The sequence below is a fragment of the Nocardioides dokdonensis FR1436 genome (genome assembly GCF_001653335.1).
Lineage (GTDB): Bacteria > Actinomycetota > Actinomycetes > Propionibacteriales > Nocardioidaceae > Nocardioides > Nocardioides dokdonensis.
Window position 1 is genome coordinate 1,531,889 of the sequence record NZ_CP015079.1, and the last position, 57,671, is coordinate 1,589,559.

The following is a 57,671-nucleotide window of genomic DNA, read 5'->3' on the forward strand; positions in this document are numbered from 1 at the left end:
GACCGCTACCACCGCCTCGAGACGCAGGTCTGCGACGACCTGGTCACCCGGGTCGCGGCGCCGGCGCCGCAGGTCGACCACGCCTCCCTCGAGGCGGCCCGCGCCCGGATCCGCGGCGCGCGCCTCAGCGACCAGCAGGAGCGGGCCGCTGTCGGTGCCGTCGGACGCTGGACCACCGTGCTCACCGGTGGGCCCGGCACCGGCAAGACGACGACGGTGGCCCGGTTGCTGGTGCTCCTCGCCGACCAGGCCGCGGCCCGCGGCGAGCGGTTCTCGGTGGCCCTGACCGCGCCCACCGGCAAGGCCGCGACCCGGCTCCAGGAGGCCGTGCTCGCCGAGCTGGCCGGCCTCGACCCGGCCGACCGCGAGCGGGTCGGGCGACCCGAGACGATGACCCTGCACCGGCTGCTGGGCTGGCGGCCCGACAACGCCACCCGCTTCCGCCACGACCGCGGCAACCGGCTCAAGCACGACCTCGTCGTCGTCGACGAGTCCTCGATGGTCGAGCTGACGATGATGGGGCGCCTGCTCGAGGCGATGCGTCCGGAGTCCCGGCTGGTCCTGGTCGGGGACCCCCGCCAGCTGACCTCGGTGGGTGCGGGTGCGGTGCTCGCCGACGTCGTGCGCGGCTTCGCCGACCACTTCGGCGAGGACTCCGCGGCCTCCCCGGTGGCCTCGCTGAGCGAGAACTTCCGTTCCACCGAGGACATCAAGCAGCTCGCCGAGGCGCTGCGCCTCGGGGACGCCGACGAGGTGCTGGCGACGCTGCGACGCCCCAGCGACGAGGTCGAGCTGGTCGAGCTGCCCCCCGAGCCAGGGCCCGGCGAGGCCACGACGGCGGTGCCCGCGGTCGCCGCGGCGCTGCGCGAGCGCTCTCTCGACCTCGCCCTGCGGGTCCGGCGGCACGCCGAGGCCGGCGAGCACGAGCCGGCCGTGGCCGCCCTGGACACCCACCGGCTGCTGTGCGCGCACCGCGATGGGCCGTTCGGCGTACGGTTCTGGAACCGGCAGGTCGAGCGGTGGCTGGCCGAGGAGCTCGGCGAGCCCGTGCTCGGCGAGTGGTACGTCGGCCGCCCGTTGCTGGTGACCACCAACGACTACACGCTCGAGGTCTACAACGGCGAGACCGGCGCGGTCGTGCGCCAGCCCGACGGCCGCTTGCGCGCCTGGATCTCCGGCTCCGAGCAGCTGCGCGACTTCTCCCCGGCCCGTCTCGAGGCCGTCGAGACCATGCACGCCATGACGGTGCACAAGAGCCAGGGCAGCCAGGCCGCGCACGTGACCGTGCTGCTGCCCGAGGCCGACTCGCGGCTGCTGACCCGCGAGCTCTTCTACACCGCGATCACCCGCGCCCAGCAGCACGTGCGGGTCGTGGCCTCCGAGGCCGCGGTGCGGGCCGCCGTGGGGCGCGAGGCGCAGCGGGCCTCGGGGCTGCGCGAGCGGCTGGCCCGCAGCCTGTCCGCGGCCACGGCGGGGTGATCCCGGCCCGGGCCTGCTCCCGGTTCGCGACACCTGCCCGCAACACGAGGCGACTACTGTCGTGGGCGTGTCCTTCCTGCTGCGTGTCGAGCTGCCCGACGTCCCTGGCTCCCTGGGGCGCCTGGCGACCAGCATCGGTGAGGCGGGCGGCGACATCGAGGCCATCGAGATCATCGAGAAGATCGACGGCTCGGCGATCGACGACGTGCTGCTCGAGCTCGAGCCGGGCACCATGCCCGACGCCATCGTCACCGCCTGCCACGCGCTGCCCGGGGTCCGGGTCGTGTGGATCAGCCGGTACGCCGCCGGCGGCCAGCTCTTCCTCGACCTCGAGGCCGTGGAGGAGCTCACCGCCAACCCCGCCCAGGCGCTGGACCGTCTCATCGACCTGCTGCCGCTGACCTTCCGCGCCGACTGGGCGGCGCGCGTGCACCGGGTGCAGGGCATCGTGCACGCCACCGACGCCGCACCCTCGGAGCTCCCGTTCGTCGAGGTGGTGCGCACCAAGCGCATCGAGATCGACGGCGACGACAACAACGTCTACGTCGCCGCCTACCTGACCGGCAACGAGGTGGTCCTGCTCGGCCGTCGGGGCGGCCCCGAGTTCCTGGACTCCGAGCTGGCCCGCGCAGGACACCTGTGCGCACTGGCCGTCGGGATCGCCCGGCCCTGAGGAGACGGCCCTGAGGAGACGGCCCTGAGGAGACGGCCCTGGACCGGAGGCCGGGGCGGGTCGATAGCCTGCTCGCCATGAGCGCCATCGACGCAGTGTCGGAGATCTTCGACGCCGAGGCCTGGTACGTCGTCCCCGGCTTCGAGGACCTGACCGACCTGACCTACCACCGGGCCCGCGCCCACGGCACCGTCCGGGTGGCCTTCGACCGGCCCGACGTGCTCAACGCGTTCCGCCCGCACACGGTCGACGAGCTGCTGCGGGTGCTCGAGCACGCCCGCACCTCCAGCGACGTCGGCTGCGTGCTGCTGACCGGCAACGGCCCGGGCGAGCGGCACGGCAAGTGGGCCTTCTGCACCGGCGGCGACCAGCGCATCCGCGGCCGCGCCGGCTACCAGTACGCCGAGGGCGAGAGCGCCGAGACCGTCGACAAGGCCCGTCTCGGGCGGCTGCACATCCTCGAGGTGCAGCGGCTGATCCGCTTCATGCCCAAGGTCGTCATCGCCGTGGTGCCCGGCTGGGCCGCCGGCGGCGGGCACTCGCTGCACGTGGTGTGCGACCTGACCCTGGCCAGCGCCGAGGAGGCGCGCTTCAAGCAGACCGACGCCGACGTCGGCTCCTTCGACGGCGGCTTCGGGTCGGCGTACCTGGCCCGTCAGGTGGGCCAGAAGAAGGCCCGCGAGATCTTCTTCCTCGGCGCCGAGTACTCCGCCGCCGAGGCGGTGGCGATGGGTGCGGTCAACCAGGCCGTCCCGCACGCCGAGCTCGAGACGGTCGCCCTGGAGTGGGGTCGCCTCGTCAACGGCAAGAGCCCCACCGCGCAGCGGATGCTCAAGTACTCCTTCAACGCCATCGACGACGGCCTGGTCGGCCAGCAGCTCTTCGCCGGCGAGACCACTCGCCTGGCCTACATGACCGACGAGGCCGCCGAGGGGCGCGACCAGTTCCTCGAGAAGCGCGACCCGGACTGGTCCGAGTACCCCTGGTACTACTGACCCGGCGTGTTCGGGCCAGGTCTGCCGGGCATGCTCAGTCGCGCGAGCTCCGCGTCCGAACGGCCTCGACGAGCTGGCGCTCGGCATCCGGACCCGGCCCGACCCGGGGCAGCCGGAGCATCAGCACCGCACCGGCTCCCCACCAGACGATGAGGATGAGCCACTCGTAGGGCCAGACCAGGGCGGCCGGCATCCCCGGCATGAACAGGATGCCCAGTCCGAAGGTGAGTACGGCGGCGGCCACCCCGACGCCGGAGCCGCCGCTCACCCGGAACGGCCGCTCCATCTCGGGCTCGCGGGAACGCAGGAGGACGAACGTGACGGTCACGAAGAAGAAGGCGATGACGATCACGAACCCGCCGGCATCGACCAGCCAGACCAGCATCTGACGGCCGAACAGGGGCGCCACGATCGAGAGCCCCCCGACGAACAGGATCGCGTTGCTGGGCGTCCGGTAGCTGGGGTGCATCTTGCCGAACCAGCTCGGCACCATCCCGGAGGTCGCCATCGCGTAGAGCAGCCGGCTCGCCCCGATCATGAAGCCGTTCCAGCTGGTCAGGATGCCGGCGATACCGCCGACCACCAGGACGTCGCCCATGGTCTCGCTGCTCCAGAGGGCGGCCATCCCGTCGGCCGCGGAGAGCTCGGACCCAGCGAGCACGTCCATGGGCAGCGACGACCCGACAGTGAGCATCACCAGGACGTAGAAGCTCGCCGCAGCAAGGACCGAGACGACCACGAGCTTGCCGATCTGCTTGAACGGGAGGTTGATCTCCTCCGCCGACTGCGGGATCACGTCGAAGCCCACGAAGAGGAACGGCACCGCGACCAGCACCGCGAGGACACCCCCGGCGCCGTCGTTGAACAGGGGGGTCATGTTGTCGGTGTCGCCGCCGATGAACGACCCGAACACCAGCAACGCACCTACGACGAGGAGGAACGCGACCGCGAACGTCTGGAAGACGGCGGCCGGCCGAACCCCCACGTAGTTCAGCGCGGTGATCACGAGGGCACCGACCACCCCGACCGCCACCCAGGAGGCGTACACCTCGTAGCCGGCCACCGTCCACAGCTTCCCGGCGAGCATGTCGGGTGCGAGGAACAGCACCGTCTGGGGCAGCGCCACCGCCTCGAACGCGACCACGGAGATGTAGCCGAGCACGAGGCTCCACGAGCACACGAAGGCAGAGCGTGAGCCGAGCCCTCGCAGCACGTAGTTGTGCTCACCACCGGCCTGGGGCATCGCCGAGACCAGCTCCGCGTAGGTGAGCCCCACCAGCGCCATGATGATGCCGCCGACCACGAAGGCGAGAGCGGCTCCGAGAGTCCCTGCGTCCTGCAGGAAGCCACCGGTCAGGACGATCCAGCCGAAGCCGATCATCGCCCCGAAGGCGACCGCCAGGACGTCCCAGCGTCCGAGGACCCGGGTGAAGTTGCTGTCAGCGGAATCCGTGTGCCCCACGCCCGCGACTCTAACCTCGTCGAGCCGGCTCACGAAGCGTTCTGGCGTCGCCGATTCACGGGAGTCCGCGTGGCCCTCGCCGTCCTGGCCCGCCCTCCAGGGGCCACGGGCTCGCGGAGGACCCCTCACACGTGGCGCACATCGGGAACACAGCGTCTTCCCACGTCCGAGGTGTCACATGGGGTTCACCAAGCGCACCACTCCTCCCCAGCACGTCAAAGGACTCTCATGTCTGTCTTCGCCTTCATCGCCGCCGATCTCGTGGCCATCGGTCTCATGGTCTTCACGCTGTACTTCCCGCGCCATCGCCGCCGTGACCTGATCGTCGCGTTCCTGTCGATCAACGTGGGCGTCATGGGGGTCACGTACGCGATGGCCACGGCGGAGCTGTCGCTCGGCTTCGGGCTCGGCATCTTCGCTGTGCTGTCGATCATCCGGCTGCGCTCCACGGAGATGGACCACGCCGAGATCGCGTACTACTTCACCGCGATCGCACTCGGTCTGCTGGGAGGGTTCCCCTCGATCTCGCCGTACGTGAGCTTCACGCTGATGGCCGTGCTGCTGGGCGTCATCGCCGTCGGCGACAGCCCGGCGCTGTTCCCCCGGACCCGCCAGCAGACCATGGTCCTGGACCGTGCCGTGACCGACGAGGCGGCGGCGCGCGACATGCTCGGCACCCTCCTCGGTGCCCGCATCGACCGCGTGACGCTGCGCAAGGTGGACCTGATCTCCGAGAGCACGGTGTGTGACGTCAGGTTCACCCTGCCGAGTGCCGGCCGAGCCGTCGAGAACTCCCCGGATGCCCGCATGGGACCGGCTGCCCACGACGTCACCGCCCTCGCCACGTCAACGCGTGTCCGATGACGGCCTGGATGGACACGGTGCGGGCGTTGCCCGCCCTCACGCTCGACGAGGTGGATGACCAGGCCGCCCTGCAGACCAGGGTCGACCGCAAGTACGTCGTGCAGCCCGAGACGTGGGGCATCGTGCTCGCCGCGCTGGACAGCGAGCCGAGCGTGCTCCAGATCGACGGCCGCCGCAGCTTCCGGTACTCCTCCACGTACTACGACACCTCCGAGCTGGACAGCTACCGCGACGCGGCCCGCAGCCGTCCGCGCCGCTACAAGGTGCGCACCAGGCACTACCTGGACACCGGCTCGAGCGCGGTCGAGGTGAAGATGCGCTCACCGTCCGGCGCCACGGCGAAGAGCCGGCAGTGGCTCGAGGAGGACGCGCTACCGGACGCGAGCCGCCTGCCCGCCGGCGCCGCCGTCTTCGTCAGCGGGTTCGAACGGATCGGCGCCCAGGCCCACCGCCTCACCGAGGTGCTGACCACGTCGTACGAGCGCGTGACGCTCGTGGCGGCCGACGCGCGGGTCACCGTGGACCGTCACGTCGTAGCAGCCGAGGTCCGGGGCCGGCACCTGGACTACGGCGACCTGCTGATCGTCGAGACCAAGTCGGCCGGCGGGGCCGGTGCCGTCGACCGCGCGCTGTGGGCGAGAGGCATTCGCCCGGCCCGCTTCAGCAAGTACTGCACGTCGCTCGCAGCGATGCGCCCCGAACTTCCCTCGAACAGGTGGTCACGGTCCATCCGCCGCTACCTGCCCGCCGCCGCCGCGCCCGCCGCGGCAGCCTGGAAAGGCCTGAGATGAACAAGCGCCCCTCCACCCTCCTCGCCGGTCTCGCCCTGGCCGCCACGCTGGTCTTCAGCGGCTGCAGCGCCGGCACCGGCGACACCTCCGAGGTCGCTGCCAACACCTCCTCGGTGAGCTCCCCCGTCGCCGAGCTGAGCTACGCCGATCTGGACATCGACGAGGCGGACCTGTCCTTCGACACCGCCGACGCCGTCGACATCACCCTGGTCGACGGGGAGTCCGAGGCCGGCAGCGGCGCGCGCGTCGACGGGGACACCGTCACCATCGACGAGGCCGGCACCTACCGCCTCACCGGCACGCTGACCTCCGGCTCGGTCGTCATCGACGCACCCGATGCCGTGGTCGACCTCGTGCTCGACGGCGTCGACATCACTGCCGCGGACGTGGCCGCCATCAACGTGGTCGAGGCTGATCAGGTGGTCATCTCGCTCGCGGACGGCAGCACCAACGTGCTCGCGGACACCGCGGGAGCCGCCGTGGACGAGACGGCCGAGGACGCTCCCAACGCCACCCTGTTCTCCTCCGCCGACCTGTTCCTCACCGGTGAGGGCGCCCTGTCAGTCACGGCGCACGCCGCCGATGCGATCACTTCCAAGGACACCCTCGTGATGGCCGGCGGAGACGTCGCGGTCACGGCGGCCGACGACGGCGTGCGCGGGAAGGACCACCTGGTGATCTCGGGCGGCAGCCTGACGGCCGACGTCGAGGGCGACGCGCTGCGCTCCGACAACGAGTCGGTCGCCGATGAGCCGGACGCGGCCGTGGGCGTCATCTGGATCGATGGCGGGACGCTGGACCTGACGTCCGCCTCGGACGCGATGGACGCAGCCCGCCAGGTCACGGTGCTCGACGGTGACCTGACGATCGCGGCAGGCGACGACGGCATCCACTCCGACAACGTGCTGCGCATCGACGGTGGCACGGTGGACATCACCGAGAGCGTCGAGGGCATCGAAGGTGCATACATGTACCTGTCCGGCGGTGATGTCTCCGTGGTCGCCAGCGATGACGGGATCAACGTCTCCGGCGGCGCAGAAGCACTCGCGGAGGAGACCACCGCGACGACCGACGACGCGGCTGCCCAGCCCGATGAGGCCGCAGGCGGAGGTCCCGAGGGTGGCCCACCGGCCGGGGATGCGTCGGTCGACGACCTCGACTCGCTGACCGTGTCCGCCATGGAGGGCACCGGCTTCGGCGGACCCGCCGAGGGCGACAACGGCACCCGGGTCCTGGAGCTCAGCGGCGGCACGTACGTCGTCGGCACGACCAGCGACGGCGTGGACGTCAACGGCTCGATGGACATGACGGGTGGCACCCTGGTCGTCTCGAGCACCGAGAACGTGCGTCAGGGCGCCATCGACGTGGACGACGCTTTCACCATCTCCGGTGGAACGCTCGCAGCGAACGGCATGACCACCATGGCGGTCGCGCCCGGAGAGGACTCCTCCCAGGCGACCCTCGCCCTCACCTTCAGCGGCACCGTGCCGGCGGGCACAGTCATCACCATCGCCGCCGAGGACGGAGCACAGATCGCGTCCTTCACCACCGCGAAGGCCTCGAGCTCCTACATCTACTCCTCCGGCGTTCTCGAGGAGGGAGCCGACTACACGATCTCGGTCGGCGGCGAGATCACCGGGACGGCCACCGGATGGCTGGTGCTGGACGGCACGGCGTCCGAAGGCAGCAACATCGGAACCGTCGCCGCGAGCCAGTCGTGATGACCAGGCACGATCGTCGCGCCCCGCACCCCAGCGGGGCCCTCGACTGTCGTCCGTGACCACCGCGTCGTGGCCGGCGGCACTGGTGCGGCCCCGGGGGACAAGAATTCGGGAAACCCGCGCCGGCAGGCGGCTGCAGGAGCACGCTGGTCCTCCTCCGGGCGCCGTCGTGCGTGCCCCTGGCTCAGCGAGGCCCCATGTCGTCGTCCATGCCTGCTCGTCCCGTCCTGCTCGCTGCGCCGGTCCTGGCCCTGGCCGGGCTCCTTGCCGCGTGCAGCGGGGAGATCTCGGTCGGCGGCCCCGACGGCATCAGCCAGGAGCGCCTCGAGACCGAGGTGGCGGGCAACGTCAGCGGCGCCGACAAGGACCAGGTCGAGGTGGACTGCGGGGGAGAGCTCGAGGCCGAGCCGGACGCCACGCAGGACTGCGTCATCACCTACACCGCGGACGGCAGCCGCACCGGGGTCCGGCTGACCGTCACCGACGTCCAGGGCGACGAGGTCGAGTTCGACCAGCTGCTGTTCATCGCGGCCGAGGACGTCGCCGACGCGGTCGAGCGGTTCTACACCGAGCAGGGCATCGTCGTCGACACCGCGACCTGCGCCGGCGAGCTCCTCGGCGAGCAGGGTGAGACGACCACGTGCGAGGTGACGTCCAGCTCCGACGGCGACGCCACGATCGAGGTCACCACCACCACCGTGGACGGGCTGACGGTCAACTTCGATCTCGACGTGGCGTCCTGACACCGGCGGCGGTGCCGCCGCGTCTACCCTGTGCGACGTGAGTGTCGTCGTGCTGACCGGTGCTGGCATCTCCGCCGAGAGCGGGGTGCCGACCTTCCGCGACGCCGACGGGCTGTGGGAGGGCCACCGCGTCGAGGACGTCGCCACCCCGGAGGCCTACGACATGGCGCCGACGCGGGTGCTGCGCTTCTACGACGAGCGACGCGCCGCGCTGGCCCGGGTCGAGCCCAACGCCGCCCACCACGCGCTGGTCCGGCTCGAGGAGGTGCTCGGCGAGGACCTGCTGGTGGTCACCCAGAACATCGACGACCTGCACGAGCGGGCGGGCTCGCGCCACGTCGTGCACATGCACGGCCAGCTGCTCTCGGCCCTGTGCCGGGTGTGCGAGGGACGGGTGCCGTGGACCCGCGAGCTCGTCGACCACCCGCCCTGCCCCGGTTGCGGGCACACCGAGCTGCGCCCCGACGTCGTCTGGTTCGGCGAGATCCCCTACGAGATGGACCGCATCCTGCACGTGCTGGGCAGCGCCCACACCTTCGTCTCGATCGGTACGTCGGGCGCGGTCTACCCCGCCGCCGGGTTCGTCCAGCACGCGCGCCGGTCCGGGGCCCGCACCATCGAGCTGAACCTCGAGCCCTCCGAAGGGTCGATGTGGTTCCACGAGTCCCACCAGGGCCGCGCCGGCGAGCTGGTGCCGCGCTGGGTGGACGAGCTGCTGGCCGGGCGCCTGGCCTGATCCGGCGTCCCGCCGCCGCGAGTTCGTCCGCGACGGCCCCGGGGTCGTGGTGTGATCGGGGCTCCACACGACGAGAGGGCCCCGAGATGACGAGCTGGACACGACGAGCGGCGACTGCAGCGGTGCTGGTGACGACGAGCGCGTCCCTGGTCGCCTGCGGCGGCGACAGCGACACGGGCGCGGGCGGCGACTCCGGCTCCGCCTCCGCCTTCGCGGAGCAGGACGGCGCCGCGATCCGGGACGCGGCCGGTGACGCGATGGGCGACCTCGAGAGCCTGCGCGTGCAGGGCGACCTCACGGTGGACGGTCAGGAGATCTCCCTGGAGCTGGCCGCCAGCACCAGTGGCGACTGCACCGGCACGATCGGCATCGACGGCGCCGAGGCCGAGGTCCTCAGCGTGGGCGGCGAGTCGTGGTTCCGCCCGAGCGAGGAGTTCTGGCAGGCCCAGGCGGGCAGCCAGGCCGACCAGATCATCGACCTCGTCGACGGTCGCTGGGTGGTGCTCGGCGAGGACGACGGGTTCTCGGAGTTCTGCGACCTCGACGAGCTGCTCGACGAGCTCGTCGACGACAGCGACGAGGACACGACGTACGAGACCGGGGAGACGAGCGACGTCGACGGCACCAGCGCCGTCGCGGTCGTCTCCACCGACGAGGACGGCGAGGTGTCGACGGGCTTCGTGGCCGTCGACGAGCCGCACCACCTGCTGCGCATCGAGAAGACGGAGGGCGAGGACCCCGGCTCGGTCGTCTTCTCCGGCTTCGACGAGGAGGTCGGGGCCAGCGCCCCCGCCGACGACGAGATCGTCGACCTCGACGAGCTCGGCGCCTGAGGGCGGCCGCAGCAGGTCAGTGCGCTCCGGTCGTGTAGGTGCCGACCTGCTCCGTGTCGCGGTCCATCCAGCGGATCCGCGGCACGAGCATCAGCACCAGCACCAGCAGGGCACTGACGGTGAGGGTCACCGCGATGGTCGTCCACAGGCTGCGGACCAGCACGTCCCACACGACGAGGACGACGTCGCGCTCCTGGCCTGGGTCGATGCCGGTGTCCAGCAGTGACCGCGCGGCGAGCACCAGCAGCGCCAGCAGCCCGACGGTGGCCAGGCTGAGGGAGGCCATCAGCACCACGGTGCGCCGACGCAGCGGTGAGACGACCAGCGCGACGACGAGCAGCGCGGCCACGGTGACCGGGAGCCACCAGCCCACCGCCGCGATGCGCTGGTAGACGGTGCGGGCGGTGTCGAGCTCCCCGGAGCTCGCCACCGTGATGGCCATGACGGTGTTGCCCCCCGGGGGCCGGGACCCTAGGAGGCCCTGCTCGCGCAGCCCCTCGGCGGCGGCGTCGAGCACGGGTCGCAGGTCGATGCTCACCTGGGTGACGCTCCGGCCGGGGGACTCCTCCAGCAGGGCGAGCAGCGTCTCGTGGGCGCTGCGGTTGCTCTCGCGCCACAGGTCGGGGAAGACCGATGACTCCATGACGCTGTCGACGCTCCGCTCGGCGGCGTCAGCCACGTAGCGGGTCAGGGCGGGAGTCACCTCGTCCCTGGAGTCGCGCAGGTACGGCGCGAGCGCGCTGCGGCCGATCACAGCCTGGAGCCGCTTGCTGCGGCCCGGCACGTCGACCTGCTCGATGAGCGTCATCTCGATCCGACCGGCGAGCGCGGTGCGCACGACCGGCTCGTCGGCCAGCGGCCCGACGGTCTCCACGTAGGTGTCGGTGTCGGTGACCACGGCGGCGAGCCAGCCCGCGCTCAGCGCGAGCGGCAGCACGAGGGCGGCGACCAGCACCAGCAGGACGGACACGAGCCGACGCAGACCCCGGATGAGCTTCACCGGCGCATGATGGCACCCCGAGTGGCCGGACGTGCCCCCGACGTGCCCCGGCGGCTCAGGCGAGGCGCACGGCCTCGACGTACCCGTCGGTGTCGGTGTCGGTGCACCCACCCTGGAGTGGGGCGGCACGGACGTGCGACGTGCCCCGGCGTCGTGGTGGGATGCGGGCTGCGCGGGCGCCGGCCCGCACGGACGAGGGAGGTCGGATGCAGCCCAGGACGGTTCGTGGAGCGGTGGCGGCGGCGGTCGCGATGATGATGCCGATGACCGGCTGCGGGTCCTCGACGTTCGCCGACCAGGACGGCGAGGAGGTGCTGGCCACCGCCGCCGAGGCGATGGCCGACGTGACCTCCTTCCGGGTCCGGGCGGAGGTCCGGATCGACCACGAGAACGTGATGTCGGACTTCGTGGTCGCCGAGGAGGGGTGCTCCGGCGAGCTCGAGGGTGACGACCTGGCTGCAGAGGTGCTCAGCGACGGCGACCTGGTGTGGGTGCGCGGCAACGAGGCGTTCTGGTCGACGGAGGTCTCCCAGCGCAAGGCTCGGCGACTGGTGCGCCTGGTCGACGACGGCTGGATCGCGGCCCGGGCCGACCTGGTGCCCGAGGTGGCGCAGCTGTGCGACCTCGACCTGGCCGCCGACGGCCTCGTGCTCGAGGAGGGGCAGGAGCCTCCGCCCGTGGACGGGACCACGTCCATCGGCCGCGACGAGGTCGTCGTGCTGGGCTCGAGCAGCGGCGCGGTCTACGTGCGCAGCACCGCGCCCCACCACGTGCTGCTGCTGACCGACCGCGAGCTCGGGGCCGAGGTGCGCTTCTCCGAGATCGACGAGCCGGTGAGCATCTCCTGGCCCGACCCCGAGCAGGTCGTGGGCCCCTTCACCACCGGGGTCTGAGCCCGGGTCAGCAGACCACGGCGCCGGCGTGCGGCGGCAGGGTGAGGACCCCGTCCGTGAGCTCCGCGCCCGACCCGGTGGCGGCCAGCACGCTCGTGGCGTCGACCTCCGGCTGCACGGTCGCCGTGCCGAGGTTGAGCACGACGCGGAGCCGCCCGCGGTGCAGCACCACCAGCCTGGCCGCCTCGTCGACGTCGCAGGTGGTCGCCGCGAACGACGGGTCGGTGAGCTCGGGCCAGGTGCGCCGCAGCCGCGTGAGGTCGCGGTAGAGCGCCAGCACGCGGGCGTGCCGACCGTGCTCGGGCTCGTCCCAGTCGAGCTTCGATCGCTGGAAGCTCGCGGGGTCCTGCGGATCCGGGACCACCGCCGGGTCCCAGCCCATCTGCTCGAACTCGGCGATCCTGCCCTCCGCGGTGGCGGTGCCCAGCTCGGGCTCGGGGTGGCTGGTGAAGAACTGGAACGGCGTCGAGGCCGCCCACTCCTCGCCCTGGAAGAGCATCGGCGTGTATGGACCGAGCAGCGTCAGCATCGCCGCGCAGCCCAGCTGGTCCTCGTCGAGGTGGCCGGGGGCGGGGTCGGAGAGCCGGTCGCCGACGGCGCGGTTGCCGACCTGGTCGTGGTTCTGGCTGCACACGACCAGGCGCCAGGTGGCGGTGTGCTCGGTGTCGATCGGCACCCCGTGGTCGCGGTCGCGGAAGGAGCTGAAGGTGCCGTCGTGGAAGAACCCGCGCTCGACCACCTTCTTCAGCGCCGTGAGCGGTTCGAAGTCGGCGTAGTAGCCGGTCGTCTCGCCGCTCAGCGCCACGTGCACCGCGTGGTGGTAGTCGTCGCTCCACTGCGCGTCGAGGCCGTGACCGCCCGCCTCGCGGGGCGTGAACATCACCGGGTCGTTGAGGTCGGACTCCGCGATCAGGGTCAGCGGCCGTCGCTGGTGGGCCGACAGGGCCGCCACCTCGACCGCCATCTCCTCGAGCAGGTGCACCTCCGAGGAGTCCGACAGTGCGTGCACGGCGTCGAGGCGCAGCCCGTCGACGTGGTAGTCGGTGAGCCACATCGCGACGTTGTCGAGGATGTAGCGGCGCACCTCGTCGGAGCCCTCGGCGTCGAGGTTGACCAGGTCGCCCCAGGTGTTGCGGCCGTCCTTGAGGTACGGCGCGAAGAGCGGCAGGTAGTTGCCCGAGGGACCGAGGTGGTTGTGCACCACGTCCTGGATCACGCCCAGGCCCTTGGCGTGGCAGCCGTCGACGAAGCGCTGGTAGGCCTCGGGGCCGCCGTACGACTCGGCGACCGCGAACCAGGCCACGCCGTCGTAGCCCCAGTTGTGGGTGCCGTTGAACGCGTTGACCGGCAGCACCTCGACCAGGTCGACCCCGAGGTCGACGAGGTGGTCGAGGCGCCCGAGCGCGGCGTCGAGGGTGCCCTCCGGGGTAAAGGTGCCGACGTGCATCTCGTAGATCACCGACCCGGCCAGCTGGCGACCGGTCCAGCCCTGGTCGGTCCAGGAGAAGGTCTCCGGGTCGTAGGTGCGCGACAGCTCGTGCACCCCTCCGGGCTGGCGGCGCGAGCGCGGGTCGGGACGCGGGTCGGGGTCGTCGTCGAGAAGGTAGCCGTAGTCGACCTCGCCGTCGGGCACGGTCGCCTCGGGGGTCCACCAGCCGTCCTCGTCGCGGCGCATCGGGACCTGCGTGCCGTCGACCAGCAGCCGGACCCGTTCGGGTCGCGGCGCCCACACGTCGAAGCGGCCACGGTCGGATCGCGTCGAGACCATCAGTCGTCCTCCTTCACCAGCAGCGCGACGGGGTACGTCGCCAGCAGGGTCGTCAGGTCGCCGTCAGTGACGTCGCCCGTGAGCGTGTCCCGCCACCGGCCCGTGGGCAGGTCGAGCCGGGTGTCCCCCCAGCCGCCGCGATCTGCGAGGCCGACCGGGAGCCGGGTGGCGACGGTGAGTGCTCCGCCACGGTCGAAGGCGACCACGTGCTCGGCCGCCTCGCCGGTCGCCGACACGGGCGCGTAGCCGGTGAACAGCTCCGGCCGGTCGCGGCGCAGCCGCAGCGCGGCCGCGGTGACGTGCAGCTTGGCGGCGCCGGGGTCGTCGACGCCGGACGGCGCCACCGGGTGGTCGTCGCTCCCGGCCAGCAGCCGGGCCCGCAGGTCGAGGTCGACGGGGCGTCGGTTGTCGGGGTCGACGAGGGACTGCTCCCACAGCTCCGAGCCCTGGTAGACGTCCGGGACGCCCGGCATCGTGAGCGCCAGCAGCTTGGTGGCCAGCGCGTTCGACCAGCCCGCGTCCACGACGTCTGCGAGCAGTCCTGTCAGCACGCTGCGGACCCCGGCGTCATCGATGACGGCGTCCACGGCCGCGTGCACCGCGGCCTCGTAGGTCTCGTCGGGCTCGGTCCAGGTGGTGTGGTCGCCGGCCTCGCGCATCGCCTTCTCGGCGTAGCCGTGCAGGCGCTCGCGCCAGGTCTCGACAGCGGCGTCGTCGGGCAGCGCCGGCCAGGCGCCGAGCACGGCCTGCCACAGCAGCGACGCGAAGCCCGGGTCGGGCAGCGGCACCAGCTCGAGCAGCTGGTCGAGGGCCCGCTCCCACCGGTGGGGGACCTCGGCCAGGGTGGTGATCCGGGCCCGCACGTCCTCGCCGCGCTTGGTGTCGTGGGTCGACAGCGTGGTCATCGCGTGCGGCCAGTCCCGCTGGCGGGCCGCCAGGTGCTCGTGCAGCCCGTCGACGCCCAGCGCGAACTCGTGCGGGTCGCCCCCGACCTCGTTGAGCGAGGTCAGGCGGGAGTAGCGGTAGAAGGCGCAGTCTTCCACGCCCTTGGCCATCACCATCCCGCTGGTCTGCTGGAAGCGTCGGCAGGCGTCGAGCGAGGGGTCGCGCAGCCACGGCTCGATGGTGTCGAGGGTGGCGGCCAGGTCGGGGCGGCGCGATCGAGCGGCGGCGAACGCCTGGTCGACGTGCTCGGAGCCCTCGGGCAGGTAGGAGCGGTACACGGGGAAGCAGGCCATCAGCTCGGCGACCGCGTCGGCCGTCCGCGAGGGCACCCGCTCCGGCACGTCGCGACGCAGATCGCGCACGATGCGCAGCACCTCGCTGTGCAGGATGCCGTCGGCCACCTCGCGCTTGAGGTCGTGGACCATCTCCGGGTAGTCGACCCGCTCACCCGCGGGCAGCCCCCGAAGTCGGGCCTCGAGAGCGTCGAGCGGTGCCTGCCCGGCAGGGTCGGTGAGGACCCGGTCGATCCAGGCCAGGGCGTCGTACCCGGTGGTGCCGTCGGTGGCCCAGCTCGTCGGCAGCGCCTCGCCCGGCTCGAGGATCTTCTCGACCAGCGTGTACGCGCCACCGGTGAGGCGGGCCAGGTCGTCGAGGTAGCCCTTGGGGTCACGCAGCCCGTCGGGGTGGTCCACGCGCAGGCCGTCGACGAGGTCCTCGGTGAACCAGCGGCGGATCTCGACGTGGGTGTCGTCGAAGACCTCGGGCTCCTCGACGCGCACCGCGGCGAGGGTGTTGACGGCGAAGAAGCGGCGGTAGTTCAGCGCGTCGTCGGCGCGGTGCCAGTCGACGAGCTCGTAGTGCTGGCGCGCGTGCACCGCCTGCGGGTCGTCGTCGACCCCGTCGGCGGTGCCGTGCGCGACCGGGAAGGCCTGGTCCCAGTAGTGCAGCTCCAGGCCCCGCTCGCCCTCGACGAGGCGAAGGTGGTCCACGCCGCCGTCGGGCAGCAGGTCGTCGTCGCCGACGACGGGGATGCGCAACCGCTGGTCCGCGGTGTCCCAGTCGATGTCGAAGGCCGCGGCGTGCTCGGCGTCGCGGCCGTCGCGCAGCACCTCCCACCACCAGGGGTCCTCGCTCGGCGTCGCGACACCGACGTGGTTGGGCACGATGTCGACGAGCACACCGAGCCCCAGTCGCCGCGCCTCGGCACGCACCGCGTCGAGGCCCTCCTCGCCGCCGCGGGACACGTCGAGGTGGTCGTGGGCCACCACGTCGTAGCCGTGGGTGCTGCCGGGCTCGGCCGCGAGCAGCGGCGACAGGTAGACCCAGTCGATGCCGAGGTCGTGGACGTACTCCAGCCGGCGCGCGACCTCGAACAGGTCGAGGTCCGCGCTGACCTGGAAGCGGTACGTCGAGACCGGCCGCCGGGGGCCGTGGTCGGGGCGCCGCTCCACCTCAGTCCTCCTCGCCGCTCGCGGTCTGCGCCTGGGCGGCGATCGAGGCGGCCACGGAGTGGTCCACCTCGGCCTCCGGTGCGGCGTACTCCTGGAGCACCAGGACGCTGCGCGAGGCCAGGGTGGTGGTGCTGCCCGCCCCGCGGCGCTCGGTGTCCTCGCCGTCGCCGGCGGTGTCGATCGCGACCCGCCAGCCCGCGGCGTACTCCTCGGGCGGCAGCGTCACCTCGACGTCGAAGTCGGCGGCATTGAAGTAGAGCAGGAAGTGGTCGTCCTCGATGACCTGGCCACGCGGGTCGCGCCCGGCGATGCCGTGACCGTTGAGGTACATCCCCAGCACCCGGTCCTCGCCCTCCCAGTCGCCGTCCTCCATCGGGCGCCCCTCGGGGTGCAGCCACACGATGTCGTTGAGCCGCTCGGCCCCCTCGGGTCCGGTGCGCACCGTGTGGCCGGTGAAGAAGCGCTTGCGGCGGAAGGTGGGGTGCTCGGCGCGCAGCCGGGAGACGGCCGCGGTGAACTCCACCAGCGGCAGGTCCAGGCGGTCCCAGTGCATCCAGGCGATCTCGGAGTCCTGGGCGTAGGTGTTGTTGTTGCCGTTCTGGGTCCGCCCCGCCTCGTCACCGTGCAGCAGCATCGGCACGCCCTGGCTGAGCAGCAGCGTGGTGATCAGGTTGCGCTGGGCGCGGGCGCGCAGCTCGAGCACCTCGGGGTCGTCGGTGGGCCCCTCCGCGCCGTGGTTCCAGGAGCGGTTGTGGCTCTCGCCGTCGTTGTTGTCCTCGCCGTTCGCGTCGTTGTGCTTCTCGTTGTAGGAGACCAGGTCGCGCAGCGTGAACCCGTCGTGGGCGGTGACGAAGTTGATGCTGGCGAACGGACGCCGGCCGGAGTCCTCGTAGAGGTCCGAGGAGCCCGAGAGCCGGCTCGCGAACTCGCCCAGCGACGGCTCGCCGCGCCAGAAGTCGCGCACCGTGTCGCGGTAGGCGCCGTTCCACTCGGTCCACTGCGGCGGGAAGCCACCCACCTGGTAGCCACCGGGCCCGACGTCCCAGGGCTCGGCGATCAGCTTGACCTGGCTGACGACCGGGTCCTGCTGGACGAGCTCGAAGAAGGTCGCGAGCCGGTCGACCTCGTAGAACTCGCGCGCCAACGCGGAGGCGAGGTCGAAGCGGAAGCCGTCGACGTGCATCTCGGTGACCCAGTAGCGCAGCGAGTCCATGATGAGCTGCAGCGAGTGCGGGTGCCGCACGTTGAGCGTGTTCCCGGTGCCGGTGTAGTCCATGTAGTAGCGCGGGTCGTCCTCGACGAGGCGGTAGTAGGCCTGGTTGTCGATGCCCTTGAAGCTCAGGGTCGGACCGAGGTGGTTGCCCTCCGCGGTGTGGTTGTAGACCACGTCGAGGATCACCTCGATGCCGGCGGCGTGCATCGCCTTGACCATCGCCTTGAACTCCTGGACCTGCTGGCCGCGGCCGGTGTCGGAGTGCGCGCTGGCGGAGTAGTCGGCGTGCGGGGCCAGGAAGGCCAGGGTGTTGTAGCCCCAGTAGTTGCGCAGGCCCTTCTCCAGCAGCGTGTTGTCCTGGACGAACTGGTGCACGGGCATCAGCTCGATCGCGGTGACGCCGATCTTCTGCAGGTGCTCGATGACGGACGGGTGCGCGACGCCGGCGTAGGTGCCGCGCAGCTCCTCGGGCACGTCGGGGTGCAGCTGGGTCAGGCCCTTGACGTGGGCCTCGTAGACGACCGTGTCGTTGTAGTCGATGCCCGGGCTGCGGTCGCCCTCCCAGTCGAAGAAGGGGTTGATCACGACCCCGAGGGTCATGTGCGCCGCGGAGTCGTCGTCGTTGCGGGAGTCCTCGTCGCCGAAGGTGTAGGCGAAGAGGCTGGGGTCCCAGTCGATCTCGCGCCAGGTGGCCTTGGCGTAGGGGTCGAGCAGCAGCTTGCTGGGGTTGCAGCGCAGGCCCTGGTCGGGGTCCCACGGCCCGTGCACCCGGTAGCCGTAGCGCTGGCCGGGCTGGATGGTCGGCAGGTAGCAGTGCCACACGTGCGCGTCGACCTCCTGCAGCTCCACGCACGTCTCGACCAGCGGGGCGTCGAGGCTCTCCGGGTCGTCGTCGAAGAGGCAGAGCACCACCTTGTCGGCGACCTCGCTGAAGAGCGCGAAGTTGGTGCCGCTCCCGTCGAACGTCGCTCCGAGCGGGTAGGCGGTGCCGGGCCAGGTCTCCATGTGCTGCTGCTCCCTCGTGTGGTGCGCGTCGTCGGCGTGCGGGTTGGAACGATCAAAGCACGGTCGTGCGGTGCGTCTGTCCACCCTCAGGGGGGCCTACCCGGGCTCACCCCTCCCCATGCGACCTACTCGCCGGTAGCATGGGGGCCATGAAGCGGAGCATCTACGACGAGGACCATGAATCCTTCCGCGCATCGGTGCGCGCCTTCCTCGAGCGGTCGGTGATCCCGGACGTCGAGCAGCACGCTGCCGACAAGGCGCTGCCGCGCGAGTTCTGGCTGGAGGCCGGCAAGCAGGGCTTCCTGGGGCTGGAGATCCCCGAGGAGTACGGCGGCGCCGGCGCCGGCGACTACCGGTTCAACGCCGTGGCCGCCGAGGAGTTCTCCAAGGTCAACGCCGCGCTGGGGTCGTGCTGGGGCATCCACGCCGACATCACCGCGCCGTACCTCGTCGAGCTCGGCACCGAGGAGCAGAAGCAGCGCTGGCTGCCCGGCGTCGCCGCCGGCGAGATCCTGCTCGCCATCGGCATGACCGAGCCCTCCGGCGGGTCCGACCTCGCCGCGCTGAAGACCACCGCGGTGCGCGACGGCGACCAGTGGGTGATCAACGGCTCGAAGACCTTCATCACCAACGGCTACTCCGCCGACCTGGTCCTCACCGCGGTCCGCACCGACCCGGAGAAGGGTGCGCGTGGCATCACGCTCTTCGCGATCCCCGCCGACGCGCCCGGCTTCAGCCGCGGCCGCAAGCTCGACAAGGTCGGCCAGGACGAGTCCGACACCGCCGAGCTCTTCTTCGAGAACGTGCGCCTCGGCGACGACCACGTGGTCGGCGAGCTCGGTGGCGGCTTCATCGCGATGATGCAGAAGCTGCCCCAGGAACGACTGGGCTGCGCGATCTCCAACGTGCACCACGCCAAGCAGATCCTCATCGAGACGCTGCAGTACACCAAGGACCGCAAGGCGTTCGGCCAGTCGATCGGGCAGTTCCAGCACAACAAGTTCCTGCTGGCCGAGATGTTCACCTCGATCGAGGTGACCGAGGCGTTCGTCGACCAGTGCGTCCTCGCCCACGACCAGGGTGAGCTCACCCCCGTCGACGCCGCCAAGGCCAAGTGGTGGAGCAGCCAGGTGCAGAACGACGTGCTCGACCACTGCGTGCAGCTCCACGGCGGCTACGGCTTCATGAACGAGTACCGCGTCGCGCGTGCCTGGCGCGACGCCCGGGTCTCGAAGATCTGGGCCGGCTCGAACGAGATCATGAAGGAGCTCATCGGGCGCGACCTGGGTTTGTGAGCCGGTCTGTGAGCTGGGCCTCTGAGCCCAGCCTCACCTTCGTTGCAGGGGGTCGTGGGGCCGTCGATGATGGCCCCATGACCCCCGAGCTGCGTCCCGATCTCGACCTCGAGCCGATCGAGGTGGGCCAGCACGGCGACGAGCCGCACGCCAGCGGCATCAACGCCCGGCTCAACTGGTTGCGCGCCGCGGTGCTGGGCGCCAACGACGGGATCGTCTCGACCGCGGGCGTCGTCGTCGGTGTCGCGGGTGCCACCACCGACCGCAACGCCATCCTGATCGCCGGGGTGGCCGCCGTGGTGGCCGGGGCGCTGAGCATGGGCGCCGGCGAGTACGTCTCGGTCAGCACCCAGAGCGACTCCGAGCAGGCGCTGCTCGACAAGGAGCGCCGCGAGCTCGAGGAGCAGCCCGAGGAGGAGCTCGCCGAGCTCGCCGCGATCTACGTCGGCAAGGGTCTCGACGAGGACCTCGCCCTCCAGGTCGCGCAGCAGCTCACCGAGCACGACGCGCTCGGCGCGCACGCCGAGGCCGAGCTCGGCATCGACCCCGACGACCTGACCAGCCCGTGGCACGCGGCCTGGGCCTCGATGCTCTCCTTCACGCTCGGTGCGCTGCTCCCGCTGCTGACGATCCTGCTGGTGGTCGCCGACCTGCGCGTCGGCGTCACGATGGGCGCGGTCGCCCTCGCCCTGGCCCTCACCGGCTACGCCAGCGCCAAGCTCGGCTACGGCCCCCCCGGTCGCGCCGTGCTGCGCAACGTCGGCGGGGGCCTGTTCGCCATGGCCGTGACCTTCCTCATCGGTTCCCTGCTCGGCACCCAGATCGGCTGACCCGGCCCAGATGTCGCGCTGACCCGGCCCAGATGTCGCGCTGACCCGGCCCTGGACGACGAGCGTCGGAGTCGCTGTGCGCCGACTCGGCGGAACATTTGCGCCGAGTGGGCGCGATATCTGGGCCGGGTCGCGGGCTGGTGGGTGGCTAGGGTCGGGACGTGCGTCTGTTCGCCGCGCTGATCCCCTCGCCCGAGGCCGTCGAGCACCTCGACGGGTTCCTCGAGGTGCGCCGAGCCGCGGCGCCCTTCCGGTGGAGCGCGGCCGAGCACCTGCACGTCACGCTGGCCTTCTTCGGCGACGTCGAGGAGTGGCGTCTCGACGAGCTGCTCGAGCGGCTGCAGGGCGCCGCCGCGCGGCGTACGCCGGTCCGGGCGCGGGTGGCCGGCGGGGGCGCCTTCCCGGACCCCTCCGCGGCCCGGGTGCTGTGGGCCGGGCTGGAGGTCGAGGACCGCGGGGGGCTGGACCTGCTGGCGATCGGCTGCCGCACGGCCGGGGCGGTGAGCGGGGCACGGGTCGACGGGCAGCGGTTCCGCCCGCACCTGACGGTGGCCCGCCTGGGCCGGGCCGCCCCCGTTGACGACTGGGTGCGGCTGCTGGACGGCTACCGGGGGCCGGCGTGGACGGGCGACAGCATCGCGCTGGTCGAGTCGCACCTGGGGGAGGGGCCGCAACACCGGCCCCGCCACGAGACGCTCGCACGCGTCGGGCTCGGTCCCGGCGCGTGACGAGCGGGCGTCGACGATCTCGCCTAGGTTGACCAGCGTGAGGATCGCAGTCGTCCGCGAGACGCGTGAGGCCGAGGCACGAGTGGCCATGGTGCCCGAGCTGGTCGCGCGCCTCACCGCGCTGGGCCACGAGGTCGTCGTCGAGACCGATGCCGGTCGGGCGGCGCTGATCGAGGACACGGAGTACGCCGAGGCCGGCGCCACCGTGGTCGCCGACCCGCTGCCCGACGCCGAGCTCGTGCTCTCCGTGCAGCCGCTGGACCGGGAGAGCGCCCGGCGGCTGCCGGAGGGTGCGGTCACCGTGTCGTTCCTCCCGACCGGCCTCGAGACCGACCTGGTCCGCGACCTGCGCGACCTCGGCATCACCAGCCTGGCGATGGAGCTGGTGCCGCGGATCTCGCGCGCCCAGTCGATGGACGCGCTGTCCTCTCAGTCGCTGGTGGCCGGCTACCGCAGCGCCATCGTCTGCGCCGGCCTGCTGCGACGCTTCTTCCCCCTCAACATGACCGCGGCCGGCACGGTGCCGCCCGCGCAGATCGTGGTCCTCGGCGCCGGCGTGGCCGGCCTCCAGGCGATCGCCACGGCCAAGCGCCTCGGCGCCGTGGTCCGGGCCTACGACGTGCGGGCCGCCGCGGCCGAGGAGATCCGCTCGATGGGCGCGGTCGCGATCGAGCTCGACCTGCCGACCCTCGACGGCGCCGGCGGCTACGCCCGGGAGATGGGCGAGGAGCGGGCGCAGCTCCAGCGCGAGCTGCTGGCGCCGTACGTCGCCGCCGCCGACGGACTCATCACCACCGCCGCCGTGCCCGGCCGCACCGCCCCCGTGCTGGTGACCCGCTCGATGGTCGAGCAGATGCGCCCCGGCTCGGTCGTGGTCGACCTGGCCGCCGACTCCGGCGGCAACGTCGAGGGCGTCGTGGCCGGTGAGGTCGTGCGGATCGGGCACGCCCAGGTCTGGGGCGGTCGCAACGTGCCCGCGCAGATGCCGGGCCCGGCCTCGCGCCTCTACGCGCAGAACCTCGTCCACCTCGTCACGCTGCTCACCGACTCCTCCGACGGCGCCGACGGCGCGCCTTCGGGGGCGCTGTCGCTCGACCTCGACGACGAGATCCTGGCCGGGGCCTGCGTGACCCACGCCGGCGTGATCCGGCACGAGCCGACCCGGGTGCTCCTCGAGGGTCCGAGCGAAGGAGCTGGCGCATGAGCGAGGGCGTCGTCTGGCTGACCATCTTCGTGCTCAGCGTGTTCGTGGGCATCGAGGTGATCTCGAAGGTCTCCTCGACGCTGCACACGCCGCTGATGTCGGGTGCGAACGCGATCCACGGGATCATCCTGCTCGGCGCGGTGATCGTCACGGGCACCGCCGAGTCGACCCTCGCGATCGTCGTCGGGCTGGTCGCGATCGTGCTGGCCGCGATCAACATGGTCGGTGGCTTCGTCGTCACCGACCGGATGCTGCAGATGTTCGGGCGGCGCAAGCCCCGCCCGCGCGACGCCGAGCGGACGGAGCCTTGATGCCGACCTGGGTCCAGCTGGTCTACCTGGGGTGCGCGGTCTGCTTCATCCTCGCGCTCAAGGGGCTCTCCGGCCCGCGGACAGCCCGCCTGGGCAACCTCGTGGGCGCCGGTGCGGCCGTCGTCGCGGTGTCGGTGCCGTTCATCTACCTCGACCTCGACCACGTCCCGCTGATGCTGGCCGCGATCGCGCTCGGCTCGGTGGTGGGCCTCATCGGTGCCCAGCGGGTGCAGATGACCCAGATGCCGCAGATGGTGGCGTTGTTCAACGGTGTCGGCGGTGGCGCGGCGGCCCTCGTCGCGCTGCTCGAGCTGCAGCACATGGGTGCCGCCACCCCCGCCTTCGACCTGGTCGCGACGGCCTTCACCGTCGTGGTCGGCTCGGTGTCGTTCTCGGGCTCGGCGATCACCTTCGCCAAGCTCCAGGAGCTGATGACCTCCCGCCCGGTGCTGTTCCCGGGACTGCCGGTGGCCTTCGGCGGTGCGCTGCTGGCCGCGGTCGCCCTCTCGGTGCTGGTGGTCCTCGACGCCTCGCTCGCCCTCGGCGTCCTCCTGGGGCTGGTCGGACTGGGGCTCGGGGTGCTGCTCGTGCTGCCCGTCGGCGGGGCCGACGTACCGATCGTGATCTCGCTGCTCAACGCCTTCACCGGGCTGAGCGTGGCCGCGGGCGGCTACGTGCTCGGCAACGTCGTGCTGCTCGTCGCGGGCACGCTGGTCGGCGCGGCCGGCACCTTCCTGACCCTCTTGATGGCCGGGGCGATGGGCCGCTCGGTGGCCAACATCCTCTTCGGCGCCCTGCGCGGCGGCTCGACGCTCGGGGCCGGCGAGGCCTCCGACCGACCGGTGCGCTCCGCGGGACCTGCGGACATCGCGATCCTGCTGGCGTACGCCGAGCGGGTCATCGTCGTGCCCGGATACGGACTCGCCGTGGCCCAGGCGCAGCACACGCTGCGCGAGCTCGTCGAGGTGCTGCTCGCCCGCGGCACGAAGGTCGACTACGCCATCCACCCCGTGGCGGGTCGGATGCCCGGGCACATGAACGTGCTGCTCGCCGAGGCGCAAGTGCCCTACGAGCAGCTCGCCGAGATGGACGACATCAACGGCGACTTCAAGCAGACCGACGTGGTGCTCGTGGTCGGGGCCAACGACGTGGTGAACCCCGCCGCGCGCACGACGCCGTCGGCGCCGATCTACGGGATGCCGATCCTCGACGTCGACCAGGCGCGGCAGGTGGTGTTCCTCAAGCGATCGATGCGCCCCGGGTTCGCCGGGATCGAGAACGAGCTGCTCTTCGACCCCCGCACCACCCTGCTGTTCGGCGACGCCAAGGACACCCTGGGCAAGCTGCTGGCGGCGCTCAAGGCGGTGTGAGCCGGGTTCGTCGCCCGGAGCCGGCCGATGAGCCGACACCCGGGTGCCTCCCGTCGCGCGGGCACGGACGTCCCGTCCCCATGACGTCCGGGCGCGCTCAGCGCGCCTGCCGCAACGCCTCGGCGAACGAGATCCGGCGGTCGGTCTGCAGCAGGGTGCGCTCGTAGACACGGGCGGAGACCCGCACCAGCAGGACCGCGGCGAGCACGGTGAGCCCGACCGCCAGCGCCAGCTGCCAGCCGGGCACCGGGCCCTGGGCCAGGCGGGCCGGCATCACCATCGTGCTGACCACCGGCAGCATCGAGAAGACGGTCTGCACGCTCTCGCCGGCCATGATCGACACGAAGTAGGGCGCCATCAGCAGCACCTGCAGCGGGGCAGTGGTGCCCTGGAGGTCCTGCTGGCGCCCGGCCAGCGACCCGGCGACCGACCACAGGCTGGCCAGGGTCACGAAGCCGAGCACGAAGAAGACGACGTACCAGGCGATGGCGCCGCCGAGCACGCCCAGCGCGTCGCCCTGCCCGGTGACCAGCAGAGCGGCCACCCCGATGGCCACCAGCAGCAGGGTCTGGGCGAGGGCGAGCACGCTGGTGCCCACGACCTTGCCCCACAGCAGGGCCCGGATCGGCACGGCGGCGGCCAGGATCTCCACCACCCGGCTCTCCTTCTCCTGCGTCACGGTGGCGGCCATCGCCATGCCGAAGGTGATGGCGGTGACGAAGAAGAGCACCACGAGGACGAGCGCGGCGGCCTCGCGCAGCCCGGCGTCGTCGGGGCCGGGGTCGAGCAGCCGCTCGTCGACCTGGACGCCGCGGGCCAGCGCGTCGAGGTCGACGTCCTGCTGGTCGGCGTTGCGCCGGGTGAGCAGGTCGGTGGTGGCCGCGGTGAGTGCCTGCGCGGCGGCGCCCGCGAGGTCGTCGTCACCGACCAGCTCGTAGCCGCCCGCGGCGGTGGGCAGCAGCGCCAGGTCGACGTCGTGGTCGCGCACCGCCTGCTCGGCCTCGTCCGCCGAGGAGGATCGGGTGGCCTCGAGGGTCAGCCCGTCGTCGAGGTCGCGGGCCATCGGCGCCGCCTGCGTCACCGCGGCTGCGCCGAGCTCGTCGACGACTGCGACTTGGCGGGTCGTCTCGCGCCCGGAGACGATGCTGAGCACGACGATCAGCGCCACGAGCCCGGCGGCCAGGAAGCCGGCGCTGAGCAGGAACGTCTTGCTGCGGGCCTGGGTGCTGATCTCGCGGGCGGCGACCGCGCGCCACACGTGCCGGTTGCTGGACGACGTGCCGGACGTCGTGATGGTGGTGCTCATCGGGTGGCCTCCCGGAAGATCTCGGACAGGGACGGCCGCACGCGGGCGACCTCGAGGACCGCGCCGCGGGAGGCGAGGCTCGCGACCAGGTCGTCGGCCGGCAGCCCGGCGAGGCTCAGGGTGGCCACCGGGCCGTCGATCTCCTGCACCAGGACGCCGTCGAGCCCCTTTACCCAGCCGGCGTCGTGGCCGGCCACCTCGACGCGATAGCTCTCCGCACCCTGTGAGCGCAGCTCGTCGACCGTCCCGGCGCTCACCACGCGTCCCCCGGCGAGCACCACGAGGTCGTCGCAGATCCGCTCGACCAGGTCGAGCTGGTGGCTGGAGAAGAGGACCGGTACGTCGCCGGCCTCGCGCTGGAGCAGCTCGAGCATGGCGTCGACGGCGTGCGGGTCGAGCCCGCTGAACGGCTCGTCGAGCACCAGGGCGGTCGGGCGGTGCACCAGCGCCGCAGCGATCTGGACCCGCTGCTGGTTGCCCAGCGACAGGCTGTCGAGCAGGTCGTCGGCGCGGTCGCCGAGGTCGAAGAAACCGAGCAGCTCGAGCGCCCGGGCCCGGGCGGAGCGGGCGGACGCGCCGTGCAGGCGGGCGAAGAAGGCGAGCTGGTCGACGAGCGTCATCCGGGGGTAGAGGCCCCGCTCCTCGGGCATGTAGCCGAAGCTGCGCCGGTCCTCGACGGTCGCGGGTCGTCCCTGCCAGTGCACCTCGCCCGAGGTGGCGCCCAGCACCCCCATCAGCATCCGCATCGTCGTGGTCTTGCCGGCGCCGTTGGCGCCGACGAAGCCGGTGATGCGGCCGGGACGGACGATCAGGTCGACCCCGTCGACGGCGCGCCGCTCACTGAAGTCGCGGGTCAGTGCGTGGGCCGAGAGCATGCCCCCGAGGGTAAAGGATGGGTGAGGAAGGGTGCTTGAACCCCCTCAGTGAGCCACGCCGTACAGGCGGTCGCCGGCGTCACCGAGGCCGGGGACGATGTAGCCCTTCTCGTTGAGCCGCTCGTCCATCGCGGCGGTCACGATGGTGACCGGCACGTCGATGTTCTCGAGGTCGGCCGCGAGCCGCTCGCAGCCCTCGGGGGCGGCGAGCAGGCAGATCGCGGTGATGTGGTCGGCGCCGCGGTCGGTGAGGAAGCGGATCGCCGCGGCGAGGGTGCCGCCGGTGGCCAGCATCGGGTCGAGGACGTAGCACTGGCGCCCGGACAGGTCGTCGGGCAGCCGCTCGGCGTACGTCGACGCCTCGAGCGTCTCCTCGTTGCGCACCATGCCCAGGAAGCCGACCTCGGCGGTGGGCAGCAGGCGCATCATCCCGTCGAGCATGCCGAGCCCGGCGCGCAGGATCGGCACCACCAGGGGCTTCGGCGAGGCCAGGCGCACGCCGGTCGCGGCGGAGACGGGGGTCTGGATCTCGACGGTCGTGACGCGCACGTCGCGGGTCGCCTCGTAGGCCAGCAGCGTGACCAGCTCGTCGGTGAGCGCCCGGAACGTCGGGGAGTCGGTGCTCTCCTCCCGCAGCGTGGTGAGCTTGTGGGTGACGAGAGGGTGGTCCACGACGTGGGTGCGCATGGGCGCCACCCTAGTGCGGACCCGCCCGGGGAGGTCAGCGCGGGAACGGGGCTGGCCCCGAGCCACTGCCGTCTGCCACTCTGGGGTGGTCGCACACCCGTGCCGCAGCGTGGTTCGTTCGTACACCGGAAGGTGGCTCATGGCCGACCAGATCGACGATGTCGACTTCGCGCTCGCTGCCTACCGCACGGACGGGGAGTGGGTGGTCGCCGAGCTGACCCACGACCACCTCGAGGACGTCGACGTGCTGTCCGCGGCGCTGCGTCGCTTCCCCGGTGACACCGGCACCCTGGGTCTGGTCGCGATCGACGAGGACTTCTTCGTGATCGTCCGGGTCGCCGGGACCAGCACGAGGCTGCTGCTCTCCGACGTGACCGCCGCGGACGAGTGGGAGCTGGCCGCCTCGGTGCTGGACTTCCTGCGCCTGCCCGACCCCGAGGACGACGACGAGCCCGAGCCGGCCGGCGAGGTCGGCCTGCTCGCCGACCTCGGCGTCCCCGCCGCCACGATGGCCGAGCTCATCGACGACGAGGACCTCTACCCCGACGAGCTGCTCTCGGAGGTGGCGCGCCGGATCGGCTTCGGCGAGCTCTTCGACGACGTGGTCGGCCTCACCTCGGCGTGAGCACGGCCTCGACCTGGCTCCAGCCGATGCGGTCCGCGCTCGACGAGGCGCGCGCCGCGGTCGGCACCGGTGACGTGCCCATCGGCGCCGTCGTCGTCGACGTGGACGGCGCCGTGATCGGGCGCGGGCGCAACGTGCGTGAGGCCGAGGGCGACCCGACCGGGCACGCCGAGGTGGTGGCGCTGCGCGAGGCCGCCCGCGCCCGTGGCGAGTGGCGGCTCGAGGGCTGCACCCTCGTCGTCACCCTCGAGCCGTGCACGATGTGCGCCGGCGCCGCGGTGCTCAGCCGTGTCGAGCGCGTGGTCTTCGGCGCCTACGACGACAAGGCCGGTGCCGTGGGCAGCCTGTGGGACGTCGTGCGGGACCGCAGGCTCAACCACCGGCCCGAGGTGGTCGCCGGGGTGCTGGCCGCGGAGTCGGCCGCGCTGCTCGAGGAGTTCTTCCGTGGGCACCGCTGAGCGCGCCTCCGGGCTGCGGGTGGCGCTGAGCGTGACCTGCGTCAACGACGCGATGTTCCCCGAGACCGGCAAGGCCGTCGTGCGGCTGCTGCGCCGCCTGGGCGTCGAGGTCGACTTCCCGCAGGCCCAGACCTGCTGCGCCCAGCCGATGGTCAACACCGGCTACCTCGACGAGGCCGTGCCGGTGGTGCGCACCTACGTCGACGCCTTCGCCGGGTACGACGCGATCGTCACCCCGAGCGGGTCGTGTGCCGGGTCGGCGCGCCACCAGCACGCGCTCGTGGCAAGCCGGGCCGCGGCGAGCGGTCGGGACCCGGGCCTGGTCGGGGCCGTCGCGGCCGCGCCGCCGACGTACGAGCTCAGCGAGCTCCTCGTCGACGTGCTCGGCGTGGTCGACGTCGGCGCGTACTTCCCGCACACCGTGACCTACCACCCGACCTGCCACTCGCTGCGGATGCTCGGTGTGGGGGACCGCCCGACCCGGCTGCTGCAGGCGGTGCGCGGGCTGCGGCTGCGCGCGCTGCCGGGCGCGGAGGAGTGCTGCGGCTTCGGCGGCACGTTCGCGGTGAAGAACGCCGACACCTCGGTCGCGATGGGCGCCGACAAGGCGCGCCACGTGCGCGCGAGCGGCGCGGAGGTGCTCGTCGCCGGCGACAACAGCTGCCTGATGCACATCGGGGGAGTCCTGTCGCGGCAGCGCTCGGGGGTCCGGGTGGTGCACCTGGCCGAGATCCTGGCCAGCACGGAGGAGGGCCCGTGAGCCGCACCTTCGTCGGCATGCCTGCCTTCCCCGAGGCCGCGCGGGCGGCGCTCGGCGACACCCAGCTGCGCCACAACCTGGCGCACGCGACCGGGGTGATCCGCGCCAAGCGAGCCGGGGTGGTGGCCGAGCTCGAGCACGCCGGGATCTGGGAGGACCTGCGCCTGGCCGGGGCCGCGGTCAAGCAGCGTGCGCTGGACGACCTGGCCACCCACCTGGAGACCCTCGAACGCACCCTCACCGCGGCCGGTGCCGTCGTGCACTGGGCCCGCGACGCCGCCGAGGCGAACGCGGTCGTGGCCGAGGTCGCCCGGGCCCACGGGGCCGACGAGGTCGTCAAGGTCAAGTCGATGGCCACCCAGGAGATCGGCCTCAACGAGGCCCTCGAGGCGGAGGGCGTCGCGGCCTGGGAGACCGACCTGGCCGAGCTGATCGTGCAGCTCGGCGAGGACCTGCCCAGCCACATCCTGGTGCCGGCGATCCACCGCAACCGCGCGGAGATCCGTGAGATCTTCCTGCGTCGGATGGCCGACGTGGGCCGCCCCGCCCCGGCCGACCTCACCGACGACCCTGCCGTCCTGGCCGGCGCCGCGCGCGAGCACCTGCGCGAGAAGTTCCTGCGGGCCCGCGTGGGCGTCTCGGGCGCGAACTTCGCGGTCGCGGAGACCGGGACGCTGGTGGTGGTGGAGTCGGAGGGCAACGGCCGCATGTGCCTGACCCTGCCCGAGGTGCTCATCAGCGTGGTGGGCATCGAGAAGGTGGTGCCGACCTGGGGCGAGCTGGACCCGCTGCTGCGGCTGCTGCCGCGCTCCGCGACCGGTGAGCGGATGAACCCCTACACCTCCACCTGGTCCGGGCGCACGCCCGGCGACGGGCCGCAGGAGGTGCACGTGGTGCTCCTCGACAACGGCCGCACCCGCGCCCTGGCCGACGACACCGGCCGCCAGGCGCTGCGCTGCATCCGCTGCTCGGCCTGCCTCAACGTCTGCCCGGTCTACGAGCGCACCGGCGGGCACGCCTACGGCTCGGTCTACCCCGGCCCGATCGGGGCGATCCTCAACCCGCTGCTGCACGGGACCGGTGACGAGCAGACCGACTCGCTGCCCTACGCCTCGACGCTGTGCGGCGCCTGCTTCGAGGCCTGCCCGGTCCGCATCGACATCCCCGAGGTGCTGGTGCACCTGCGCAGCGAGGTCGTCGACGCGCACCGCGGCGACCGGCTCCCGAGCGCCGAGGCGCTGGCCATGCGAGCCGCCGGCTGGGCGTTCGCGGACGCCTCCCGGCTGGGTCGGGTGGAGAAGGCCGCCGGACTGTCGGGGCGGGTCCTCTCCCGCCTCTCGCGTACGACGCTCCCCGGCGGGCGGTCGGGCGTAGGACGTCTGCCCGGGCCGGGCGCCGCCGCCTGGACCGGTGCCCGCGACCTCCCCACCCCGCCCGCCGAGTCGTTCCGCGCCTGGTGGGCCCGCACCGACGGTGGGCGCACCGAGGGTGGCGAGGTCCAGGGGCGTGGGGCGGCCGGGGCGGTGAGCCAGCAACCGGACCCGGTCGCCGAACGGTTGCCAGCCCACCGCTCACCCGCCGCCGCAGCACCCGCCGTCGCACCCCGTGCGTCGGCCGCGCGTGAGGAGATCCTGGGCCGGGTCCGGGCCGCGCTGGCCGAGGTGGAGCCGACGCCGACCCCGGTCGAGGCGCCGCGGATGCGGCACGGCGACGCCAGCCAGGTGCTCGACCTCTTCGCCGACCGGGTCGCGGACTACCGGGCCGTGGTGGAGCGGGTCGCGGCCGCCGACCTGGCCGACCACCTGGCGGGGCTCTTCGCGCCCACCGACCGGGTCGTCGTACCGGACGGGCTGGGTGAGGACCTGCTCTCCCGGCTGGCCGCCCAGGCCCAGCTGGTGCGCGACGACGCGCTGACGGCGGCCGACCTCGACGCGGTCGACGCCGTGGTGACCACCGCGACGGTCGGGATCGCCGAGACCGGCACGATCGTGCTCGACCACGGCCCCGGCCAGGGGCGGCGCGCGCTCAGCCTGGTCCCCGACCGGCACGTGTGCGTGGTGCGCGCCGACCAGGTCGTCCCGGACGTGCCTGACGCGGTGCACCGGCTCGCGGCTGCGGTGCGCGAGGGTCGGGCGCTGACCTGGATCAGCGGACCCTCCGCGACCAGCGACATCGAGCTCGACCGGGTCGAGGGCGTGCACGGCCCGCGCCGCCTCCACGTGCTGCTGGTCGACTGAGCCGAGCCTCGACCCCCGGGCCTGATTTCCCCCGGGCCGAGCGGCTCCGGTACATTCACCGGCGGTGGCGTGTCCGAGAGGCCGAAGGTGCATCACTCGAAATGATGTGTGGGGCAACCCACCGTGGGTTCAAATCCCACCGCCACCGCCAGAGGATGTCCCCGGACATCCGCGAAGGCCCGGACCCGCAGCTGTGGGTCCGGGCCTTCGTCGTTCGCCCGGGCCGACGGGGCAGGATGGCCCCGTGAACCTCTTCGAGTTCGAGGGCAAGCGCCCCACCGTGCACCCCGAGGCCTGGGTGGCCCCCACCGCGACCCTGATCGGCGACGTGAGCGTCGAGAAGGGCGCCAGCATCTGGTACGGCGCCGTCGTGCGCGCCGACGTCTGCTCGATCGTGGTGCGCGAGGGCACCAACGTGCAGGACAACTCGGTGCTGCACGCGGCCCCCGGCGAGCACCTCGTCGTCGGGCCGAACGCCACCATCGGCCACGCCTGCGTCGTGCACTGCGCCGAGGTCGGCGAGCAGGCGCTGATCGGCAACGGCTCCACGCTCCTGGACGGCGCCCGGGTCGGCGCGGGCACGCTCGTCGCGGCCGGCTCGGTCGTCACGCCGGGCACCGTGATCCCCGCCGGCGTCGTGGCCGCCGGTGTCCCCTGCAAGGTCGTCAAGCCGATCGAGGGCACCAGCTCGCAGCAGTGGGTGGAGCACAACGCCGCCGGCTACCAGGAGCTCGCCCGCCACCACGCCGCCTCCGCCCACCGCATCGACGGCTGAGCCCGGTGCCGACCGGTCCTGGCGCCGGCGAGGCCGTGCGGGTCGAGGTCGCCGGCCCGGTCACCACCGTCGTGCTGCACCGACCACACGCCCGCAACGCCGTCGACGGTCCCACCGCGACGGCGCTGGTCGAGGCGTTCGGGGCGTTCGAGGCCGATGACACCCAGCGCGTCGCCGTGCTGTGGGGCGACGGCGGCACCTTCTGCTCCGGCGCCGACCTCAAGGTGGTCGGCACCGACCGGGGCAACCAGGTCACCGACGACGGCGACGGACCGATGGGTCCCACCCGGATGCGGCTGACCAAGCCGGTCGTCGCCGCGATCGAGGGGTACGCCGTCGCCGGCGGCCTCGAGCTCGCCGTCTGGGCCGACCTGCGCGTCGCCGCCGCCGACGCCGTCCTCGGGGTGCCCTGCCGACGCTGGGGCGTGCCCCTCATCGACGGCGGCACGGTGCGCCTACCCCGGCTCATCGGCACCAGCAGGGCGCTCGACCTGGTGCTCACCGGCCGCGAGGTCGGCGCCGAGGAGGCCGAACGGATCGGGCTGGTCAACCGGCTGGTCGCGCCCGGCACCGCCCGCGCCGAGGCGGAGCAGCTGGCCCACCAGCTGGCCGCGCTGCCACAGGCGTGCCTGCGCGGCGACCGGCTCTCGGTGCTCGAGCAGGAGGGCCTCGACGAGGACGCTGCCCTGGCGAACGAGCTGCGCCACGGCCGGGCCTCCCTGGCCGCCGGTGCGCTCGCCGGTGCCGCCCGCTTCGCCGCCGGCGCAGGCCGGCACGGCACCCCCACCTAGGCACGAGCCGTCGGTCAGGGGCCGGCCGGGGCGTGCGCACCCAGGCAGACGGCGACCAGGGTGCCAGGCAGGAGGCCCTCGTGGGCGGCCCAACCGCGAGCGAAGCTGACCATCCGCAGCTTCCCGCGGGGGGTGCGCAGCAGTGCCGCCGAGGGCAGCGACCCGTCGAGGAACCCGACGGTCGAGCAGCGGTTGTCGTCCATCAACCGGTCTAGATGTGCTGCCGGGTCGAGCCGGTCCGACGTGGTGCCCGGCGCGGCCTGGACGTGCATCCCGACCGCGACGCTCAGCGTCGCGGTCACCAGCGCGACCCGCAGGACCCGCGCTGCGCGCAGCACACCGCGGGGAGCCACGGGCGGCGTGAGGGGCGATCGGTCGGTCACGGACCCTCAACGAGGCGGCGGTCGGCCGGGTCACGGGAGACGTCGCGGCATGCCGTCGACACCGCACCCGCCGCCGGTCGCTCCCGCACCCCGCACGACGTACGCCGAGGTGCAGGATCGACCGCTCGGTGGTGCACAGGTGACCGCTCGGTGGTGCAGAAGTGACCGCTCGGCGTCGGGGGTGGTGGGGGCGTGGGTGAGGATGGGGGCATGAGCTGGTTCACCTCTCCCGCCGACGCCGCCGACCGCCTCGGCGCGACCGGCTACCTCACCGACGCAGCCACCGCGACGACGACGTTCCTCGCGGGGGCGCTGGAGAAGCCGCTGCTCATCGAGGGGCCGGCGGGGGTCGGGAAGACCGAGCTGGCCAAGGCCGTCGCGCGCTCGTGCGGCGCCGACCTGGTGCGGCTGCAGTGCTACGAGGGGCTCGACGAGGCGCGCGCGCTCTACGAGTGGAACTACAAGAAGCAGCTGCTGCGCATCCAGGCCAACCAGGGCAGCGACGCCACCTGGGACGAGACCCACGACGACATCTTCACCGACGAGTTCCTGCTGACCCGGCCGCTGCTGACCGCGATCCGCCGCGAGGAGCCGACCGTGCTGCTCATCGACGAGGTCGACAAGACCGACGTCGAGGTCGAGGGCCTGCTGCTGGAGGTGCTCTCCGACTTCCAGGTCACGATCCCCGAGATGGGCACCGTCACCGCCGTGCGCCGCCCCTTCGTGGTGCTGACCTCCAACGCCACCCGGGAGCTGTCCGAGGCGGTCAAGCGCCGCTGCCTCTACCTGCACCTGGACTACCCCGACTCCGAGCGCGAGCGCGAGATCGTGCTCTCCCAGGTGCCCGGGCTCCAGGAGGCCGTGGCCGCGCAGCTGGTGGACATGGTCGCGCGGCTGCGTGAGCTGGAGCTGAAGAAGGCGCCCTCGATCGCGGAGTCGATCGACTGGGCGCGCACCCTCATCGCCCTGGAGATCGACGACCTCGACGACGACGCCGTCAACGCCACCCTCGGCGTGGTCCTCAAGCACGTCTCCGACCAGGAGCGCGCCGTCAAGGAGCTGCGGCTGACCCGCCCGGTCCGCACAGCAGGCGCGGCTCGCTGAGTGCGATGAGCACCCCCGCCCGCTCCGGACTCCTCGACCGGCACATCGCCTTCCTCGAGGCGCTGCGCGCGGCCGGGCTCCCGGTCTCCCTGGCTGAGGACCTCGACGCGGTCGCGGTGCTCACCGCACTGCCGTGGGACGACCGCGACGTGGTGCGCGAGGGGTACGCCGCCGCGGTGGTGAAGAAGCACGCCCAGCGGCCCACCTTCGACGCGCTGTTCGACCTCTACTTCCCGCGCCTCGTCGGCGACGGCGCCACCCACCTGGCCGGCGCGCCCGACGACGCCGACGACGGCGCGACGAGGGACGGCGACGCGGAGGCCCGGGACGCTCCCCCCGGGACGGTCCGCGACAACGCCGCGGCGCTCGCGGACGTGCGCGAACGGATCGCCGAGGCCCTGGCCGCCGGCGACGAGCAGGCGCTGGCCCGGCTGGCCGCCGAGGTCGTGGGCCGCTTCGGCGCGATGCCCGGGCGCGGGCCCGGGCTGTCGTCGTGGTCGGCCTACACCGCCTTGCAGCGCGTCGCGCCCGGTGAGCTGGTCGACCGGATCGTGGCCGGTCTGCTCGCCGAGGGCCGCGGCCAGGAGGAGGCCGAGCGGGGTGCGGCCCAGCGCATCGGCGGCTTCACCCGCAGCGTCGAGGCCGACGCCCGGCGCCGCATCGGGGAGGAGAAGGGCGCCGACCACGTGGCCCAGGTCGCGTTGCGCCCCAGCATCGACCGCCTCGACTTCCTGCAGATGCGGCGCACCGACCTCGAGCAGATGCGGCGCGAGATCTACCCGCTGGCGCGGCGGCTCGCGACCCGGCTGACCCAGGAGCACCACGCGCAGCGGCGCGGTCCCCTGGACTTCCGGCGTACCGTGCGCGCCTCGGTCTCGACCGGAGGGGTGCCGCTGACCACCCACCACAAGCCCAAGCGCCCGCACCGCAGCGAGCTCGTGGTGCTCTGCGACGTCTCGGGCAGCGTCGCGAACTTCGCCCAGTTCACGCTGCTGCTGGTCTTCGCGCTGCGCGAGCAGTTCACCAAGGTGCGCGCCTTCACCTTCATCGACCACGTCCACGAGGTCACCCACCACTTCCAGCCCGGCGCCGACGTCGTCGACGTGATGGCCGACCTCGCGGCCAGCGCCTCGCACGCGGCGCTGTGGGGACGCACCAACTACGGGCGCGCCATCGAGAAGTTCGCCGAGCGGCACGCCGACGCCATCGGCCCGCGCACGTCCCTGCTCGTGCTCGGCGACGCCCGGTCGAACTACTCCGACCTGGGTCTGGAGACCCTGCGCGACCTGGCCGACCAGTGCCGGCACGCCTGGTGGCTCAACCCCGAGCACCGACGCCACTGGGACACCGGCGACTCGGCTGCCACCCGGTACGGCGAGGTGGTCCCGATGGTGGAGTGCCGCAACCTCAACCAGCTCTCGGAGCTGGTGCACGACCTGCTCTGAGCGAAGGCGTGGGGGTGAACCCGTAGGCGTTCGGGTGGTGCAACACCCCCACGCCTACGGATTCCCCGGGTACCCGGGGAATCCGCGACCGACGGGCTCAGCCGCCGAGGTAGCCCAGGGCGGTGAGGCGGGCCAGCTCGGCCACCAGGGCGGGGTGGGTGGAGGCGTCGGCGGCCCGGCCGCCGGCGACGTACACCTCGCCGCGGCGTCCGTGCCGCGGCGCGGGCTCGCCGGCGGCGAGGGCCCCCTCGGGCGTGGGGAGGTCGGGATCCTGGCCGTCGGGGTCCTGGCCGTCGAAGACGACGGTGAGCCGGTTGTCGGCGCCGGCGTTGATGAGCGAGCCGAGCAGGGCGACCGGGTCGTAGCGGTCCTCGAGGCTCAGCACCCGGGTACCGGCCGGGATCCGGGGCACCTGTGCGGCGGGGGCACCCGCGGTGACGACCTGCTCGATCACGAACGCCTCCGAGGTCACGGTGGCCGCGACCTCGGCCGCCGTGGCGCCGCCGTGGGCGCCGCCGACGAGCATCACGCGGGCGCCGGGGGTGTCCTGGACCGCCTGCTCGACCGAGCGCACCACCACGTCGGCGTACGCCGCGCGGTCGCCGCTGACCAGGCGCAGCCGGCCGGGGCGCCCGGTGTCGGGGCCGGCCAGGTAGGCGATGAAGCGACCGCCCCCGACCGCCCGCACCTCGACGCTGGAGCGGGTGTGCTGGAGCGTGACCAGCAGCTCCTCGAGGCTGCCGGGAGCCCGCTCGCCGGCCGCCTCGACGTGGCCGGGGCCCGATCCGGCGGTCGAGCCGGCGGTCGAGCCGGACGCCGGGGCGTCCACGGGGTCGAGCAGGCCACCGGCGATGTCGCGGGCGGCGGCCCCGACGTCGATGCCCAGGTCGTCGATGCCGACCGCGCGCAGGCCGCCCGCGGCGGCGAGCCGCGCGTCGTCGCGGGCCAGGGCGCCGACGGTGAGCAGGGAGCGCATCTGGAGACCGTCGAGCAGCCCGCCCCCACCGCTGCTGACGTGCTCCATCAGCTCGGGGTTGTTCTCGGCGAGCTCACCCAGGTAGGTCGCGAACCCGTCGCGGTCCAGCGCGTCGGTCTCGATCAGTCCCGCCGAGACGATCGCCCCACCCAGCGCCACCTCCGGTGCCAGGTAGCCGATCGCCCGCCCGGCGATCGAGCCGAGCGTCTCGTACGCCGCGGACTGCAGCTCGTCGATCCAGCGGTAGGTCAGCACCGTCGCCCGGACCACGAGCGCGTCGGCGTCCAGCTCGACCGAGCGGCCCAGCAGGCCGTGCCGGCCGGTGGTCGCGGCGCGGATCTCGGTCTCGGCCTCGGACCAGGTGCTGGGCGACAGCGGCGCGGAGCCGGTGACCTCGGGGTCGGCCAGCACCTCGACGCCCAGCCGGGAGCGCCCACGCAGGTCCGCGCCCGCGGTGTCGAACAGGTCCGCCAGGCGCAGCATCCGGTCGTACTTCTCGTCGAGGTCGGCGCGCTCCACGGCGCTCGGGTGCTCGCTCACTCAGCTCACCTCGGCCAGCACCGGTGCCAGGTCCGCGGCCAGGCCGGCGGGCTCGACCCGCACCACCTCGACGCGGTGCGCCCCGGCGAGCGTGTGCGGGCGCAGGGCGTGCCACCCGTCGTCGAGCAGCACCCACGACACGACGCCGGCCACGGTGGTCTCGGCGCCGGAGACGTCCGCGACGAGGGCTCGCAGGCGCCCGCGGGTCTCGCCCACCAGGGCCGCCAGCGCGCCGGTCGCCGCGACCTCGTCGAGGGGGGCGTCCCGCTCGTCGAGCAGCGCACCGGGCTGCTGGGCGACCAGCACCGGCAGCAGGTCGGCGCGGTCGCTGCGCAGCGCCTCCCCGACGGCGTCGAGCAGCTCGTAGGGCACGTCGAGGCGCGCCGGCACGGCGCTGTCGCCGACCGCCAGGTCCTCGGGCAGCACCGCGACCCGGCCCAGCTCCAGCGGCCACTGCGCCACGCCGAACCACGCCAGCTCGAAGACCAGCCCGTCGACCGTCGCCAGTGTGGCGACCGCGTCACCCGCCTGCCGGTGCCAGGCCCGGGCCCGCAGCCCGCCGACGGCCACGTCCAGGTCGAGGGCCACCTCGGGGGTGGCGAGCAGCCCCACCGCCCCCACGAGACCGTCGTCGACCTGGTCGCCCAGGAGGAGCCCCCGTCGGGCCAGGCTCTCGTCGGCATCGTGCAGCGACGCCAGCGCTGCGGCGTACGCCGCGCTGCTCGGGTCGGCGCCGGCGTCCGAGCCGCCCCCGAGCCGGTCCGCCAGCCCGCCGGCCTCCGACGCGCCGGCCTCGCTGCCGTCGGGTGCGTCGACGCCGGCAGCACCGGCCAGGTCGAAGGGCAGGGGTGCGCCGCCGGCGGCGGCCGCGACCCGCTGCAGCTCGCGGAGCGTGAGGGTGACCCGGCGCGGGAGCGCCTCGAGCAGGGTCGGGGCCGCGGGCGGTGGGGTGCTCAGGTCGATGGTGGGCACGAGGTCCTCCCGTCGGTGGGGGTGGGGGGAGTGGTGGGGGCGGGGGTCACGGGCCGCTCACAGCCCCGGCAGCTCGAGGTCGAGCCAGTCTGGGTGACCCGGTGGCGGCAGCTCGGTCGCGAGGAGGCGCAGGTCGTCCGGGTCGGGCTCACGCACGATCCCGACGGCCCGGTCGGCCTCGGCGTGGGCGCGCACGGCGGCGACCCGGGCCTCGGCCTCGGCGCGCACCGACGTCGCTCGCCGCTCGCGCTCGGCGATCGCCTCACGCAGCCGGTCCACCTCGTGCAGGTGCCGCTCGAGCGCCTGCGCGGCACCGTCGTGGTGGGTCGCGGCCTGGCGCAGGTGCCCGGCGCGCTCACGCACCCGCTCCCGCATCGACTCGGCGGCGCGCCCGCTCCAGCCGACGGACTCGGCCTGGGCGACCAGCCGGTCCGCGAGGGCCCGGACGTCGGCGCCCTGCTCGCGCAGCTGATCCACGCGCCTGCGCATCACGTCGGTGTCGCCGTACACGTCGCACCTGCCTCCTCCGCCCGGACGGTTCCCCTGCTCTTCTCGGCCAAACGCCGGACCAGACCGGCGGACACCCGGCATCCTTCCACCAGCTCCCGACGTGGGCGTCGTCACATCGGTCGACGTGACCCGCGGCACGCCCGGGTCGTTGGACCGCCGTCGGACCTGCAGCGAGAGGACCCCCCTTGTCACGCCCCACCCCCGGTACCGGACCGCACGCCCCCGAGCCGGACGCCACGGACCCGCAGGTGCGCCGCGGCCCGAGCCCGCGCGGACTCGTCGTGACCCCGGCCCCGACCCCGGTCCTGGTCCTGACCCTGGCTCTGGCTCTGTGCCTGGGGCTGGGGCTCGCCGGGGCGGTGCCGGTCGCCGCCACCGGCGCTCCGGGCGGACCGGCCCCCGCGGCGGCGAGCCTGCTCGCCGGGGCGTCGGACCCCGTCGCCGCGACCGGCCGGCGCAGCACCGGCACCGCGAAGGTGGGCCGCAAGAAGCGCCGCGTGGTCTTCGTGGGCAACAACTGGGACGGCACCGCCGACCTGCTGCGCCCGCGCTCCTTCACGCGGGTCGCCCGCATCGACGTCGTCCCCGACCGCGACGAGCGGATGCGCGAGATCCTCACCAACCCGGTGCGCACGGCGTTCTACGCCGCCATCCAGCAGTTCATCGGCGAGGGCCACGACCAGCTGGTCGACGACATGTACTCCTCCAACGACGGCCGCCTGCTCGTGGTGTCGCGGCCCTCGTTCGCCGACGTGGTCGCGATCGACCTGCGCACCCGCGAGATCGTGTGGCGCTTCGCCGTCGACGGCTACCGCTCCGACCACATGGCGCTCTCGCCCGACGGGCGGACCGTGGTCGTCTCGGCCTCGACCGGCAACGTCGTGCACGCCCTGGACGTGAAGACCGGCGAGGAGGTCGGTCGCTTTGAGTCCGGCGGCTCCCCGCACGAGAGCGTCTTCATCGATGGCGGCCGCACGATCCTGCACGCCAGCATCGGCATGGTCTACACGCCCTTCGACCAGCCGGTCCTGGACCCGACGAAGGACGACCGGGTCCTCCTGCTCGTCGACGCGCGCACCTTCGAGGTCAAGCGTCGCTACGACCTGCGCGCCGCGCTCGACGAGGCCGGCCTGGAGGACACGTCGACGGCGGTGCGTCCGCTGACCCTCTCGCCGGACGAGAAGCAGGTCTACTTCCAGCTCTCCTTCATGCACGGCTTCGTGCAGATGGACCGCCGCACCGGTGCGATCGTGCGCGTCAAGGAGCTGCCCGACCTCGTCCCCGACGTGCCGCGCGAGCAGTACCTGCTCGACTCGGCGCACCACGGGATCGCCATGGATCCCGCCGGGCGCCGGCTCTGCGTCGCGGGCACGATGTCCGACTACGTCACCGTCGTCGACGCCAGGACCTTCGAGCACACCGAGCTCGTCGTGCGCGAGGGCGGCAAGCCCTACTGGGTCACGCCGAGCCACGACGGCCGGTTCTGCTACATCTCCTGGAGCGGCACCGACGAGATCTCCCAGGTCTCCTACCGCACCGGCGAGGTCGTGCGGACCACGGCCGTGGGCGACCACCCGCAGCGGGTGCGCAACGGCGTCGTCCGCAAGCGCTACCTGCGCTGAGCGCTCGTGCGGGCCGGTCACGGCTCGCGGGTGATCCGGTAGATCGTGTGCGCCACCCCGCCGGGCGGCTCGGGGCCGAGGAAGCCGGCCTCGTGCAGGCTGCGCACCTGCTCGACCACGCTCGGGTCGGTGCTGGCGTCGGCCGCCGCGGCCCCGGCGGCGTACGCCGCGAAGCCGTGGTGGCCCAGCACGTCGCCGCCCGTGAGCCGACCGGCGTCGAAGGTCAGCGTCACCTGCTCCCGCGAGTCCGGGTTCGGTGCGCCGTCGAGCAGGGGCACCACGTCGCCGTGCTGCTCCAGCGACAGCACGTGGCTGCCGGGCGGGAAGGGCGCCAGCTGGGCGGTCGGTGCGCCGGCGGTCACGACGTGGGTGACGTCGTAGCCGTGGTCCTGCCCGAGCAGCTGCGCGGCCTGCATGCCGCCCTGTGAGTGACCCGCGAGCAGCACCGGTTCGCCGGCTCCGACGCCGGCGTGCGCCAGGGCCGCCAGGACACCGGCGCCGTAGGCGGTGCTCGCCGCCGCGACCAGGTGCAGGTTGGTGCCCATGTCGCGCACGTCGCCGTCCTGGGTCCAGGGCCACGTCGTCATGTCGTCCGTGCCGGGCAGGTAGACCACGTGCCGCCGCTGTCCGTCCGCACCCGTGAACGACTGGACCTCGACGGTCCCGTTCATCTCCGGGCGGTCGGGGCCGGACAGCGCGCTGAGCTGGGCCAGGTGCTCGACGAGGTCGGCCACGCTGCGCGGTGACCTCGCCGACGCCTCGACCCGGACGCCGGGCAGCGGCGTCGTGCGGGCGCGACCGGCGCCGTACAGCGCCGCGAGCAACCGGGGGTCGAGGAGACCGCCGGCGCCCCCGGCCAGCCGCTCGACCAGGCGGGGGTTCGTGGTGAGCCAGTCCCCGGCCCGGGCACCGGACCGCGCCGCCTGCCGACGCAGGGCGTCCTGGGCCGTGGGTGGCAGGTGCGGCCACAGCAGCGTGGCCGTCGCGGTCGTGCCGGCCACGCGCGGCGCCCACAGCGGCGCCGTCACGAAGAGGGCGTGGCCCACGCCGAGACCCAGCGTCAGACCGACGAGCTGGTCCAGCGCGGCCAGCGAGACCTCGGCCAGGTCGTCGCTCTCCTGCAGCAGCCGCACCGCCAGCCGCACCGCCCGCGCGTCCAGCTCCCACCCGAGCGCCTCGACCAGCACCCCGTCCGGCCCGGTGGTGGCCGCCAGCACCTCGCGCTCCGCCGCGGCGAAGGTGAGCGGTGCCAGCAGCGCCGAGGCCAGCAGGTCGTCGTCGAGCAGGGTGGCGGCACCCACCGCGGACCAGTGGCGCATCCGGTCACCGGCGACGTCGAGCTCCCCGGCGAGGGCGAGCACCCGGTCGTACGTCGCCGTCAGCCCCGCCACGCCTCCGCTCACCGACACGACCCGGGCGCCGTCCCCGGTGACGTCCCCGCTCCCGCTCATACGACGGCTCCGAGCAGGCCGGCCACGTCGACCTCCAGCCACGCTCGGTGCCCCGACGGCGGCGGCACGAACCGGTCCACGGGCCACCGCTCGGTGAGGCCGTCGAGCAGCCGGGCGACCCGGCGCTCGATGCCGGCGATCAGCTCCTGGCGCCGCGCCACCTCGCGCGCGTGCCGCTCCAGCGCCGCGGCGGCGTCCTCGTGGCGCACCGCCGTGCGGCGCAGCGCCGCGGCCCGGTCGCGGACCCGGCCGCGCAGCGCGTCGGCTGCCAGGCCGGTCCACGCGGTGGCCTCGGTGAGCGCGACCAGCCGGTCGGCCTCGGCACGGATCTCGTCGCCCTGGTCGCGCAGGACGTCAGCCAGTCGACGGATGGCTGCGGGGTCGCCGTGCACGAGGGCCTCCGGGCGGGACGGGGGTGGGTCCTCGTCGGGTGCCCGAGCGTCCGGGTCGGCAAACGGGCCGGCCGCGCGGGTGTGGAGGAGCGCCTGCGCGGCCCGCGCCCTGCGGGTGTCAGACCGCCTGCCGGACCCAGGTGTAGAGCTCGCCGGGCCCGATCTGCACGGTCTCGGGGGCCGCGCCGGTGCCGGCGACGGAGAAGCGCACGGAGCGGGTCCGGTCGGTCGGGTTGTGCCCGACCACGGCGACCCGGTCGCCGCGCACGAAGGCGACGGCGGTGAGGTCGCTGGGCGAGGTGCTGCCCGCGACCCGGGCGCCCGGAGGGGCGCCGCGGCGCACGTGGGCCAGGAACAGGTGCTCCGGCTCGGCGCGCCAGCCCGTCCCGCCGCCGCGGGGGGTGGTGAGGAGACCGCGGCAGTCGCGACAGCCACCGAAGCTGCCCGCCCAGCCCTCCTCGAGGACCAGGTTCCACAGCAGCAGACCGGAGTTGCCGGCGGCGCTCGCCTGGTCCAGGAGCACCTCGGCGTCCCAGCGGAACGTCGAGGGTGCGGTGTCGGTGGTGCCGGTGCACTCGGTCATCAGCCACGGGACCGGCAGGTCGGCGGCCTGGGCGGGCTGTCCGGCGTAGCAGTGCATCGAGGCGGCCGCGAGCCCGTCGTAGCCGGTGGCGTCGAGCCGGGGCCGGTCGGCCCAGTTGTGGTCGAGCCCCCACAGCTCGACCCCGAGCGCGGCCAGCTGCGGACCGACCCGGGAGGCGAGCCGCGCCAACGAGGTGTCCGAGACCAGCATCGTGGGGTAGTCGCTGACGTGCCCGGGCTCGTTGGCCAGGGTCATCGCCTGCAGCGGCACCCCGTGGTCCAGCAGCCAGCGGGCCTGGCTGACCAGCATCCGCCCGTACCCGTTGACCGCACCCGCACGCAGCGAGCCACCGTGCCACCACAGGTTGCTCTTGAAGCGCGGCAGCGCGGTCCAGGGACTGGCCACCACGGCGAGGTCGGGGGCGACGGGCAGGACCTGGTCGCGCAGCACCCGCACCGCGGCCCGGGCGTCGGGGTCCGGGCGGGCCCGCCGCCCGTTCCACCGCCAGCCCCAGTTGCGGGTGGACATGTCGGTGGCGCTCAGCGGCAGCCGGACCCACTGCAGCCGGGCCCCGGTGCGGCTGCTGGGGTCGAAGAGCTCTCCGATGAGGGCCGGCTGCTCGCGCAGCTCGGTGACGGTCGCGTCGGTCAGCGCCGCACCCACCCCGCGCCAGGGCTGGCGCAGGTCGTCCGCCTGCACGACCACGTCGTCGACGGGGCCGTCGGTCGGGGCCACCCCGGCGCGCCAGGTCAGGCGGACGGTGGGGTCGGTGGGTGAGGTGACCCACGCGCCGGGCCCGGAGTCCCTCCTCCGGGCGGCCGGTGCGGGCCCCCCGGCCCGGGCGCCGTCGACGTCCGCACCGAGGAGACGTCCGCCGCGGCAGCCGAGGGGGTCGTCGTGGGGGCGTCCGCCACGGCCAGGGGTGCGCCCAGCACGGAAGGGACGCCGAGCAGCAGCACGGCCGCGGCGGCGGTGGCGACGAGGCGGCGTCGGCGGGGGGTGCCGGGCGCGGTCGACATCGGCTGCTCCTGCGGATCGAGGAAGGGGGGCGCACGTCCCCGACGCCGTGGGCGGCCCGGATCGGTGCGGTGACGCGAGTCATCCTGCCCGACTTCACCCGGCGCCGGGGCGACAACCCGAGGTCTAGACAGGGCCGCGTCGCGCGTAACCGTGGCCCCGGGTCCTCGTTCCCCGTTGTACGAGTGCCGTCCGGGAGGGAAGGCGCCTCGCGGACGTCCCCCGGTCCACCGGCGTGCGTGCGTGACCGTGTCGCAGGAGGACGAGATCGTCGTTTCGAGCATGCTCCCACCGCACGAACCCCGGCTCCGGGGCAGTGCCCTCGCCCGCTGGTACGGCGCGCTGGGGCGGCGCGGCCAGGTGGTCGTCGAGGTGCTGCTGGGCTCGCTGGCGCCGCTGCTGGTCGCGTTCTGCATCTCGCTGGTGCTCGCGCGGACCGCCCCCCAGGCGCTCGAGGTGCTCTTCTGGGTGGTCTTCTTCTCCCTCACCGGCACGTCCTTGCTGATCCTCATGGAGTGCGCGCGGGCCTACCGCTTCCCGGAGCCGCCGGTGCGCACCCCCGTGCCCGCCGAGGACCTGCCCCGCGTGGCGACGGTGATCGCGGCGTACCTGCCCAACGAGCAGGAGACGCTGCTGGAGTCGGTGCGCGCCCACCTCGCCCTCGACTACCCGCAGGACCGCCACCTCGTGGTCGTGACCTACAACACCCCGGAGCGGCTGCCGCTCGAGGACGACCTCGCCCGGCTCGCCGAGGTCGAGCCGCGGCTGGTCGTCCTGCACGTGGCCGGGTCGACCTCGAAGGTGCAGAACATCGAGGGCGCGCTCGAGCTGGTCGCCGGGGTCGTCGACGTGGTCGGCATCTTCGACGCCGACCACCACCCGCACCCCACCGCCGCGCGCCGGGCCGCGCAATGGCTGGGCGACGGCGCGGGCGAGAAGCGCTTCGACGTCGTGCAGGGCCAGTGCGTGGTGCGCAACGACTCCGACACGTTCGTCACCCGCACGGTCGCGGCCGAGTTCGCCGCCCTGTACGCCGTGGCCCACCCCGGCCGCACGGTCGTGCACGACTTCGGCATCTTCGGCGGCAGCAACGGGTGGTGGCGTGCGGACGTGCTGGTCGGGCTGGGTCTCGACCAGCGGATGCTGACCGAGGACATCGACATCAGCATGCGCGCCCTGGCCCAGGGGTGCCGCCTGGGCACCGACCCCCGCATCCTGTCCTCGGAGCTGGCCCCCGCGACCTGGGGCGGCCTGTGGCGGCAGCGGATGCGCTGGTCGCAGGGCTGGTTGGAGGTCAGCGCCCGGCACCTGCGTTCCCTGCTCCCGCACCGCGGGCTCAGCGCGGCCCAGCGTCGCGGCGTCGTGTTCCTCCTCGGCTGGCGGGTCCTGCACCCCTTCGTCGCGCTCTGGCTGGTCCCGATCGTCGTCGCCACCGCGGTCGCCGTCGACCGCTCCGTCACCTGGACACTGCCCTTCTTCCTGATCAGTGCGCTGTTCGTGAACGGCGTGCCGGTGGTGCAGGCGGTCGCCGCGAACCGGCTCGCTCCTCCGGGCATCGGCCGGCGGCCCCGGCTGTTCGCGCGGTTCGCCCTGGTGTCGTTGCTGGGCTTCGCCGAGCTGCGCATGGTCATCACCCGCGGAGCCGTCGTGCGGCACCTGCTGGGCAACCGCGCCTGGGACGTCACCTCGCGGGAGGCGGCCTCCGGGCCTCCCGCCTCGGACGCGCCGACGACGCAGGCCCGCGCCGGCGACCGGCTCGTGGGCGCCCGATGAGCGCCGCGCTGAGCCCGCCCCCCGACCGGACACCCGACCAGACAGCCGACCAGCGGCGGGCGCGCTGGCCCCGGAAGGCGCGGCGTACCGATCACGGGTTCGGGCGGGTCTCGGCCCGTCCCGGCGCCCGGTCCGCCTTCCGGCTGCGGGGTGTGGAGGGCTGGCGCGGCATCGCCTGCCTGGTCGTCGTGGCCTACCACGTGTGGCAGAACATGGACGACGACGGTGACGGGCTGGGACCCGCGGGCGGCTCGGCGGACGTGCTGGCCGCGATCCTCAGCGTCGACGTGGTCGTCGACCTCTTCTTCGTGCTGTCCGGGCTGCTGCTGTTCCTGCCGTTCGTCCAGGCCGCGCTCGAGGACGAGCGCCGCGTCCCGCTGTGGCGGGAGTTCCTGTGGCGGCGCTGCGTGCGGCTGTTCCCGGTCTACTGGCTGGTCGTCGTGATCGCGTGGTCCACCCGCAACTTCGGGTTCGAGACGGCGCAGTGGCTCGACCTGGTCGAGCACCTGTTGCTGCTGCAGGCCTTCGACTCCGAGCGGATCTTCTACACCCTGGGCCCGGCCTGGACCCTGTCGGTCGAGTGGGTCTTCTACCTCAGCCTCGCGGCCCTGGGCCCGCCGTTGGTGCGCTGGGCCCGGACCGGGGGCACCCGACCGGCGCGGGTGCTGATGCTCCTGGCGCCGCTGGGCGTGGTGGCGCTGCTGTCGGTGCTCTACAAGATCAACGTCCAGCTGGTCTGGCAGGTGCCGGTCACCGACTGGGCCTGGCGGTTCGGCCCCGCGGCGAAGGCCGACGACTTCGCCATCGGGATGGCGCTGGCGGTGCTGATGGTGGTGCTCGGCGAGCGGCGCCTGCCGGTGCCGGGCACGGTGCTGCTGGCCGTGACCGGGGCGTGGCTGATCCTGGCGGCGCGCGTGCAGGTGCTGTCGGACCCCGACTCGATGCTGGTGATCCTGCGCCACCCGCTGGCCGCCACCGGTTGGGCGCTGGTCCTGCTCGCCGTCATGTCCAGCCGCAGCGACCGTCCTGCGGCCTGGGTCGACAACGCCCTCCTGGTACGGCTGAGCATCGTGGCCTACACCGTCTACATCGTCCACGAGCCGCTGATCCTGGGGCTGCGCTCCCTCGACCTGCTGCCCACCGGGACCAGCCACCTGCCCCGGAACATGGTCGTGGTGCTGCTGCTGACCCTGGCCGCGGCCTGGCTCCTGCACCGTGTGGTCGAGGAGCCCTGGTGCGACCTGGCCGCGCTGCAGCGTCGTGGCGGTGGCCGCGCCGATCTCTACGCGCCGCTCGACGAGCTGGTCCCGCTGGCCGCCGACGAGCGCGGACCCGGGGCGGTCGACGCCCTGAGCCTGCGCGACCAGGTGCTGGCCGGGCACGGTCAGGACCGGCCCGTGCTGAGCAGGACGGCCCCGCTGTGAGGCCGCGCCTCGTGGTGGCGCTCGTGGTCGTGGCCGTGACCGGGTTCCTGGCCTGGGGACCCGCGGGCCTCGCCTGGCAGGACCAGCCCACCGGTCCGGGCTCGATCAGCGACGTGACCCTGGGCCCCGAGCCCGGTACGCCGCCGTCCGCGGCCCGCTGGGGGGCCGGGGTGGTGGACTCCGCCGGCGACCGGCCGCGCGGCCGGTCCCGACCGGTGCCACGCGTGCGTCGCTCCACCTACGCGGCCGCCGCGCTGCGGGCCACCAGGCCCGGCACGGTCTCGGTGGTCGGCGCCGCCCGCGGTCGCCGGCTCGCCGGCGTCGGGGCGGTGGTCGACGACGACGACGTCCGCGTGCTCGCCGACCTGTCCGAGCCCGGTCGCAGCCGGACGGTCGCCGCCCTCATCGACACCGACGCCCTGGCCCTGTCGGTGCTCGCCCTGGGGTCCCGGCCCGACCGCAGCAGCGCCGTCGCCGACGTCGAGCGCGACGCGGGCCGGCTCGCGCTGCACCCGGGCGTGGTGGATCTCGTCGAGGTCTGGGCGCCGCTGCGCCCCGATCTCGTGCCGCTCGTGCAGGGCCGGGACCGTCGTGGTCGTGCGCCGGCCCGCAGCGTGGCCGCGTCCAGGGCCGGTCGGGGCGAGGCGGTCGACGCCGCACCCGGCTCGCGCACGTGGCGCCAGGTCGTGGCCCGCACCGTGGACGAGCTGTACGCCGCGCTCGACGCGGGCCGGGCACCGGTCTCCCCGGCCCTGCTGGCCGACCTCTCGCCCGCCGGGCTGCTGCACGCCGACACCGCACGGCTGACCGCACGCGGAGCGGCGTACGCCGTCGCTGCGCGGGCGGTGCAGCCCGGCTCGCGTGCGCTGGCCGTCAACGTGGGTGGCGACGGCCTGACGGCCCGCGCCTTCGCCCGCCCCGGCGGCGGCACGACGGTGCTGCTGCACCGCACCGGCCCGGTGCGCGCAGCGTTCCTGCAGGTCCCGGACGGCAGGCGGGTGGCGACGGTGCGGGTCGAGCTGGCCCCCGGTGCGTTGACCGCGGTGGTGCTCGACCCGCGCTGAGCGCCGCCTCGCCGCCCGCGGGCCGACCGGGGTGTGCCGTTTGGTCACCAACGACAGCTCAGGGGCCCCCGGGACTGCCGTTTGGTCACCAACGGCAGACCGGGAGCGCCCCGAACCCGGCGCGAGCAGGTCGTCCCGCTTGGCGCCCTCGGCTCAGCCGCGCAGGGCCGGCGCGAGCCGCTCGAGGCCGGCCTCGACGTCGCTGAGGGGCCCGGCGAAGGAGAAGCGCACCGAGCGGTGCCCGTGCAGGGGATCGAAGTCGACGCCGGGCGCGACGGCGACACCGGTGGTGGCCAGCAGGTGGTGCGCGAAGGCCATGGAGTCGTCGGTCAGGTGCCCCACGTCGGCGTAGACGTAGAACGCCCCGTCGGCGGGGGCCAGCCGGGTGACGCCCAGCCCGCGCAGGCCCTCCAGGAGCACCCGCCGGTTCTCGGCGTAGCGGGCCACGTGCCCGTCCAGCTCGGCGTACGACGCGTCGGTGAAGGCCGCGATGCCCGCGCGCTGGGCGAGCACGGGCGGGCAGATCGTGAAGTTGCCGGTCAGCACGTCGACGGCGCGGCGCAGCCGCTGCGGCACCAGCATCCAGCCGATCCGCCAGCCGGTCATCGAGAAGTACTTGCTGAAGCTCGAGAACACCACCGCCTCGCGGCTGGTCTCCCACGCGGTGCGGGCGAGCGGGGCGCCGCCGTCGAGGGCGGCGTACTCGATGCCGTGGTAGATCTCGTCGGAGATCAGCTGGACGCCGTTCTCCTCGCACCAGCACGCCAGCGCGGCCAGCTCCTCGGGCAGCAGCATCGTGCCGGTCGGGTTGGCGGGGCTGGCCACCACCAGCCCGCGCAGCCCGCCATCGTCGCGGAGGTCGGCGTGCAGCGCTGCGACCTGCTCCACCGTCGGCTGGAAGCGGGTCTCGGGCCCGGCGTCGATCTCGACGACCTCGCAGCCCAGTGCGGCCAGCACGTTGCGGTAGCAGGGGTAGCCGGGACGGGCCATCGCGACCTTGTCGCCCACCTCGAACGCCGCCAGGAACGCCAGCAGGAAGCCGCCGCTGCTGCCGGTGGTCACCACCACCTCGTCGGGGTCCACGTCGATGCCGTGGGCGCGGGCGTGGTGGCCCGCGATCGCCTCGCGCAGCTCGACCACGCCGGTCGAGGGCGTGTAGCCCAGCGGGTCGCCGGTTCCGAGCAGCCGGACCGCCTCGGCGTTCACCGGCGCGGGGGCGCCGGTGCTGGGCTGGCCGGCCAGCAGGTTGATCACGTCGCCGTGGCTGCGCTGGCGCCGGCTCGAGGCCTCCAGCAGGTCCATGACGTGGAAGGGCGGCACGTTGGCGCGGCTGGCCACCCGCAGGCGCTGGTCGTGGGTCACCCCACCGAGGCTAGGTCAGCGGGCCGGGAGGTTCATCGGCCGGCCGACAAACCTCCTGGGTGGACGATGAAACTTCATCGGCCACCCGTCAGGTTCATCGGCCGGCCGATGAAACATCCCCGGCGCGTTCCGCAGCCGCGACCCCGGCCCGGCGGCCGAAGAACGACCCCTCGCCGAGCTGGGTGCCGGAGCAGTAGCCGTTGCCGTCCTGGGCGATGTTGGAGGCGCACGCGCCGGCGGCGAAGAGCCCCGCGACGGGGGAGCCGTCGGGGCGCAGGGCGCGGCCGTCGACGTCGGTGGCGATGCCGCCGAGGGTGAAGCCGGCGTACAACGCCTTGCCCGGGCGCAGGTCGAAGACCGCCCACGGGCCGGTCGCCTGGGGCGCGAGCCACTCGGGGGCCTTGTGGAAGTCGGGGTCCTCGCCGCGGGCGGCGTGCGCGTTGTAGCGGGCCAGGGTGGCGGCGAAGGAACCGGCGGGCAGACCCAGCCCGGTCTCGAGCTCCTCGACCGTCTCGTAGCCGTCGAGCAGCGGCGCGAGCGGGAAGACGGGGTACTCCACGTGCTCGCTGTCCACGACCAGGTAGGCCTCCGAGCCCGGCTGGGCCAGCACGTGCTGGCTGGTGCGCGAGTGGTAGCTGTCCTCGGCCACGAACCGCTCGCCGCGGTTGTTGACGATCAGCCCCTTGAGCAGGATCGAGGGCGGGTAGACCGGCGCGGTGATGAACGGTTCGTCCATGTGCTTGAGCTCGGCGCCGACCGACTGCCCCAGGCGGATCCCCAGCCCGTCGTCGTACGTCGACCCCAGCGTGAAGAGCTTGTCGCCGAGCGCCGGGGTGTGCTCGGCGACCATGTCGGGGTTCATCACGAAGCCGCCGGCGGCGAGCACCACGGCGTCGGCGAGCACCACGCCGGAGCGGTCGAAGCTGCGCCACCCCACGCCGCACACCTGCTGCCCGTCGTCGACGACCAGCGCGCTCGCGCCGGTCTCGTAGCGCACCTCGACCCCGGCCTCCTCGATCCGCTCGCGCAGGAGGTCCATGACCAGCCTGGTGCCCTCGGTGTCGCCGGCGACGGGCACCTTGTGCCCGCGCGGGGCGGGTCGGGCCTGCTCGCGGAAGGGCCACACCTTCTCGTTGCCGGTGAACATCAGGCCCTGGGTGCCGGGCTGGATGACGGCCTTCTCGGGGTAGTAGGAGCGCTCGAACTCGAAGCCCAGGGCCTCGAGCCAGTCGAAGTGCGCCACCGAGCCCTCGCAGTAGGCGCGGATCTTCTCCTCGTCGGGCTCCTTGGAGGAGGCGACGAGGTAGTCGTGCATGGCCTCGACGCTGTCCTCGTGGCCGGTGGCCTGCTGCACCGCCGTGCCCGCGCCGAGGTAGAAGTGCCCCCCGGACATCGACGACGTGCCGCCGTGGACCGCGGCCCGCTCCAGCAGGAGCACCCGGGCCCCGGCGCGGGCGGCCTCGAGGGCCGCGCAGCCGCCGGCGATGCCGAAGCCGACCACGACGACGTCGTACGTCTCCGGACCGGTGGTCCCGTCGGGTGCGGTCGCCAGGCTGGTGGCCGGGATCGGGTCGGGGACGGCGTTGCCCTGGGTGCTCATGGAGCGAATCTAGAACATGTTCCAGTTCTGCGCGACGGTAGGCTGCGCCCACGCCACCCACCACCCAGTCAGGTGCGATGACCTTCGACGTCCCCCAGCTCAACGAGTTCATCCTCGTGGGGTCGTCCGTCCTCCTCCTGGCCATCCTGGCCGTGCGCCTCTCCAGCCGCGCCGGGCTGCCCAGCCTCCTGGTCTACCTGCTCATCGGGGTGCTGCTCGGCGAGTCGTTCATCGGGATCCCCTTCGAGGACGCGGTGCTCGCGCAGGTCCTCAGCTTCGCCGCGCTCGCGATCATCCTGGCCGAGGGCGGGCTGACGACCAGCTGGGCCGACACCCGGCCGACCCTGCGGCTGGGTCTCTCGCTGGCCACCGTCGGCACCGTGGTGTCGATCGCGGTGGTCGCGGTCGGCTCGCACCACCTGCTGGGGCTGCCCTGGCAGATCGCGGTGCTGCTCGGCGCGGTCTGCTCACCCACCGACGCCGCCGCGGTGTTCTCGGTGCTGCGCACTGTCCCGCTCCCACGCCGCCTGAAGAGCGCGCTGGAGTCGGAGTCGGGGTTCAACGACGCCCCGACGGTCGTCCTGGTCACCCTGATCTCCACGGGCGCCGTGAGCGAGCACCACCCCGGCATCGTGGTGCTGCTGGTGCTCGGACAGCTGGCGGCCGGCATCGCGGTCGGCCTGGCGGCCGGGTTCGGCGGCGCCTGGCTGATGCGCCGGGTCGCGCTGCCGACCGCCGGTCTCTACCCGCTCGCCGTGCTCAGCCTGGCGATGCTGGCCTACGGCTCGGCGGCCGTCCTCCAGGTCAGCGGCTTCGCGGCGGCGTACGTCGCCGGCCTGGTGCTGGGCAACTCCGACCTGCCGCACCGCGGAGCGACCCGCTCCTTCGCCGAGGGCGTCGGCTGGCTGGCCCAGATCGGGCTGTTCGTGGTGCTCGGACTGCTGCTGAGCCCGGGGCGGATCTCGATGGGGACCGTGGGCCTGGCCTTCGCGGCGGGCCTGATCCTGACCCTGGTCGCAAGACCCGTCTCGGTCCTGGTGAGCGCGGTCGTGCAGCCGATGTCGTGGCGCGAGCTGTCCTTCATGTCCTGGGCCGGGCTGCGCGGTGCGGTCCCGATCGTGCTCACGACGATCCCGCTGTCGGAGGGCGTGCCCGGCGCGGAGCGGCTCTTCGACCTCGTCTTCGTTCTGGTGGTCATCTACACCCTCATCACCGCGCCCAGCCTGCCCCTGGTCGCCCGCCTGCTGAAGGTGGCCAGGCGCTCCGAACCACGCGACCTCGACCTCGAGGCGGCCCCTCTCGAACGGGTCGCCGCCGACCTGCTGCAGGTGACGATCAGTCCCCACTCCCGCCTGCACGGCGTCGAGGTCGGGGAGCTGCGGCTCCCGCCGGGTGCGTCGGTCTCGTTGGTGATCCGCGACGGCAGCACCCTGGTCCCGCAGCTCGCGACGACGTTGCGCCGCGGCGACGACCTGCTCGTGGTGACGCCGCGCAAGGTGCGCGAGCGCACCGAGCAGCGGCTGCGCGACGTCAGCCGGGGCGGCCGGCTGGCGCAGTGGCTGCACGAGGACGACGGCCGCGGCCAGCACTGAGCGCCGTGCCCGGGTGGGGTCAGCTCACCCGCGGGGGCGGTACGCAGATCTCGACGGACTTCGCCACGGTCACGTTCTTGCGCCCCTTGCGGACCTTGTCGAAGCGGTCGCCGACGACCACGACCACACCGGGAGCGGTCACCCCGCGGTCGACGACGGGCACCTTCTTGCCCAGGGTCGAGAGCACCAGCTGCACCTCGGGGGCGCTGCGGTCCGGCGCCCACACCTGGACGCGCTGCACCTCGGCGTCGCTCGGCGCGTTGCCGCTGCGGCCCTCGGCGTACCCCCGGGCGGTCAGCTGGGCCAGCACCCGGGAGGCGAAGCTGCCGCGCTCGCCGGCGTTGAGCACGCTGACCTGCACCTGGTCGGGGTAGAGCTTCTCGCCGGCCTCCAGCGTCGTGGGGGTGCAGCCCCCGGGAGAGGTGGCCGACTCCGGCAGCGGCTGGGTGGCCGCGGACCAGCCCCACACGAGCCCCACCACGAGCAGCAGGCTGAGCACGGCCAGGGTCAGGGCGGAGCGCGCCGCGGCAGGGAGCTGGGTCATCGGCTCAGGGGTCCATGCGCTCGGAGGTCACACCCGGGAGTGTAACGACGGACCCGGGTGTGCCTCCGAACGCGCGGACGTGCGCCGGTTCAGGCGGACCAGCGCACCGCGTCGTCGACCAGGTCGGCCAGCGCGTGCACACCGCGCAGGTCGTCGCGCGAGGTCATCAGTCGCGTGAGGCCTGCGGTGTGCCGGTCGCGCAGGTCGTCGCAGCGGGCCTGCGCGAGGGTGGGGTCCGGGGCCGGGTCGAGGCCGGGGGCGGCGAGGGGCGTGGTGCGGGTGCTGACGCGGGCCCAGGAGCGGGCGGCGCGGCTGGTGCGGAGCTGCTGGGTCATCAGTTCTCCTGGTGTCGGGACCGTGGGTGGCCGGTGGGTGACCCCACACTCGCCCGCCCGTGTCGCCGGGGTGTTGACGCCAGGTGACGTGCGGGTTTCGACCTCCGGCGCGATGGCGTGACCTGCACCACGTCCGTGTCGTAGGTTTCCTCCGTGACCAAAACTGATACAGGTTCTAGTTCTGCGACTGGGGGCCGCGATCTCGCCGCGGAGCTGGACCACCTCCACGCACTCGAGGAGCTGCGCTGCCTCAAGCACCGCTACCTGCGCTGCGTGGACACCAAGCAGTGGGACGAGTTCGAGGCCTGCTTCGTCCCGGAGGCGACCGGCGACTACAACGGCCTGGTCTTCGGCGATCGGGCCAGCCTGGTCGACTACATGCGCACCCACATGGGCGAGGAGCTGATCTCGCTGCACCAGGCCCACCACCCCGAGATCAGCATCGACGGCGACCGGGCCACCGGCCGCTGGTACCTGCAGGACAAGGTGATCGTGCAGGCGTACCAGTTCATGCTCGAGGGCGCGGCGATCTACGAGGACCGGTACGTGCGCACGCCTGACGGCTGGCGGATCGAGCACACCGGCTACCAGCGCACCTACGAGGCGACGTACCACCTCGGCGACCTGCCCCGGTTCAAGCTCTCCGGGCCGGGCGAGCACACCCACGTCTGAGCCGTCGTACGCCGCCCCCGGCACCGCCGGAGGTCAGATCGAGGGGTCGGTCCAGGCGGTCTGGACGACCTCGGTGCCGCGCTCGCGGGTCTGCAGGCGCCCGCGTCCCGGTGCGGCCGGCGCGGGACGGAGGGTGCCGATGAGGGGGCCCTCGTCGGGAGAGCCGGAGAGCAGCAGCCCCGGCATCGCCAGGTCGCGCAGCGACTGGATGATCGGCTCGTAGAGCGAGCGCGAGGCACCACCGGAGCGCCGTGCGACGACGACGTGGAGGCCGACGTCGCGGGCCTGGGCCATCAGCGGCGCGAGGACCTGCACCGGCGAGGACTGCTGGGTCGCGACCAGGTCGTAGTCGTCGACCAGCACGAACACCTCCGCGCCCTGCCACCACGAGCGGTTGCGCAGCTGGTCGGGCGTCACGTCGGGGCCGGGCAGGCGCTGCTCGAGGTAGGCGGCGACGTCCTTGAGCGCCGGGCCGGCCTGGGTGGCCGAGGTGAGGTAGTTGAGCAGGTAGTCCTCGGGCACCTCGCCGAGCATCGAGCGGCGGTAGTCGACGACGATGATCTGGGCCTGCTGCGGGCTGCGGGTGCGCATGACCTCCTGCGCGTAGGTGCGCAGCAGGGCGCTCTTGCCCGACCGGCCGTCACCGAAGACCAGCAGGTGCGGCTCGGAGTCGGGGTCCAGGGTGACGGGCGCCAGCTCCTTCTCGTTGACGCCCAGCAGCAGCGGGCCACCCTGCTTGGACCCGTGGTCGGGCTCGGGGTCGACCTGCGCCTGCGCGCGCACCTGGGCCAGGTCGATGCGATCGGGCAGCAGCCGCAGCTTGGGCCCGCGCGGGCCCTTCCAGGCGGCCCCGACCCGCGCGACCAGGTCCTCGACCCCGTCGCCGAGGGTGGCCCCCGAGTGGTCCGAGTCGATGCGGGGCAGCGCCCCGAGGAAGTGCAGCTTGGACTGCACCAGTCCGCGCCCGGGTCGTCCCGTCGGCACCAGGGCCGCCAGCTTGCGGTCGACCTCGGAGTCGATGTGGTCACCCAGCCGCAGCTCGAGCCGGGTGCCGAAGACGTCGCGCATCGCGGCGCGGAAGTCCGACCAGCGGGAGGCGGCGGCGACCACGTGCAGGCCGAAGGTCAGGCCCCGCCCGGCCAGCTGCTGCAACGACAGCTCGAGGTCGTCGAAGTCGGCGCGCAGCGTGCTCCAGCCGTCGACGACGAGGAAGACGTCGCCGTAGCCGTCGTCGGCGCGCCCCGCGGCCCGGCGCGAGCGGTAGGTCTCGATGGAGTCGATGCCCTGGGCGCGGAAGTAGGCCTCACGGCGGTCCACGATGCCGTGCACCTCCGCGACGATGCGGCGTACGACGTCGGGCTCGGAGCGCGAGCCCACGCCGGACACGTGCGGCAGCTGGGCGAGCGGGGCGAAGGTGCCGCCGCCGAAGTCGAGCACGAAGAACTGCGACTCCAGCGGTGTGGTGATCAGCGACGTGCTCGTCACGATGGTGCGCAGCAGGGTGCTCTTGCCGCTGCGCGGGCCGCCGACGACCGCGACGTGCCCCGCGGAGCCGGCCAGGTCGACGGTGAGGGTGTCGCGACGCTGCTCGCGGGGCCGGTCGACGGTGCCGAGGGGGATGCTGAGCCCACCGAGGCGGCGCCACGCGGGGGAGACCAGGCCGAGCTCGGGGTCCTCGACGAGGTCCTCGAGCAGGTCGTCGAGGGTGTCGGGGACGTCCAGCGGGGGCAGCCACACCTGGTGGGCCGCCGGGCCGTGCCCGCGCATGCGGGTCACCGCCACGTCGAGCAGCGAGGGCTGGTTGCCCTCGGCGGCGGGCGCGACGGGCGCCGGGGTCAGGGGTTCGGGCTCGGGCTGCTCGAGCTGCTGCACCTCCGAGATCGTGAAGGGCAGGATGCCGTGGACGTGGCCGCCCTCGTCGCGGCGCACCCGCACCCGGCCGGAGGGCGGGCCGGAGACGTAGGCGGCCTTGAAGCGGACCATGCTGGTCGGGTCGGGCTTGAGGTAGCCCAGGCCCGGCACGGCGGGCAGCTCGTAGGCGTCGGTGACACCGAGCACGGCGCGCGACTCCTGGGCGCTGAAGGTGCGCAGGCCGATGCGGTAGGACAGGTGGGACTCGAGACCGCGCAGTCGGCCCTCCTCGAGACGCTGCGAGGCGAGCAGGAGGTGCAGGCCCAGGGACCGGCCCAGGCGCCCGATCGCCACGAACAGGTCGATGAACTCGGGCTTGGCGGAGAGCATCTCGGAGAACTCGTCGACCACGATGAACAGCGACGGCATCGGCGCGAGGTCCTCGCCGGCGACGCGCGCCTTCTCGTAGTCGCGGATCGAGGCGAAGTTGCCGGCCTCGCGCAGCAGCTCCTGGCGGCGCACCATCTCGCCGGACAGCGCGTCCTGCATGCGGTCGACGAGCGTGAGCTCCTGGGAGAGGTTGGTGATGACCGCCGAGACGTGCGGCATCTCGGCCATGCCCGCGAACGTCGCGCCACCCTTGAAGTCCACCAGGACGAGGTTGAGCTGCTCGGGGGAGTGGGTCAGCGTCAGGCCGAGGACCAGGGTGCGCAGGAACTCCGACTTGCCCGAGCCGGTGGCGCCGATGGCCAGCCCGTGCGGGCCCATGCCCTGCTGCGCGGACTCCTTGATGTCCAGGTGGACCAGGGCGCCACCCTCGCCCAGCCCGATCGGCACCCGGAGCCGGTCGCGGGCGGGGCGGGGGCGCCACGCGGTCTCGGGGTCGAGGGTGTGCACGTCGCCGAGCGCGAGCACCTCCATGAAGTCGGTGGGCCCGGCGATCTCGGTGCTGCTGGCGCCGGCGTCGCCGGTGGTCCCGGCGGTGACGACGTGCAGCGGCGTGAGCCGGCGGGCCAGGGCCTCGGCGGTGGCCAGGTCGCACTGGTCGGCGGTGGCCCGCACCGGCGCCTCGCGCAGCCGTACGGCGCGCAGCGGCAGGCGGCCGGACGCGTCGGCGACCGCCCCGATCTCGAGCCGCAGGCGGCTGGCGTCCTCCAGCTCGTCCCAGCGGGACGGCAGGTCCAGGACGGTCACGCCGTGCAGGCCGTCGGGGGGCACGACGTGGTTGCCGGGCGGCAGCTCGACGCCGTCGGTGACCAGCAGGATGTGCGGGGACGACGGGCGCTCGTCGGCGCCGAAGCGGGGCCGGTCGCTCAGGTCGGGGGGCAGCATCTCGGCGAGGTCGTCCAGCGAGGTGCTGACCATCCGCTGCGGACCGACGGCGTCGGAGAGCTGGGCGGACAGGGCGTGCGGCAGCCACTTCACCCAGTCCCAGTGGGCGAGGTTCTGCTCGGAGGCCAGCACCGCGACCACGACGTGCTCGGGGGACTGGAAGGTCGCCGCGGAGCAGATCAGGGCGCGGGCCAGGGAGCGGGCCGGCTCGTCGGAGCCGCAGACCTCGATCCGGTCGAAGGCCCGCAGGTCGATCGACGCCGGGAGGTCGGGCTGGTTGCGGTGCACCACCAGCAGGCGGTG

The 57,671-nt window shown here is 73.4% G+C and carries 49 protein-coding genes, 1 tRNA gene and 1 pseudogene (2 of these 51 running past the window's edge); 31 read left to right on the plus strand and 20 right to left on the minus strand.

What is annotated here, in order from left to right:
- From recD to I601_RS07275, 3 genes are all read left to right on the plus strand, one after another.
- Positions 1–1,479 carry the 3' portion of an exodeoxyribonuclease V subunit alpha gene (gene recD / locus I601_RS07265; protein WP_084527297.1) on the plus strand. It extends 345 nt beyond the left edge of the window, so 1,479 of the gene's 1,824 nt are visible here — the last part of the coding sequence; the start codon falls outside the window, past its left edge; its stop codon occupies positions 1,477–1,479.
- Positions 1,480–1,546: 67 nt separating this feature from the next.
- Positions 1,547–2,152 carry an ACT domain-containing protein gene (locus I601_RS07270; RefSeq protein WP_068114525.1) on the plus strand — a complete coding sequence of 202 codons (606 nt, stop codon included), beginning with the start codon at positions 1,547–1,549 and terminating at the stop codon, positions 2,150–2,152.
- 77 nt (positions 2,153–2,229) lie between these two features.
- Positions 2,230–3,147 (plus strand): 1,4-dihydroxy-2-naphthoyl-CoA synthase, encoded by a 918-nt coding sequence (locus tag I601_RS07275; protein ID WP_068107807.1) that lies wholly within the window; start codon positions 2,230–2,232, stop codon positions 3,145–3,147.
- Between the two features lie 34 nt (positions 3,148–3,181).
- Here the strand turns inward: I601_RS07275 and I601_RS07280 are convergent, their stop codons facing one another.
- Complete coding sequence (locus tag I601_RS07280) at positions 3,182–4,609, minus strand: APC family permease (RefSeq protein ID WP_068107809.1); 1,428 nt, start codon at positions 4,607–4,609, stop codon at positions 3,182–3,184.
- A gap of 228 nt (positions 4,610–4,837) precedes the next feature.
- Between I601_RS07280 and I601_RS07285 the strand changes: the two genes are divergently transcribed.
- The 6 genes from I601_RS07285 (at position 4,838) to I601_RS07310 (ending at position 10,297) form a co-directional block, all read left to right on the plus strand.
- A complete protein-coding gene (locus tag I601_RS07285) occupies positions 4,838–5,473 on the plus strand; it encodes a DUF4956 domain-containing protein (RefSeq protein ID WP_068107811.1) in 636 nt (211 codons plus the stop codon).
- Complete coding sequence (locus I601_RS07290) at positions 5,470–6,264, plus strand: polyphosphate polymerase domain-containing protein (protein WP_068107813.1); 795 nt, start codon at positions 5,470–5,472, stop codon at positions 6,262–6,264. The genes I601_RS07285 and I601_RS07290 overlap by 4 nt, the downstream gene beginning before the upstream one ends.
- Positions 6,261–7,985, plus strand: coding sequence for a carbohydrate-binding domain-containing protein (locus I601_RS07295; RefSeq protein WP_068107815.1), 1,725 nt, complete (start codon positions 6,261–6,263; stop codon positions 7,983–7,985). The genes I601_RS07290 and I601_RS07295 overlap by 4 nt, the downstream gene beginning before the upstream one ends.
- Before the next feature lie 209 nt (positions 7,986–8,194).
- Positions 8,195–8,728 carry a DUF4333 domain-containing protein gene (locus tag I601_RS07300; protein ID WP_169834668.1) on the plus strand — a complete coding sequence of 178 codons (534 nt, stop codon included), beginning with the start codon at positions 8,195–8,197 and terminating at the stop codon, positions 8,726–8,728.
- A gap of 37 nt (positions 8,729–8,765) precedes the next feature.
- Entirely contained in the window at positions 8,766–9,464 is a 699-nt protein-coding gene (locus tag I601_RS07305) for an NAD-dependent deacylase (RefSeq protein WP_218917769.1), read from the plus strand.
- Positions 9,465–9,550: 86 nt separating this feature from the next.
- On the plus strand, positions 9,551–10,297 hold the full coding sequence (locus I601_RS07310; protein WP_157519949.1) for a LolA-like protein: 747 nt from the start codon (positions 9,551–9,553) through the stop codon (positions 10,295–10,297).
- A gap of 16 nt (positions 10,298–10,313) precedes the next feature.
- Here the strand turns inward: I601_RS07310 and I601_RS07315 are convergent, their stop codons facing one another.
- Positions 10,314–11,297: a hypothetical protein gene (locus tag I601_RS07315; RefSeq protein WP_068107823.1), complete on the minus strand. Its 984-nt coding sequence runs from the start codon at positions 11,295–11,297 to the stop codon at positions 10,314–10,316.
- Positions 11,298–11,503: 206 nt separating this feature from the next.
- On the opposite strand from I601_RS07315, the gene I601_RS07320 reads away from it, so the two are divergent.
- Positions 11,504–12,190, plus strand: a complete 687-nt coding sequence (locus I601_RS07320) for a hypothetical protein (protein ID WP_157519951.1) — start codon at positions 11,504–11,506, stop codon at positions 12,188–12,190.
- 7 nt (positions 12,191–12,197) lie between these two features.
- Here the strand turns inward: I601_RS07320 and treZ are convergent, their stop codons facing one another.
- From treZ to glgX, 3 genes are read right to left on the minus strand one after another with little or no spacing between them, the layout of a single operon-like run.
- The gene (treZ, locus tag I601_RS07325; RefSeq protein WP_068107826.1) at positions 12,198–13,958 is read right to left on the minus strand and encodes a malto-oligosyltrehalose trehalohydrolase; all 1,761 of its coding nucleotides are present in this window, start codon (positions 13,956–13,958) and stop codon (positions 12,198–12,200) included.
- Positions 13,958–16,354, minus strand: a complete 2,397-nt coding sequence (gene treY, locus I601_RS07330) for a malto-oligosyltrehalose synthase (RefSeq protein WP_068107828.1) — start codon at positions 16,352–16,354, stop codon at positions 13,958–13,960. The genes treZ and treY overlap by 1 nt, the downstream gene beginning before the upstream one ends.
- A 1-nt stretch (position 16,355) precedes the next feature.
- Complete coding sequence (gene glgX, locus I601_RS07335) at positions 16,356–18,572, minus strand: glycogen debranching protein GlgX (protein WP_068107830.1); 2,217 nt, start codon at positions 18,570–18,572, stop codon at positions 16,356–16,358.
- A 149-nt stretch (positions 18,573–18,721) separates the two neighbouring features.
- On the opposite strand from glgX, the gene I601_RS07340 reads away from it, so the two are divergent.
- From I601_RS07340 to I601_RS07365, 6 genes are all read left to right on the plus strand, one after another.
- Positions 18,722–19,867, plus strand: a complete 1,146-nt coding sequence (locus I601_RS07340; RefSeq protein ID WP_068107833.1) for an acyl-CoA dehydrogenase family protein — start codon at positions 18,722–18,724, stop codon at positions 19,865–19,867.
- A gap of 77 nt (positions 19,868–19,944) precedes the next feature.
- Complete coding sequence (locus I601_RS07345; protein WP_084527299.1) at positions 19,945–20,697, plus strand: VIT1/CCC1 transporter family protein; 753 nt, start codon at positions 19,945–19,947, stop codon at positions 20,695–20,697.
- Between the two features lie 161 nt (positions 20,698–20,858).
- Positions 20,859–21,425, plus strand: coding sequence for an RNA 2',3'-cyclic phosphodiesterase (gene thpR / locus I601_RS07350; protein ID WP_068107835.1), 567 nt, complete (start codon positions 20,859–20,861; stop codon positions 21,423–21,425).
- A gap of 37 nt (positions 21,426–21,462) precedes the next feature.
- Complete coding sequence (locus I601_RS07355; RefSeq protein ID WP_068107837.1) at positions 21,463–22,629, plus strand: NAD(P) transhydrogenase subunit alpha; 1,167 nt, start codon at positions 21,463–21,465, stop codon at positions 22,627–22,629.
- Positions 22,626–22,940, plus strand: coding sequence for an NAD(P) transhydrogenase subunit alpha part 2 (locus I601_RS07360; protein WP_068107839.1), 315 nt, complete (start codon positions 22,626–22,628; stop codon positions 22,938–22,940). Before I601_RS07355 ends, I601_RS07360 begins: the two co-directional genes overlap by 4 nt.
- Entirely contained in the window at positions 22,940–24,310 is a 1,371-nt protein-coding gene (locus I601_RS07365; protein ID WP_068107841.1) for an NAD(P)(+) transhydrogenase (Re/Si-specific) subunit beta, read from the plus strand. The genes I601_RS07360 and I601_RS07365 overlap by 1 nt, the downstream gene beginning before the upstream one ends.
- Before the next feature lie 97 nt (positions 24,311–24,407).
- Here the strand turns inward: I601_RS07365 and I601_RS07370 are convergent, their stop codons facing one another.
- From I601_RS07370 to upp, 3 genes are read right to left on the minus strand one after another with little or no spacing between them, the layout of a single operon-like run.
- Positions 24,408–25,616, minus strand: a complete 1,209-nt coding sequence (locus tag I601_RS07370) for an ABC transporter permease (RefSeq protein WP_068107843.1) — start codon at positions 25,614–25,616, stop codon at positions 24,408–24,410.
- A complete protein-coding gene (locus I601_RS07375; RefSeq protein WP_068107844.1) occupies positions 25,613–26,491 on the minus strand; it encodes an ABC transporter ATP-binding protein in 879 nt (292 codons plus the stop codon). The genes I601_RS07370 and I601_RS07375 overlap by 4 nt, the downstream gene beginning before the upstream one ends.
- 45 nt (positions 26,492–26,536) lie before the next feature.
- Positions 26,537–27,178: a uracil phosphoribosyltransferase gene (gene upp / locus I601_RS07380; protein ID WP_068107846.1), complete on the minus strand. Its 642-nt coding sequence runs from the start codon at positions 27,176–27,178 to the stop codon at positions 26,537–26,539.
- 139 nt (positions 27,179–27,317) lie between these two features.
- On the opposite strand from upp, the gene I601_RS07385 reads away from it, so the two are divergent.
- The 7 genes from I601_RS07385 to I601_RS07415 all read left to right on the plus strand — a co-directional run bounded on the left by I601_RS07385 (position 27,318) and on the right by I601_RS07415 (position 32,824).
- On the plus strand, positions 27,318–27,803 hold the full coding sequence (locus I601_RS07385; protein WP_068107847.1) for a tRNA adenosine deaminase-associated protein: 486 nt from the start codon (positions 27,318–27,320) through the stop codon (positions 27,801–27,803).
- A gap of 26 nt (positions 27,804–27,829) precedes the next feature.
- Positions 27,830–28,261, plus strand: a complete 432-nt coding sequence (locus I601_RS07390; protein WP_068114530.1) for a nucleoside deaminase — start codon at positions 27,830–27,832, stop codon at positions 28,259–28,261.
- The gene (locus I601_RS07395; protein ID WP_257734974.1) at positions 28,248–29,021 is read left to right on the plus strand and encodes a (Fe-S)-binding protein; all 774 of its coding nucleotides are present in this window, start codon (positions 28,248–28,250) and stop codon (positions 29,019–29,021) included. Before I601_RS07390 ends, I601_RS07395 begins: the two co-directional genes overlap by 14 nt.
- The gene (locus tag I601_RS21670) at positions 29,018–31,258 is read left to right on the plus strand and encodes an LUD domain-containing protein (RefSeq protein WP_084527301.1); all 2,241 of its coding nucleotides are present in this window, start codon (positions 29,018–29,020) and stop codon (positions 31,256–31,258) included. Before I601_RS07395 ends, I601_RS21670 begins: the two co-directional genes overlap by 4 nt.
- A 63-nt stretch (positions 31,259–31,321) precedes the next feature.
- Positions 31,322–31,409: transfer RNA gene (locus tag I601_RS07405), tRNA-Ser, on the plus strand.
- 93 nt (positions 31,410–31,502) lie between these two features.
- The gene (locus tag I601_RS07410; RefSeq protein ID WP_068107849.1) at positions 31,503–32,033 is read left to right on the plus strand and encodes a gamma carbonic anhydrase family protein; all 531 of its coding nucleotides are present in this window, start codon (positions 31,503–31,505) and stop codon (positions 32,031–32,033) included.
- Positions 32,034–32,038: 5 nt separating this feature from the next.
- Complete coding sequence (locus tag I601_RS07415) at positions 32,039–32,824, plus strand: crotonase/enoyl-CoA hydratase family protein (protein ID WP_218917771.1); 786 nt, start codon at positions 32,039–32,041, stop codon at positions 32,822–32,824.
- A gap of 14 nt (positions 32,825–32,838) precedes the next feature.
- On the opposite strand, the gene I601_RS07420 is transcribed toward I601_RS07415, so the two are convergent.
- Positions 32,839–33,207: a hypothetical protein gene (locus tag I601_RS07420; protein WP_068107850.1), complete on the minus strand. Its 369-nt coding sequence runs from the start codon at positions 33,205–33,207 to the stop codon at positions 32,839–32,841.
- A gap of 210 nt (positions 33,208–33,417) precedes the next feature.
- Between I601_RS07420 and I601_RS07425 the strand changes: the two genes are divergently transcribed.
- Positions 33,418–34,311 (plus strand): AAA family ATPase, encoded by an 894-nt coding sequence (locus I601_RS07425; protein ID WP_068107852.1) that lies wholly within the window; start codon positions 33,418–33,420, stop codon positions 34,309–34,311.
- A 5-nt stretch (positions 34,312–34,316) separates the two neighbouring features.
- Positions 34,317–35,756 carry a vWA domain-containing protein gene (locus I601_RS07430; RefSeq protein ID WP_068107854.1) on the plus strand — a complete coding sequence of 480 codons (1,440 nt, stop codon included), beginning with the start codon at positions 34,317–34,319 and terminating at the stop codon, positions 35,754–35,756.
- A gap of 97 nt (positions 35,757–35,853) precedes the next feature.
- Here the strand turns inward: I601_RS07430 and I601_RS07435 are convergent, their stop codons facing one another.
- Genes I601_RS07435 through I601_RS07445 form a run of 3 tightly spaced genes read right to left on the minus strand, consistent with a single transcriptional unit; the run spans position 35,854 to position 38,754 of the window.
- Complete coding sequence (locus I601_RS07435) at positions 35,854–37,272, minus strand: hypothetical protein (protein WP_068107856.1); 1,419 nt, start codon at positions 37,270–37,272, stop codon at positions 35,854–35,856.
- Entirely contained in the window at positions 37,273–38,244 is a 972-nt protein-coding gene (locus I601_RS07440; protein WP_068107858.1) for a hypothetical protein, read from the minus strand.
- A 57-nt stretch (positions 38,245–38,301) separates the two neighbouring features.
- Positions 38,302–38,754: a hypothetical protein gene (locus I601_RS07445; protein WP_068107861.1), complete on the minus strand. Its 453-nt coding sequence runs from the start codon at positions 38,752–38,754 to the stop codon at positions 38,302–38,304.
- A gap of 185 nt (positions 38,755–38,939) precedes the next feature.
- Between I601_RS07445 and I601_RS07450 the strand changes: the two genes are divergently transcribed.
- Positions 38,940–40,376 (plus strand): YncE family protein, encoded by a 1,437-nt coding sequence (locus I601_RS07450; RefSeq protein ID WP_237089578.1) that lies wholly within the window; start codon positions 38,940–38,942, stop codon positions 40,374–40,376.
- A 17-nt stretch (positions 40,377–40,393) separates the two neighbouring features.
- On the opposite strand, the gene I601_RS07455 is transcribed toward I601_RS07450, so the two are convergent.
- From I601_RS07455 to I601_RS07465, 3 genes and pseudogenes are all read right to left on the minus strand, one after another.
- A complete protein-coding gene (locus tag I601_RS07455; protein WP_068107862.1) occupies positions 40,394–41,827 on the minus strand; it encodes a hypothetical protein in 1,434 nt (477 codons plus the stop codon).
- Positions 41,824–42,222 (minus strand): annotated as a pseudogene (locus I601_RS07460) (WXG100 family type VII secretion target); the annotation flags it as partial. The gene I601_RS07455 and the pseudogene I601_RS07460, both read right to left, overlap by 4 nt.
- Before the next feature lie 115 nt (positions 42,223–42,337).
- Positions 42,338–43,537 (minus strand): glycoside hydrolase, encoded by a 1,200-nt coding sequence (locus I601_RS07465; RefSeq protein ID WP_068107867.1) that lies wholly within the window; start codon positions 43,535–43,537, stop codon positions 42,338–42,340.
- A 525-nt stretch (positions 43,538–44,062) separates the two neighbouring features.
- Here I601_RS07465 and I601_RS07470 point away from each other — a divergent pair.
- From I601_RS07470 to I601_RS07480, 3 genes are read left to right on the plus strand one after another with little or no spacing between them, the layout of a single operon-like run.
- Entirely contained in the window at positions 44,063–45,592 is a 1,530-nt protein-coding gene (locus I601_RS07470; RefSeq protein WP_068107869.1) for a glycosyltransferase family 2 protein, read from the plus strand.
- Positions 45,589–47,016, plus strand: coding sequence for an acyltransferase family protein (locus I601_RS07475; RefSeq protein WP_068107871.1), 1,428 nt, complete (start codon positions 45,589–45,591; stop codon positions 47,014–47,016). The genes I601_RS07470 and I601_RS07475 overlap by 4 nt, the downstream gene beginning before the upstream one ends.
- Entirely contained in the window at positions 47,013–48,080 is a 1,068-nt protein-coding gene (locus I601_RS07480) for a hypothetical protein (protein ID WP_157519953.1), read from the plus strand. Before I601_RS07475 ends, I601_RS07480 begins: the two co-directional genes overlap by 4 nt.
- A gap of 153 nt (positions 48,081–48,233) precedes the next feature.
- Here I601_RS07480 and I601_RS07485 read toward each other — a convergent pair whose 3' ends face one another.
- Together I601_RS07485 and I601_RS07490 are read right to left on the minus strand one after the other, a co-directional pair.
- Positions 48,234–49,442, minus strand: a complete 1,209-nt coding sequence (locus I601_RS07485) for a pyridoxal phosphate-dependent aminotransferase (protein ID WP_237089579.1) — start codon at positions 49,440–49,442, stop codon at positions 48,234–48,236.
- Between the two features lie 94 nt (positions 49,443–49,536).
- On the minus strand, positions 49,537–51,042 hold the full coding sequence (locus I601_RS07490; protein WP_068107875.1) for an FAD-binding protein: 1,506 nt from the start codon (positions 51,040–51,042) through the stop codon (positions 49,537–49,539).
- Positions 51,043–51,119: 77 nt separating this feature from the next.
- Between I601_RS07490 and I601_RS07495 the strand changes: the two genes are divergently transcribed.
- A complete protein-coding gene (locus tag I601_RS07495) occupies positions 51,120–52,634 on the plus strand; it encodes a potassium/proton antiporter (protein WP_068107877.1) in 1,515 nt (504 codons plus the stop codon).
- Positions 52,635–52,653: 19 nt separating this feature from the next.
- On the opposite strand, the gene I601_RS07500 is transcribed toward I601_RS07495, so the two are convergent.
- Together I601_RS07500 and I601_RS07505 are read right to left on the minus strand one after the other, a co-directional pair.
- On the minus strand, positions 52,654–53,178 hold the full coding sequence (locus I601_RS07500) for a LytR C-terminal domain-containing protein (protein WP_068107879.1): 525 nt from the start codon (positions 53,176–53,178) through the stop codon (positions 52,654–52,656).
- An 89-nt stretch (positions 53,179–53,267) separates the two neighbouring features.
- Positions 53,268–53,513 carry a hypothetical protein gene (locus tag I601_RS07505; RefSeq protein ID WP_068107881.1) on the minus strand — a complete coding sequence of 82 codons (246 nt, stop codon included), beginning with the start codon at positions 53,511–53,513 and terminating at the stop codon, positions 53,268–53,270.
- A 153-nt stretch (positions 53,514–53,666) separates the two neighbouring features.
- Between I601_RS07505 and I601_RS07510 the strand changes: the two genes are divergently transcribed.
- Complete coding sequence (locus I601_RS07510) at positions 53,667–54,185, plus strand: nuclear transport factor 2 family protein (RefSeq protein WP_237089580.1); 519 nt, start codon at positions 53,667–53,669, stop codon at positions 54,183–54,185.
- Positions 54,186–54,218: 33 nt separating this feature from the next.
- Here the strand turns inward: I601_RS07510 and eccCa are convergent, their stop codons facing one another.
- Positions 54,219–57,671: the 3' portion of a type VII secretion protein EccCa gene (gene eccCa / locus I601_RS07515; RefSeq protein ID WP_068107883.1), read on the minus strand. It continues 573 nt past the right edge of the window; 3,453 of the gene's 4,026 nt are visible here — the last part of the coding sequence; its start codon lies beyond the right edge, outside the window; its stop codon occupies positions 54,219–54,221.

Coding starts and splice junctions, on each gene's coding strand:
- I601_RS07300 (WP_169834668.1), top strand. CDS start 8,195: ATGCCTGCTCGTCCCGTCCTGCTCGCTGCGCCGGTCCTGGCCCTGGCC.
- I601_RS07495 (WP_068107877.1), top strand. CDS start 51,120: ATGACCTTCGACGTCCCCCAGCTCAACGAGTTCATCCTCGTGGGGTCG.
- I601_RS07365 (WP_068107841.1), top strand. CDS start 22,940: ATGCCGACCTGGGTCCAGCTGGTCTACCTGGGGTGCGCGGTCTGCTTC.
- I601_RS07310 (WP_157519949.1), top strand. CDS start 9,551: ATGACGAGCTGGACACGACGAGCGGCGACTGCAGCGGTGCTGGTGACG.
- I601_RS07340 (WP_068107833.1), top strand. CDS start 18,722: ATGAAGCGGAGCATCTACGACGAGGACCATGAATCCTTCCGCGCATCG.
- I601_RS07500 (WP_068107879.1), bottom strand. CDS start 53,178: ATGACCCAGCTCCCTGCCGCGGCGCGCTCCGCCCTGACCCTGGCCGTG.
- I601_RS07390 (WP_068114530.1), top strand. CDS start 27,830: ATGCGGTCCGCGCTCGACGAGGCGCGCGCCGCGGTCGGCACCGGTGAC.
- I601_RS07475 (WP_068107871.1), top strand. CDS start 45,589: ATGAGCGCCGCGCTGAGCCCGCCCCCCGACCGGACACCCGACCAGACA.
- I601_RS07295 (WP_068107815.1), top strand. CDS start 6,261: ATGAACAAGCGCCCCTCCACCCTCCTCGCCGGTCTCGCCCTGGCCGCC.
- glgX (WP_068107830.1), bottom strand. CDS start 18,572: ATGGAGACCTGGCCCGGCACCGCCTACCCGCTCGGAGCGACGTTCGAC.
- I601_RS07360 (WP_068107839.1), top strand. CDS start 22,626: ATGAGCGAGGGCGTCGTCTGGCTGACCATCTTCGTGCTCAGCGTGTTC.
- I601_RS07285 (WP_068107811.1), top strand. CDS start 4,838: ATGTCTGTCTTCGCCTTCATCGCCGCCGATCTCGTGGCCATCGGTCTC.
- I601_RS07345 (WP_084527299.1), top strand. CDS start 19,945: ATGACCCCCGAGCTGCGTCCCGATCTCGACCTCGAGCCGATCGAGGTG.
- I601_RS07275 (WP_068107807.1), top strand. CDS start 2,230: ATGAGCGCCATCGACGCAGTGTCGGAGATCTTCGACGCCGAGGCCTGG.
- I601_RS07320 (WP_157519951.1), top strand. CDS start 11,504: ATGCAGCCCAGGACGGTTCGTGGAGCGGTGGCGGCGGCGGTCGCGATG.
- treZ (WP_068107826.1), bottom strand. CDS start 13,958: ATGGTCTCGACGCGATCCGACCGTGGCCGCTTCGACGTGTGGGCGCCG.
- I601_RS07505 (WP_068107881.1), bottom strand. CDS start 53,513: ATGACCCAGCAGCTCCGCACCAGCCGCGCCGCCCGCTCCTGGGCCCGC.
- I601_RS07430 (WP_068107854.1), top strand. CDS start 34,317: ATGAGCACCCCCGCCCGCTCCGGACTCCTCGACCGGCACATCGCCTTC.
- I601_RS07290 (WP_068107813.1), top strand. CDS start 5,470: ATGACGGCCTGGATGGACACGGTGCGGGCGTTGCCCGCCCTCACGCTC.
- I601_RS07370 (WP_068107843.1), bottom strand. CDS start 25,616: ATGAGCACCACCATCACGACGTCCGGCACGTCGTCCAGCAACCGGCAC.
- upp (WP_068107846.1), bottom strand. CDS start 27,178: ATGCGCACCCACGTCGTGGACCACCCTCTCGTCACCCACAAGCTCACC.
- I601_RS07425 (WP_068107852.1), top strand. CDS start 33,418: ATGAGCTGGTTCACCTCTCCCGCCGACGCCGCCGACCGCCTCGGCGCG.
- I601_RS07375 (WP_068107844.1), bottom strand. CDS start 26,491: ATGCTCTCGGCCCACGCACTGACCCGCGACTTCAGTGAGCGGCGCGCC.
- I601_RS07385 (WP_068107847.1), top strand. CDS start 27,318: ATGGCCGACCAGATCGACGATGTCGACTTCGCGCTCGCTGCCTACCGC.
- I601_RS07455 (WP_068107862.1), bottom strand. CDS start 41,827: ATGAGCGGGAGCGGGGACGTCACCGGGGACGGCGCCCGGGTCGTGTCG.
- I601_RS07490 (WP_068107875.1), bottom strand. CDS start 51,042: ATGAGCACCCAGGGCAACGCCGTCCCCGACCCGATCCCGGCCACCAGC.